Annotated in this window: 54 protein-coding genes and 1 tRNA gene (2 of these 55 running past the window's edge); 32 read left to right on the top strand and 23 right to left on the bottom strand. The window is 44.3% G+C overall.

The features are described from left to right. Positions 1-2,240, bottom strand: partial view of an isoleucine--tRNA ligase gene (gene ileS / locus FN815_RS14105; RefSeq protein WP_142455292.1) — the 5' portion only. It extends 919 nt beyond the left edge of the window; the window shows 2,240 of its 3,159 coding nt (coding positions 1-2,240); the start codon lies at positions 2,238-2,240; its stop codon lies beyond the left edge, outside the window. A 303-nt stretch (positions 2,241-2,543) separates the two neighbouring features. Between ileS and FN815_RS14100 the strand changes: the two genes are divergently transcribed. After that, positions 2,544-3,059: a low molecular weight protein-tyrosine-phosphatase gene (locus FN815_RS14100; protein WP_142455291.1), complete on the top strand. Its 516-nt coding sequence runs from the start codon at positions 2,544-2,546 to the stop codon at positions 3,057-3,059. Positions 3,060-3,090: 31 nt separating this feature from the next. On the opposite strand, the gene FN815_RS14095 is transcribed toward FN815_RS14100, so the two are convergent. Beyond that, positions 3,091-3,516, bottom strand: coding sequence for a hypothetical protein (locus FN815_RS14095; protein WP_142455290.1), 426 nt, complete (start codon positions 3,514-3,516; stop codon positions 3,091-3,093). 185 nt (positions 3,517-3,701) lie between these two features. On the opposite strand from FN815_RS14095, the gene FN815_RS14090 reads away from it, so the two are divergent. Together FN815_RS14090 and FN815_RS14085 are read left to right on the top strand one after the other, a co-directional pair. Beyond that, positions 3,702-4,556 carry a fructosamine kinase family protein gene (locus tag FN815_RS14090; protein ID WP_142455289.1) on the top strand — a complete coding sequence of 285 codons (855 nt, stop codon included), beginning with the start codon at positions 3,702-3,704 and terminating at the stop codon, positions 4,554-4,556. A gap of 51 nt (positions 4,557-4,607) precedes the next feature. Continuing rightward, entirely contained in the window at positions 4,608-4,871 is a 264-nt protein-coding gene (locus FN815_RS14085) for a hypothetical protein (RefSeq protein ID WP_142455288.1), read from the top strand. A 487-nt stretch (positions 4,872-5,358) separates the two neighbouring features. On the opposite strand, the gene FN815_RS14080 is transcribed toward FN815_RS14085, so the two are convergent. From FN815_RS14080 to FN815_RS14060, 5 genes are all read right to left on the bottom strand, one after another. Then, positions 5,359-6,015, bottom strand: coding sequence for an HAD family hydrolase (locus FN815_RS14080; protein ID WP_142455287.1), 657 nt, complete (start codon positions 6,013-6,015; stop codon positions 5,359-5,361). Between the two features lie 190 nt (positions 6,016-6,205). After that, a complete protein-coding gene (gene ribB, locus FN815_RS14075; RefSeq protein WP_142455286.1) occupies positions 6,206-7,399 on the bottom strand; it encodes a 3,4-dihydroxy-2-butanone-4-phosphate synthase in 1,194 nt (397 codons plus the stop codon). 110 nt (positions 7,400-7,509) lie between these two features. Further along, positions 7,510-7,830, bottom strand: a complete 321-nt coding sequence (gene yajC / locus FN815_RS14070) for a preprotein translocase subunit YajC (protein WP_142455285.1) — start codon at positions 7,828-7,830, stop codon at positions 7,510-7,512. Between the two features lie 120 nt (positions 7,831-7,950). Further along, positions 7,951-8,604 carry an NAD(P)H-binding protein gene (locus FN815_RS14065; RefSeq protein WP_142455284.1) on the bottom strand — a complete coding sequence of 218 codons (654 nt, stop codon included), beginning with the start codon at positions 8,602-8,604 and terminating at the stop codon, positions 7,951-7,953. Positions 8,605-8,610: 6 nt separating this feature from the next. Beyond that, positions 8,611-9,579, bottom strand: coding sequence for a M23 family metallopeptidase (locus tag FN815_RS14060; RefSeq protein ID WP_142455283.1), 969 nt, complete (start codon positions 9,577-9,579; stop codon positions 8,611-8,613). Between the two features lie 178 nt (positions 9,580-9,757). On the opposite strand from FN815_RS14060, the gene FN815_RS14055 reads away from it, so the two are divergent. The 3 genes from FN815_RS14055 to FN815_RS14045 all read left to right on the top strand — a co-directional run bounded on the left by FN815_RS14055 (position 9,758) and on the right by FN815_RS14045 (position 11,023). Continuing rightward, positions 9,758-10,003 carry an FmdB family zinc ribbon protein gene (locus FN815_RS14055; RefSeq protein WP_142455282.1) on the top strand — a complete coding sequence of 82 codons (246 nt, stop codon included), beginning with the start codon at positions 9,758-9,760 and terminating at the stop codon, positions 10,001-10,003. Positions 10,004-10,089: 86 nt separating this feature from the next. Then, positions 10,090-10,665, top strand: coding sequence for a GbsR/MarR family transcriptional regulator (locus FN815_RS14050; RefSeq protein ID WP_142455281.1), 576 nt, complete (start codon positions 10,090-10,092; stop codon positions 10,663-10,665). Beyond that, entirely contained in the window at positions 10,658-11,023 is a 366-nt protein-coding gene (locus FN815_RS14045) for a YraN family protein (protein ID WP_142455280.1), read from the top strand. Before FN815_RS14050 ends, FN815_RS14045 begins: the two co-directional genes overlap by 8 nt. A 96-nt stretch (positions 11,024-11,119) precedes the next feature. Here the strand turns inward: FN815_RS14045 and panD are convergent, their stop codons facing one another. The 3 genes from panD to FN815_RS14030 form a co-directional block, all read right to left on the bottom strand. After that, a complete protein-coding gene (panD, locus tag FN815_RS14040) occupies positions 11,120-11,551 on the bottom strand; it encodes an aspartate 1-decarboxylase (protein WP_142455279.1) in 432 nt (143 codons plus the stop codon). A gap of 10 nt (positions 11,552-11,561) precedes the next feature. After that, on the bottom strand, positions 11,562-12,413 hold the full coding sequence (panC, locus tag FN815_RS14035) for a pantoate--beta-alanine ligase (protein ID WP_246075298.1): 852 nt from the start codon (positions 12,411-12,413) through the stop codon (positions 11,562-11,564). 152 nt (positions 12,414-12,565) lie between these two features. Further along, a complete protein-coding gene (locus FN815_RS14030; protein WP_142455278.1) occupies positions 12,566-13,648 on the bottom strand; it encodes a Kelch repeat-containing protein in 1,083 nt (360 codons plus the stop codon). A gap of 116 nt (positions 13,649-13,764) precedes the next feature. Between FN815_RS14030 and FN815_RS14025 the strand changes: the two genes are divergently transcribed. Genes FN815_RS14025 through FN815_RS14015 form a run of 3 tightly spaced genes read left to right on the top strand, consistent with a single transcriptional unit; the run spans position 13,765 to position 16,954 of the window. Further along, positions 13,765-14,589: an SDR family oxidoreductase gene (locus tag FN815_RS14025; RefSeq protein WP_142455277.1), complete on the top strand. Its 825-nt coding sequence runs from the start codon at positions 13,765-13,767 to the stop codon at positions 14,587-14,589. Then, the gene (locus FN815_RS14020; protein WP_142455276.1) at positions 14,586-15,956 is read left to right on the top strand and encodes an aldehyde dehydrogenase; all 1,371 of its coding nucleotides are present in this window, start codon (positions 14,586-14,588) and stop codon (positions 15,954-15,956) included. The genes FN815_RS14025 and FN815_RS14020 overlap by 4 nt, the downstream gene beginning before the upstream one ends. Further along, entirely contained in the window at positions 15,953-16,954 is a 1,002-nt protein-coding gene (locus tag FN815_RS14015) for a YhdH/YhfP family quinone oxidoreductase (RefSeq protein WP_246075296.1), read from the top strand. The genes FN815_RS14020 and FN815_RS14015 overlap by 4 nt, the downstream gene beginning before the upstream one ends. A 110-nt stretch (positions 16,955-17,064) precedes the next feature. On the opposite strand, the gene FN815_RS14010 is transcribed toward FN815_RS14015, so the two are convergent. After that, positions 17,065-17,460 (bottom strand): response regulator, encoded by a 396-nt coding sequence (locus FN815_RS14010; RefSeq protein WP_185957310.1) that lies wholly within the window; start codon positions 17,458-17,460, stop codon positions 17,065-17,067. A gap of 211 nt (positions 17,461-17,671) precedes the next feature. Between FN815_RS14010 and FN815_RS14005 the strand changes: the two genes are divergently transcribed. From FN815_RS14005 to FN815_RS13995, 3 genes are all read left to right on the top strand, one after another. Beyond that, entirely contained in the window at positions 17,672-18,412 is a 741-nt protein-coding gene (locus tag FN815_RS14005) for a helical backbone metal receptor (protein WP_142455273.1), read from the top strand. Between the two features lie 115 nt (positions 18,413-18,527). Continuing rightward, positions 18,528-18,601: transfer RNA gene (locus FN815_RS14000), tRNA-Arg, on the top strand. A gap of 280 nt (positions 18,602-18,881) precedes the next feature. After that, positions 18,882-20,006, top strand: coding sequence for a Fic family protein (locus FN815_RS13995; protein ID WP_142455272.1), 1,125 nt, complete (start codon positions 18,882-18,884; stop codon positions 20,004-20,006). Positions 20,007-20,050: 44 nt separating this feature from the next. Here the strand turns inward: FN815_RS13995 and FN815_RS13990 are convergent, their stop codons facing one another. Next, positions 20,051-20,650 (bottom strand): TIGR04282 family arsenosugar biosynthesis glycosyltransferase, encoded by a 600-nt coding sequence (locus FN815_RS13990; RefSeq protein ID WP_142455271.1) that lies wholly within the window; start codon positions 20,648-20,650, stop codon positions 20,051-20,053. A gap of 241 nt (positions 20,651-20,891) precedes the next feature. On the opposite strand from FN815_RS13990, the gene FN815_RS13985 reads away from it, so the two are divergent. The 3 genes from FN815_RS13985 to FN815_RS13975 all read left to right on the top strand — a co-directional run bounded on the left by FN815_RS13985 (position 20,892) and on the right by FN815_RS13975 (position 24,770). Then, positions 20,892-21,593, top strand: coding sequence for a DUF305 domain-containing protein (locus FN815_RS13985; protein ID WP_142455270.1), 702 nt, complete (start codon positions 20,892-20,894; stop codon positions 21,591-21,593). 80 nt (positions 21,594-21,673) lie between these two features. Continuing rightward, positions 21,674-23,683, top strand: a complete 2,010-nt coding sequence (locus FN815_RS13980; protein ID WP_142455269.1) for an LVIVD repeat-containing protein — start codon at positions 21,674-21,676, stop codon at positions 23,681-23,683. Positions 23,684-24,299: 616 nt separating this feature from the next. Continuing rightward, entirely contained in the window at positions 24,300-24,770 is a 471-nt protein-coding gene (locus FN815_RS13975; protein WP_142455268.1) for a cupin domain-containing protein, read from the top strand. A 194-nt stretch (positions 24,771-24,964) separates the two neighbouring features. Here the strand turns inward: FN815_RS13975 and recQ are convergent, their stop codons facing one another. The 4 genes from recQ to carA all read right to left on the bottom strand — a co-directional run bounded on the left by recQ (position 24,965) and on the right by carA (position 31,958). Further along, entirely contained in the window at positions 24,965-27,151 is a 2,187-nt protein-coding gene (gene recQ / locus FN815_RS13970) for a DNA helicase RecQ (RefSeq protein WP_142455267.1), read from the bottom strand. Between the two features lie 60 nt (positions 27,152-27,211). Further along, positions 27,212-27,619 (bottom strand): GxxExxY protein, encoded by a 408-nt coding sequence (locus FN815_RS13965; protein WP_142455266.1) that lies wholly within the window; start codon positions 27,617-27,619, stop codon positions 27,212-27,214. A 152-nt stretch (positions 27,620-27,771) separates the two neighbouring features. After that, positions 27,772-30,609, bottom strand: coding sequence for a carbamoyl-phosphate synthase large subunit (gene carB / locus FN815_RS13960; RefSeq protein WP_142455265.1), 2,838 nt, complete (start codon positions 30,607-30,609; stop codon positions 27,772-27,774). Positions 30,610-30,839: 230 nt separating this feature from the next. Next, a complete protein-coding gene (gene carA, locus FN815_RS13955) occupies positions 30,840-31,958 on the bottom strand; it encodes a glutamine-hydrolyzing carbamoyl-phosphate synthase small subunit (protein ID WP_142455264.1) in 1,119 nt (372 codons plus the stop codon). Positions 31,959-32,745: 787 nt separating this feature from the next. Here carA and FN815_RS13950 point away from each other — a divergent pair. Beyond that, positions 32,746-33,129 carry a GxxExxY protein gene (locus FN815_RS13950; protein WP_142455263.1) on the top strand — a complete coding sequence of 128 codons (384 nt, stop codon included), beginning with the start codon at positions 32,746-32,748 and terminating at the stop codon, positions 33,127-33,129. A gap of 277 nt (positions 33,130-33,406) precedes the next feature. On the opposite strand, the gene FN815_RS13945 is transcribed toward FN815_RS13950, so the two are convergent. Together FN815_RS13945 and FN815_RS13940 are read right to left on the bottom strand one after the other, a co-directional pair. Further along, entirely contained in the window at positions 33,407-35,014 is a 1,608-nt protein-coding gene (locus FN815_RS13945; RefSeq protein ID WP_142455262.1) for a peptide chain release factor 3, read from the bottom strand. Positions 35,015-35,475: 461 nt separating this feature from the next. After that, positions 35,476-37,335 carry a glycoside hydrolase family 13 protein gene (locus tag FN815_RS13940; RefSeq protein ID WP_142455261.1) on the bottom strand — a complete coding sequence of 620 codons (1,860 nt, stop codon included), beginning with the start codon at positions 37,333-37,335 and terminating at the stop codon, positions 35,476-35,478. A 375-nt stretch (positions 37,336-37,710) separates the two neighbouring features. Here FN815_RS13940 and FN815_RS13935 point away from each other — a divergent pair, with 375 nt between their 5' ends. Both FN815_RS13935 and FN815_RS13930 read left to right on the top strand, forming a co-directional pair. Beyond that, positions 37,711-38,487, top strand: a complete 777-nt coding sequence (locus FN815_RS13935) for a hypothetical protein (RefSeq protein ID WP_142455260.1) — start codon at positions 37,711-37,713, stop codon at positions 38,485-38,487. Positions 38,488-38,501: 14 nt separating this feature from the next. Next, the gene (locus FN815_RS13930) at positions 38,502-39,416 is read left to right on the top strand and encodes a mechanosensitive ion channel family protein (RefSeq protein ID WP_142455259.1); all 915 of its coding nucleotides are present in this window, start codon (positions 38,502-38,504) and stop codon (positions 39,414-39,416) included. Between the two features lie 404 nt (positions 39,417-39,820). Here FN815_RS13930 and FN815_RS13925 read toward each other — a convergent pair whose 3' ends face one another. After that, positions 39,821-41,107, bottom strand: a complete 1,287-nt coding sequence (locus tag FN815_RS13925; RefSeq protein ID WP_142455258.1) for an amidohydrolase — start codon at positions 41,105-41,107, stop codon at positions 39,821-39,823. Positions 41,108-41,808: 701 nt separating this feature from the next. After that, a complete protein-coding gene (locus FN815_RS13920) occupies positions 41,809-42,528 on the bottom strand; it encodes an SIMPL domain-containing protein (protein WP_142455257.1) in 720 nt (239 codons plus the stop codon). Between the two features lie 181 nt (positions 42,529-42,709). On the opposite strand from FN815_RS13920, the gene FN815_RS13915 reads away from it, so the two are divergent. Beyond that, positions 42,710-44,140 carry an ABC transporter substrate-binding protein gene (locus FN815_RS13915; RefSeq protein WP_142455256.1) on the top strand — a complete coding sequence of 477 codons (1,431 nt, stop codon included), beginning with the start codon at positions 42,710-42,712 and terminating at the stop codon, positions 44,138-44,140. Next, on the top strand, positions 44,137-45,012 hold the full coding sequence (locus FN815_RS13910) for an NAD(+)/NADH kinase (protein WP_142455255.1): 876 nt from the start codon (positions 44,137-44,139) through the stop codon (positions 45,010-45,012). The genes FN815_RS13915 and FN815_RS13910 overlap by 4 nt, the downstream gene beginning before the upstream one ends. A gap of 385 nt (positions 45,013-45,397) precedes the next feature. Here FN815_RS13910 and FN815_RS13905 read toward each other — a convergent pair whose 3' ends face one another. Then, positions 45,398-45,601 carry a hypothetical protein gene (locus FN815_RS13905; RefSeq protein WP_142455254.1) on the bottom strand — a complete coding sequence of 68 codons (204 nt, stop codon included), beginning with the start codon at positions 45,599-45,601 and terminating at the stop codon, positions 45,398-45,400. A gap of 250 nt (positions 45,602-45,851) precedes the next feature. Here FN815_RS13905 and bshA point away from each other — a divergent pair, with 250 nt between their 5' ends. Beyond that, positions 45,852-47,003 carry an N-acetyl-alpha-D-glucosaminyl L-malate synthase BshA gene (gene bshA / locus FN815_RS13900; protein ID WP_142455253.1) on the top strand — a complete coding sequence of 384 codons (1,152 nt, stop codon included), beginning with the start codon at positions 45,852-45,854 and terminating at the stop codon, positions 47,001-47,003. A 78-nt stretch (positions 47,004-47,081) separates the two neighbouring features. Here the strand turns inward: bshA and msrA are convergent, their stop codons facing one another. Further along, positions 47,082-47,615: a peptide-methionine (S)-S-oxide reductase MsrA gene (gene msrA / locus FN815_RS13895; RefSeq protein ID WP_246075294.1), complete on the bottom strand. Its 534-nt coding sequence runs from the start codon at positions 47,613-47,615 to the stop codon at positions 47,082-47,084. Between the two features lie 286 nt (positions 47,616-47,901). Between msrA and FN815_RS13890 the strand changes: the two genes are divergently transcribed. From FN815_RS13890 to FN815_RS13865, 6 genes are all read left to right on the top strand, one after another. Further along, the gene (locus FN815_RS13890; RefSeq protein ID WP_142455251.1) at positions 47,902-48,621 is read left to right on the top strand and encodes a hypothetical protein; all 720 of its coding nucleotides are present in this window, start codon (positions 47,902-47,904) and stop codon (positions 48,619-48,621) included. A gap of 213 nt (positions 48,622-48,834) precedes the next feature. Then, positions 48,835-50,787 (top strand): glycoside hydrolase family 97 protein, encoded by a 1,953-nt coding sequence (locus FN815_RS13885; RefSeq protein WP_246075292.1) that lies wholly within the window; start codon positions 48,835-48,837, stop codon positions 50,785-50,787. Between the two features lie 118 nt (positions 50,788-50,905). Further along, positions 50,906-51,175: a type II toxin-antitoxin system Phd/YefM family antitoxin gene (locus FN815_RS13880; protein ID WP_142455249.1), complete on the top strand. Its 270-nt coding sequence runs from the start codon at positions 50,906-50,908 to the stop codon at positions 51,173-51,175. Continuing rightward, a complete protein-coding gene (locus FN815_RS13875; RefSeq protein ID WP_221930322.1) occupies positions 51,163-51,453 on the top strand; it encodes a PIN domain-containing protein in 291 nt (96 codons plus the stop codon). The genes FN815_RS13880 and FN815_RS13875 overlap by 13 nt, the downstream gene beginning before the upstream one ends. 218 nt (positions 51,454-51,671) lie before the next feature. Continuing rightward, positions 51,672-52,781 (top strand): DUF4932 domain-containing protein, encoded by a 1,110-nt coding sequence (locus FN815_RS13870; RefSeq protein ID WP_142455248.1) that lies wholly within the window; start codon positions 51,672-51,674, stop codon positions 52,779-52,781. A gap of 104 nt (positions 52,782-52,885) precedes the next feature. Further along, complete coding sequence (locus FN815_RS13865; RefSeq protein ID WP_142455247.1) at positions 52,886-53,107, top strand: hypothetical protein; 222 nt, start codon at positions 52,886-52,888, stop codon at positions 53,105-53,107. Between the two features lie 40 nt (positions 53,108-53,147). Here FN815_RS13865 and FN815_RS13860 read toward each other — a convergent pair whose 3' ends face one another. Continuing rightward, positions 53,148-54,224 carry a 6-bladed beta-propeller gene (locus FN815_RS13860; protein ID WP_142455246.1) on the bottom strand — a complete coding sequence of 359 codons (1,077 nt, stop codon included), beginning with the start codon at positions 54,222-54,224 and terminating at the stop codon, positions 53,148-53,150. A gap of 269 nt (positions 54,225-54,493) precedes the next feature. Between FN815_RS13860 and FN815_RS13855 the strand changes: the two genes are divergently transcribed. The 5 genes from FN815_RS13855 to FN815_RS13835 all read left to right on the top strand — a co-directional run. After that, positions 54,494-54,712 carry a hypothetical protein gene (locus FN815_RS13855; RefSeq protein WP_142455245.1) on the top strand — a complete coding sequence of 73 codons (219 nt, stop codon included), beginning with the start codon at positions 54,494-54,496 and terminating at the stop codon, positions 54,710-54,712. Positions 54,713-54,716: 4 nt separating this feature from the next. Then, on the top strand, positions 54,717-55,037 hold the full coding sequence (locus FN815_RS18950) for a type II toxin-antitoxin system RelE/ParE family toxin (RefSeq protein ID WP_185957309.1): 321 nt from the start codon (positions 54,717-54,719) through the stop codon (positions 55,035-55,037). A gap of 244 nt (positions 55,038-55,281) precedes the next feature. Continuing rightward, entirely contained in the window at positions 55,282-56,532 is a 1,251-nt protein-coding gene (locus tag FN815_RS13845) for a site-specific integrase (protein WP_142455244.1), read from the top strand. Between the two features lie 115 nt (positions 56,533-56,647). After that, the gene (locus FN815_RS13840; protein ID WP_142455243.1) at positions 56,648-57,358 is read left to right on the top strand and encodes a hypothetical protein; all 711 of its coding nucleotides are present in this window, start codon (positions 56,648-56,650) and stop codon (positions 57,356-57,358) included. 100 nt (positions 57,359-57,458) lie between these two features. Beyond that, positions 57,459-57,671, top strand: the 5' portion of a protein-coding gene (locus FN815_RS13835; RefSeq protein WP_142455242.1) for a helix-turn-helix domain-containing protein. It continues 78 nt past the right edge of the window; the window shows 213 of its 291 coding nt (coding positions 1-213); the start codon lies at positions 57,459-57,461; its stop codon lies off the right edge, out of view.

Genomic DNA, 57,671 nt, shown 5'->3' with positions numbered 1-57,671 from the left:
TGATAAGCAGCCGTTTTGTCCAGGGTATTTCCTTCTTTCCAGAAACGGCGGCGGTTACGTCGAACATACCAGTTACTTAATTCCTCTACAAAATTTTCCAGCTCACGAGCGGCTTTTGTAGGTTCGTAGTCTTCAAAATGTTCTTCTACCAATTTTATTGTGGTATTCAGACGAGAAATGATCCATTTATCAATTTCGGTGCGGTCGCTGATGGGTATGGCCGTACCTGAATACTTGAACCCGTCAATGTTGGCGTACATCGCAAAGAAGGAGTAGGTATTCACGATGGTGTTGAAAAACTTACGCTGTACTTCCTTCAGTCCGTCTTTGCTAAACTTCAGGTTTTCCCACGGGGATGAGTTACTCATCATGTACCAGCGAACGGTGTCGGCGCCAAACTCCTGGATTACCTCAAAAGGATCTACACTGTTTCCTTTTGATTTACTCATTTTCTCGCCGTTCTCGTCCAGTACCAATCCGTTGGATACTACATTTTTATAGGCTTCCTGGTTGAACAACATCGTTCCCAAGGCGTGCAGGGTATAAAACCAACCACGGGTTTGATCTACGCCTTCAGCAATAAAATCGGCAGGGAAGTTACTGTGGAAATCCTGGTCGTTTTCAAAGGGATAATGCCATTGTGCGAACGGCATGGCTCCGGAATCAAACCAAACATCCAGCAGGTCGGGTATACGGCGCATGGTTCCGCCGTTAGGAGCTTCCCAGGTTAAATCGTCAATGTGCGGACGGTGTAAGTCCAGCTCAACATCTTCATCCAGCCCGGCTTTTTCGCGAAGTTCGGCCACGCTGCCAATACACTCTACATATTCGGGATCTTTATCACTCACCCAAATCGGGATCGGAGTTCCCCAGTAACGCTGACGGGAAATTGCCCAGTCCACATTATTTTCCAGCCAGGTGCCAAAGCGGCCGGAACCGGTACTTTCGGGTTTCCAGTTAATTTGCTTATTCAGCTCCACCATGCGGTCTTTTACCTCGGTGGTTTTGATGAACCAAGACTCCACCGGGTACGACATCAATGGGGTGCCTTTGCGCCAGTCAAAGGGGTAGTTGTGAACCATCGTCTCATGCTTATACATGAGGTTTTTCTCTTTGATGGCACGGGAAATTTCTTTGTCGGCTTCTTTAAACCATTCTCCTTCAAAATCCGGCGCTTTGTCGGTAAAGCGGCCGTCCCCGTCAATGGGGTTGAACATAGGGATGTCGGCTTTCTTGCACGACTCAAAGTCATCGGCACCAAAAGCAGGGGCGGTGTGTACGATGCCGGTGCCGTCTTCGGTAGTTACATAATCGGCAGGAATCACACGCCAGGCCTGTGACTTGTCAAATTCTTTCAGGGCATAGTCAAAAATGGGTTGGTAGGTTTTACCCAGCAGCTCTTCACCCTTCATTTCTTCCTGAATGATGTAATCTTCGCCCAGTACTTCTTCCACACAACTTTTCGCCATGATGAAAGTTTCATCAAAATGCCCAACCTTTACGTAGTCAATATTGGGGTTCACAGCTACGGCCATGTTGGAAACAACAGTCCATGGAGTAGTAGTCCAGGCCAGGAAATAAGTGTTCTCTTCTCCATCCACAGGAAATTTAAAATAGATAGATGGGTCCTGGGTTTCCTTGTAGCCAAGGCTTACCTCGTGCGAAGAAAGAACCGTTCCGCTGCCCGGTGAGTACCACTGAATCTTGTAGCCTTTATACACCAGTCCTTTATCAAACAGTTTATTGAAAGCCCACCAGACTGATTCGATATAATCGTTTTCAAAGGTCACATATGGATTCTGCTGGTCTACCCAATACGCCATGCGGGAAGTCAATTCATCCCAAAGACCTTTATACTGAAGTACGCTTTCACGGCATTTGGCATTATACTTTTCAATGCCATATTCCTCAACCTGAGAGCGGCCTTCCAGCCCAAGTTCTTTCTCTACTTCAATCTCTACTGGAAGTCCGTGGGTATCCCATCCGGCCTTTCGCTCAACGCGAAATCCCTTCAGTGTTTTGTACCGGCAGAACATGTCCTTAACGGTACGGGCCATTACATGGTGAATGCCCGGCTTACCGTTGGCAGTGGGTGGCCCCTCAAAAAAGGTAAAGGGTATGCCATCCTCGCGAGTTTTGAGACTTTTCTCAAAAATCTTGTGTTCCTTCCACCAGTTAAGCGTTTCAACTTCTGTTTTAGGGAAACTAAGTTGTTTTATTTCTTCGAAATTTTTAGCCATAAAAAATTTGGTTCGGCGAAATGTTTTAAGCCTCAAATATACAAAATATAAGAGAAAACCCTGTACTCACTTTGCTCAAAAAAATCTGGCACTTGGCTTTAAAGGCTTTGGGAAGTTTTGGGGTGATGGTTGGTTTTAAGTGCGGGCTGTATTCCTCTTTGGCTCCAAACATCCGAAATATTTGTAAAGACTTTATGAGAATACCCTAAAAAGACGGCTTCCCTTATAAGAAATGATCAATGCTTTTTATATTTCCAGCCATTTATATAAAACATTAATCGCCTTTTTAATCAAGATATCATCGTGCCAGAATCTTATATCCATCCCATTACAAAAGAGAACCCCTTTAAAGTGGTATTTGTATGCCTCGGCAACATCTGCCGCAGCCCAACTGCTGAGGGTATTTTTATTCATAAAGTAAAAGAGGCGGGGCTTCAGGACTATTTTTATATCGATTCGGCCGGTACCGGTGCCTATCACGTGGGGGAATCTGCCAATAGCAAAAGTCAGGCTACAGCGAACAAACGAGGAATTCATCTGCCTTCCAAAGCCCGGCAGTTTGAGTATGCTGATTTTGAAGAGTTTGACCTGATTCTGGCCATGGATTCGGAGAATTTCTCAAACATCAAGCAGCTGGATCGCAAAGACCGGTTCACTGATAAAGTGAAAATGATGCGTGATTTTGATCCCGAGCCCGGCAACGGTGAAGTGCCCGATCCCTATTATGGAGGAATTGATGGTTTTGAGCGGGTGTTTGATGTGCTGGAGCGTAGTTCAGAAGCCTTGTTGGAGCAGCTGGAGCCGCATGTTGAGAAGTAAGACAGGAACTGAGGATATTTTCCAAGCGAAGTTATAACTCGTTCGTTTTTAATATCTCTGTGATTTCTGCGAGTTCAGGAGCCCCTTTAAATTTTTTCTCTAAGCCGTTCATTTTGTGGATGTCCTCAATAGCGAAGGCAGTATTCGAATAACTCAGAGCTTTTTTATACAGTAATAGAGTTTGTAGGGAAGCTTTCTGTTTTTGTTCTTCGGGCACGAGTTCAATCTTCTCAAATAGTATATTGGCCATCGCCAGAATTACTTTTCCATCCTGCGCCTCATCCTTAAGCGCTTCTGCTGTTTGTTTTAAGGATAGCTTCGAAAACGCCTGATTGGTATCCTCAAAAACTTCCGCAATAGAACGGTCTATTAATTGTTCCGCTTCTTCGTACGCCCCCTCATTCTTTTTGGTGAGGATTTGGATCAGGAAATCAGTCAAAACCTTGACTTGCCTCATTATATAGTCTTGATTCTGAATCATGATAAGGAGAGGTTTGGAGTCGGGGCAGGCTACCATTATAAATTTTAAATAGCTGCCAGAACTGGAATTAATCCTTAGCTAACACTTTTTTATATACTTAAATTACGGTAGTTATTGCATTGGATAACTGTCCGAATTAAAAAAGAAGTTGTTTATATACTATGCTACCTGAATCTATAAAATCCCGCATACAAAAAGAGTTTAATGTTGCCATACGTTCAGAAAAAGGAATTTATGGAGGCGATATTAACGAAGCTGCCAAAGTGCAGCTGGAAGATGACCGCACCTTTTTTGTAAAGTGGAACAGTGACGCCCCGCGCGGAATGTTTGAAGCAGAAGCTGAGGGCCTGGAATTACTCAAAAATGCCGGTACCCAGCTGGAAGTACCGGTCGTAAAGCTAACAGCAGAGAATTTTCTGGTGTTGGATTGGATTGAAGAGGGCGGAGGCCGCCAAAATTCCTCCTACGAATTTGGACAGGAGTTGGCCAAAATGCACAAAAATACAGATGATCAATTTGGCCTGAATCACGATAATTTTATTGGTAAGCTGCCTCAATCCAATACTCGACACAGCAATTGGGCTGACTTTTTTGCCATTGAACGCATCGAACCACAAGTGAAAATGGGAGTGGAGTCCGGTAAACTTACCCGATCCATTTTGCGAACTGTGGAGAAAATGTATACTAAGTTGGGCTCTATCTTTCCTACCGAAAAACCGGCGCTTATTCACGGGGATTTGTGGAGTGGCAATTATATGTTCACTAAAAGTGGAAATGCCAGTATCTACGATCCAGCAGTTTATTATGGTCACCGTGAAATGGAAATGGCGATGACGCGTCTTTTTGGAGGATTCTCGGCAAATTTCTACGAAGGCTACAACGAAGTCTATCCACTGGACTCTGGTTTTGATGACCGGGTGACTTTATGCAATCTCTATCCTATCCTGGTGCATGCCAATCTTTTTGGAGGCAGCTATTGCCGGCAGGCTGAGAATATTATCAACAGTTATGGATGATTGGGAATTATGAATTATGAATGTTGAATTAGCACTCACCAGAAGACGAATATGATTACAGCACATCTGATTAAAAATGACAAAGAATCGAGCCGGTTGAAGGAGAAGCTGGATGATTTGGTTATTAGCTATAAAACGGAGTGGCATGCAGAAGATGCCAGCGATTCACCCTGGATTGAGGAAGACGGGGTGCACTTCAAAACCAAAGACGAACAGGAACAATGGCTACAACAGCTCCAAAATGAACTGAACTGGCAGCGTTCGTTAAGTGGCGATGGCTGCTATATCGATCCCAAGAAAGGGACGGTTTGTTGAGACTATTTGCATCACTACCAGCAAATAAGAAAGGCGCTTTTTTCTACGTTCGGAAATACACCTCTTTGCCATGATTATCGAGATGCAGCTTCAGCAGATTTTCGAATGATCGATTAGCGATAGACCGATTTGCGATTTTTGCTTCGGGTAATCCCTCTTCCCGACAGGTGAAATGTTGGAAAGGGAATTGAATTATGGGAGGCGGTTTTTATGAGGCAGGTAATCAAATTCCTAATAAACCTGAGTTCGAGATAACATTTCAACTTTTAAGGTAATTGCTCCGGCCTTCAGGCCGGTGAAAAAGACAAGAAAAATAAAGCTTTGCCCCAATGGAGGTATGAAATGACATATTCTTCAAAGCTTTGGTTGTATGGCCTTTAATCATTTTTTCCGCCAACCCTTTACAAGTGTATTGGCTTTTATTCCATCAAATTTCGGGTTCTTTATAAAAGAGATTCGCTTTCATCGGGTTGAAGGCCGGAGCAATTTATTTCTTATCTCGAACTGACGTTAATAAAGAAATCACGCCCTCTGTGTCCTTAAAATCATCGATGCGCACCCTATGTTCTACTCGCTCGCCTACTGCAATAAAACGGTAATTCAACTCTTCACAAGCTTTCTTATCCCAGCTTCCATCCCCAAAATACACTCTTGAAAGTGGGCTGATATGGTTCAGGGCACGTTGCTCTGCAATTTCCATAATCTCAGTGCGGGCCGGAGCATCTGAGCAGGAGGCAAAGGCAAAACTGTCCGGGTTAATACCTACTGCATGGAGTTTCATTCTGGCGGTTTCTTCCCAGCCGCCAGTGGCAATGGCTAATTTCAAGTCATCTCTGGCTTGAAGCGATTGAATGAGTTGGGCCGCACCGGGTATTTCAGAGAGGGTGTTTTGGGCCAGGTGATTTTCGGTAAGCTGAATAAAATGCTGCTTCACCTCATCATGAATCTGGTCAGATGAAGCCGAAAAGTCATTTTCTTCAATAATCTGATCCAAAATGCCGCTATCAGTAGCATGGATAAATTGCTCCCAGTTTCCATTGATATGAATATCTAAAACCTCACCAATAGCTTCGGCAAAAAGACGGTCGTCAAAATGGTTGGAATCCACCAGTGTGCCGTCAATATCAAACATGATCAGGTGCATAGAAGAATGAATTTTGAGGTGAGGATAGTAACAACTTCGTACCGATCTGACGACTGACTTACCGTATCGTAAACTAAATCCTTTAGGGAGTCGTCTGATCGATGTCTAAAGGCTCAAGTACTCGAATTCACCCATCGGTCGGACGGGCTTGGAGCCGTCAGACCGAGAGGCCTAAATAACTTGCAATTGCTCAGTTGTCCTGCCCGGCGTGTTCTTGTTGTTGTTCTTTGCGATCTGCAAAGTCAAAATTGTGATCAATCGGCACCTGATCCACGATTTCCAGCCCAAAGCTGTTGATGCCGATACGCTTCACGGGGTTGTTGGTCATAAGTCGCAGTTTGCTGATGCCCAAGGTTTTCAGGATTTGTGCACCCACACCATAATCCCGAGCATCACTGCGCGGGTTAAAATCACTTTTTTCACCTACGGAGCCTTGTTGCATCGCTTTTAGAGTTTTAAGCTGATTTACCAGCACCGATCCGCGTTGGTTACGGTTCATATACAACACCACGCCTTTGCCTTCACGCTCGACCTGCAACATCGCTTGATGCAATTGTTCGCTGGTGTCTTTATTGCGGGCGCCAAAAATATCCCCGATTAAATCGGAAGAGTGCACACGGGTTAGCACTGGTTCATTGGTGCTCCAGCTGCCTTTGGTGAGGGCCAGGTGGATGTCGCCGGTGTGTTTTTCTTCAAAAGCACGCAGGCTGAAATCACCGTACATGGTAGGCAGATTGATATCCATCACTTCATGCACCAGCGTCTCATTGTCGTTGCGGTAGGCAATCAGATCTTTGATGGTGATGATCTTCATGTCGAACTGCTGCGCAATTTCCATCAAATCCGGAATGCGGGCCATTTCCCCGTCTTCCTTCATGATTTCACAAATGATGCCGGTGGGTTTAAGGTCAGCAAGTCGGGCCAGATCGATGGCTGCTTCGGTATGTCCGGCGCGACGAAGAACACCACCTTCCACTGACAGGAGCGGGAACACATGGCCGGGACGCCGGAAATCAACGGGTTTGGAATCGTCGCTGGCTAACTCGCGAATGGTGTTGGCGCGGTCGGCGGCAGAGATGCCGGTTGTAGTTTGGCGCTTGTGGTCTACCGAGATGGTGAAATTGGCTTCATCAGGATCAGCGCCTTCCTGCACCATGTGCTGAAGGTTAAGCTTCTCTGCTTTTTCCCGTGTGATGGGAACGCAAACCAAGCCGCGACCGTGGGTCACCATCAGGTTGATGGCTTCGGTGGTCACCTTCTCGGCCGCCATCAAAAAATCGCCTTCGTTTTCCCGGTCTTCGTCATCCACCACAATCACGATTTTGCCGTTTTTGATGTCTTCAATGGCTTCGGGAATGCTGTGAAAGTGAAATTCCTGACTCATAATGCATGAATTTGATGATAAAAAAAGAGGGGCTGCTCGCAAAATCAATCAGCCCCTTAAATCGAAAATGAAGCTCACTTTTGGTCGAGTGAGCAACACAAACAGGCTAATTATTTGTCCTGCTTGTTAGGATTTACATCGGTAATGGCTGACTTAAGCATGCGAATTTTAACGCCGCTATCCACTTCAACCAAAACGGAATCATCATCAATAGAATTCAATATGCCGATGATGCCAGAAGAGGTAACCAGTTTGTCGCCTTTTTTCATTTCCTCAACTTTCTCTTTGATCTCTTTCTGGCGCTTACTTTGCGGGCGGATAATGAAGAAGTAAAAGACCAGGAAAATAGCTCCAAGAAAAACCAGGTTGATGATACCGGCGTTGGAGTCTTCCGGGCTGCCCATCAAAAATAAAAGAGGTAAAAATTGCATAGTGGTAAATTAGTGTGTGGTTGATTGTAATATTGCCCGCATAAGATACGATTTTCTGAATTCAATGACGATCGTAAAGCAAAGCGTGGTTAGCGATGATTAGAACAGTTTTTTAGAAAATCAGGAGAGATGGAAAATATCCTCGCCTTCAAAAATGTGAGTGCCGGGTGTACATTTATTCAGGCTGTAGATGAGCGCCCGGGCAACGGTTTTGGCGGGGATAGGGCGGTAGTTGCTAAGTCCGGGAAATTTAGTGATTACTTTAGTAAATAAGATCCCAAGTTGTTCCAACGGACGGCTTTCCTGTCGGTTGCCTTCTAAAATGGAGGGGCGCAAAATAGAGATTACCTCGAAAGGTAATTCCTGAACGGCCTCATCCAGTTCGCCTTTTAGCCTCGGATAAAAGGCACGCGACTCAGGATTGGCTCCAAGCGATGACACCAAAGCAAATTTTTGGGCTCCATTCCCAGCGGCGGCTTTGGCTGTTTCATATTGATAGGTGTAGTCGATGGTGTATTGTCTTTCCTGGCCGCCGGCTTTTTTGATGGTGGTACCAAGAGCAGAGTACAATTCATCCCCTTTAATCAAGTGTTTCCATTCATCGATTTGCGAGAAGTTGACGATGTGTTCTTCCAATTTTGGATGACTTTGACCAGTTGTCCTTCGGTGAAAGACGTGTACCTTCGAATAGCGTTCATCTTCCAGTAGCAGATTGAGAACTTCCGAACCAACCAGGCCGGTTGCTCCAATTACGATGGCTGTTTTATCATTCATTACGTACTAATTCCTTCGTTTCCAGCGGCGTTTTTCGCGCCAGTTCATTTCCTGAAAGATAAGATCGCGGGGATGAGTTGCCACATATCTTTTGTTGGGCTCCAGTGTGATCATTTCTCCTGTGGCTGTTCTGAATTCAGGCACTACAAAATTCCAATAGTCTGCTTCAGAACCTTCTTCATATTCCGGGTTTCGGTACATCACCAGCAGACGAAAGCGACCGAGATCCGATTGTTTGGGTGAGGCTACCACGGCAATAGGATCTCCTGCCTCAACTTCGTCTCCGGGGTCTACTAAAAAAGATCCCTTTTTGAGATGACGATATACGCCAAAGGTGCAGTCTTCGTGCGCAATATGCAGAAAATTGTATTGGTCGGTGTAATATTTATCCAGGTCGGAATTATCAAATTCATCCACCATGCGTCCAACCCTTCCGCGGCGGACGGCGTAGACGGTGTCTCCTTTGTTTATGCCAAATCCATAAGCTTTGAAATCTTCAGATTGCTGTCCAATCAGATTACCGATATAATCAATTTTAAACGTTTGTGTGGTATCACCTTCGGCAATGGGCAGCAGGTATTCGATGTCGGTATCAGGCTCGGTGTCTTTGCATCCTAATTTAAACCGCCATTTGTAATGATATCGAACCGGCCGGTTGCTGCGGAAGCTCTTGCGTAAAGTAACCAGACGGGTTCGTCCGGGTTTAGCCGTTGCCACATAGGGATTGGGAGTAGGAGGAGTGGTGTTTTGCAGCCGTGAAAATGTAACACTTACCGTATAAGGACTGGAACTTCGGTTCACTGCATAAATAATGGGTTCATTATCAGAATTGTATTCACGAGTCAGGATTACATCAGGACCGGGTATGTGTTGTGCCGGTAAGTTGGTAGCCAGAAAAAGGAAGGCGATTAGTGCAGTTAAAGGTTTTAATATTCTGTATGCCAAAAGGCATAAGCTCATTTTCTCTTGGTACATATATTTCTCTTTTGATTAACCCCGATTGGGCGATGACAAATATTTATCGAACCCAATAGTACAAATTGTGATTCATAATCCATAATGAACCTGTGAACTTGTGAGAATGTGCTATATTTGGCACAGAATTTGATAATACCTCAGCGCTGTTATCATCAACCCAAAACAACATATAAAGATGCCTACTTACGAGTATAAAAGAGAAGACGGAACAACTTTTGAGGTTATTCAGAAAATGAGCGACGATCCGCTGACAACCTGTCCTGAAACCGGTCAAAAGGTTAAGCGCATTATTTCTGGCGGCGGCGGTGTAGTTTATAAAGGCGACGGATTTTATGTGACCGATTACAAAAATGGTGGTCGTTCGAATGGCAGTGCTAAGCCAGAATCATCGGATTCAAAACCTGCGAAAGGCTCCGGATAGTTCTTTTCCTGGATACCGGTTCCGAAACGTTTTATTGTTTAGAGAACGGTATATTTAGGGAATTAAATTCAATTAGAAAACACATCATGTCAGATTCACGGCCGGAAGCGTACGAGCAAGCACTTGATCAATTTGTAAAGTTATGGGGTGATATGGCCTCGGCCTGGGGCATTAACAAAACCATGTCCCAGATTCATGCCTTGTTGTATGCCGAGTCGCACCCGCTGGATACCGACGAGATTATGGAAAAGCTGCAAATCAGCCGTGGCAATGCCAACATGAATCTCCGGCGCCTGTCCGATTGGGAACTGATTCACAAAGTTAGTCTTCCTGGCAGTCGCAAAGATTATTATGCCGCAGAAACGGACGTATGGAAAATCGTATCTACTATTATTCGTGAACGCCAGCAGCGCGAAATTGCCCCTATTCGGAAAAACCTGGAACAGTGTATTGAAACGCTCGAAAAGGGAGGATTGCCTGACGAGGAAAGCCAGGAGTTTAAAGTTCGGATTGAGAACTACATGGAATTTTTGGAGATGTTTGAGCGCTTTACGGATGCATTGCTGCCATACATCAACAAGAAAAACCTGGGCTTTTTGAAGCAGCTGGTAAAATTAGTGGAAGTGAAAGAATCGTTAAAAGGAAAGAAGAAGGATGGCTAAAAAGTCGCACCGTGAAATAGGAAATGAGGCGGAAGATCTGGCCTGCGCATACCTGGAAAGCAAGGGATGGCGGATACTGGAACGCAATTATTTTTTCGAACACGCCGAAGTAGATATTGTGGCTTACGACGATAAAGCCATTGTATTTGTGGAAGTTAAAATGCGTTCTTCAACCAAGTATGGGCATCCTATGGAATACGTGACCGAAGAAAAGGTGAAGAATGTGTTCAAAGCCTCAGAAGCGTGGATGTACGAGCGAAAAATGGACGGTTCGCCGATGCGCTTTGATATCGTGGGTATCATACAAAAGAAAAACGAAGCCCCGGAGTTTAATCACATCGAAGATGCTTTTCGGTAATAGGAAGCAATTACAAATTCGGAATTCCAGATTGGCAGATTGAATCCTGTGCCCGTTTATTGGCAAGATATTCTCCTATACTCACCAAAAAAGTACTTACTGCTCTTCTTCAACCAGGGTGTTGTCTACCAAACCAGATTTCAAATCAAATGAAGTGGCAGGTTCGGTGCTATCTAATACTTTGGTAGGGTCGTTGTTCTCATCCACAATAACCACACGGGGTTTATGATTACGGGCTTCTTCCGGGGGCATTTCGGCATAACTGATCACGATAATACGATCGCCTACTTGCGTAAGGCGTGCAGCAGCGCCATTCAGGCAACACACACGACTTCCTCTTTCACCGGGGATGGTATAGGTTTCAATACGAGAGCCGTTGGTGATGTTTAGCACCTGTACCTTTTCGTAGGGAAGCAGGTTGGCGGCATCCAGCAAATCCTCGTCGATGGTAATACTACCTTCGTACATCAGGTTTGCTTCGGTGACTGCCATTTGGTGCAGTTTGGATTTGAACATCGTAATTTTCATCGTACTTCGCTCAGAGGTCTATAATTATATTATCGATTAATCGAGTTTTCCCTAAATAAGCCGCGCCGGCCAAAATGTAGGTGTTGCCGGATTCGAGCTCTTCTACAGGTTGCATGGTTTCCATGGAAAACACATTAAGATAATCATTTTTGAAGCCTTTCGCTTCCAGTTCATCTTGCTGGTGATTCAACAATAATTTCGGCTCCATCACTCCATCCCTGATTTGCTTTTCCACATACTTTAAGGCACGGTATAAGCCCGGGGCAATTTTTCGCTGTTGGTCACTCAGATAAGCATTCCGGCTGCTAAGAGCCAAACCATCGTTAGCGCGTGCGATGGGGGCCATAACCAGTTCCACTCCATGATTAAACTCCTTAGCCATGCGCGAAAGTATCTGGAACTGCTGGATGTCTTTTTGTCCAAATATGGCAAAATCCGGTTCCACTATATTAAACAATTTATTTACAACCAGGGTGATGCCCTCAAAAAAACCGGGACGGCTTCCGCCATCCATATGCTCGTTCAGGGTATCTACCTTAATCTTGAAATACTTTTTTCCGGAACCATACATGATTTCATCATCCGGATTGAAAACGATGGAAACGCCTTCCGCCTCACAAGCCTTGAGGTCATCTTCCATCTGCCGGGGGTAGCTGTCAAAGTCTTCGTTGGGCCCAAACTGTTCGGGATTCACATAAATAGAAACAACCACTTTATCGGCTTTTTCCTGCGCCAGTCGCATTAGGGAAAGATGTCCTTCGTGCAGGGCTCCCATGGTGGGTACAAAAGCGATGGTGTTCCCTTGTCGCTTAAGGTTGGTTATTTTCTTTCTCAACTCAGCTATGGAAGAGATTTGTTTCATGGAGCAATGAATTGCTTTAATTATTTGGGACGCCAAAAGTAAGCATTTATTTGATGAAGTGAAGACTGTCTGTCAACCCAAAAATATCAAACATAAAAAACCCCCAATTCTACAGAATTGAGGGTTGCGAAAAACAAATAATTTGGCAGAATTTAGTTGGATGATTCCAGGTCTACCGTAAATTTCTGAACCATATCGGTTACTTTTTGATCGTTGACCATACCACCAATGATATAAAAACCTTCATCCGTTTTGGCAACGCTTCGGTGGTCCATGCTTGGGGTAGCTTGTGTGCCCAGGTCAACCCACTCATTGGTGTCGAGGCGGTAACCGAAAACGGTGCTGTCGGCAAAAGCAGGTTTGTTGTTATAACCAATTCCGTTGTATTCATAGGGATTATCGGATCCGCCAATAAATACCACCATTTCAACCGGTTCTTCCACACCTACGGCAGCCATTCGGTAGCGGGCTTTGCCGGGATGTTGAACCAGGCGGGTCCATGAAATTTGAGTTGGATCCTCGGGGTTGATCTCGCCTTTGATACTACCGGGCGACATTTTGAAAATGGGCTCTCCTTCGTCTACAATAGCCTGAACACCATCAGCTAAAACCATGGTGTTGCCTACAATACCGCCAGCGTGTCCAAAAGCAGGACGTCCGGGATAAGGAGTAACGTTTTCCCACGAATTGGTTTGGGTATCGTACATTTGCACGTTGGAAACACTGTTGGTGTTGTTCCAGCCACTTACCAGGTACACATAACGGTCGTCGTAAACCAAAGAAACCGCATCCTCAACCGGAAGCAGCATATCAGCTACGCGCTCGTAAGTGTTGGCTACAGGATCATACTTAAATACATGCTCGGTGGTTCTTTCGTTACCCTCTTCATCTACGGTATAACCGCCAAAAATGTAGATGTCTCCGTTTACGTATTCAGCGGTGCTTGCAAGACGCCCCACACTATCGGGTACGCCTGGTATTTTCTGCCAAACGCCGGCGCTCACGTCATACCGGGCGGCGTAATGGCTGATGTCGTCAAAGGTTTTACCTTCTTCCAGCCCTAAAAAACTGTAGAGAAACCAGTCACCGTCTACTTGAGCAGCAGCTACGGCATTGTTCGAGATAGCCTTTGGTAACGGTTCTTCCTCCGACCATGTAAGGCTTACTTGCTGTGAGGTTTGCTCACATGCAACAGCTACAATTAAAAATGATAGTAACAGTAATATTCTTTTCATTGTTGATATATTGACTTATTCTCTGATTGTTGGTTTACCAAACACTGATGATTTCCCCATATAGTTAGTGTTCGGTTTTTACTTAATTTGGAAACTCTCAAATATACGGTTTTTCTATGTCATCTTTTAAAAATAAAAGCATACTTGTAACCGGTGGATCAAGTGGAATTGGATTACTTTTAGCGAAGAAATCAATTCGTGAAGGTGCAGAAAAAATAATTATTTGGGATGTGAATAATAAAGCTATGAAAAAGGCGGAAGAGGAGCTGGGGAAAGGGGATTATCAGGTTTTTACAGACCGGGTAGATGTATCAAAGCCGGAAGCCGTGCACGAGGCGGCAAATGAAGTGCTAAATAACCATGGAACCGTAGATATTTTGTTCAATAACGCAGGCATTGTTACGGGTAAAAACTTTCATCAACAAAGCAGTGATGAGATTACAAAAACCATGGCTGTTAATAGTCTTGGCCTGATGTATGTTGCTCGGGAATTTTTGCCGGCCATGAAAAATCAAAAAGACGGACATATCATTAATATTACTTCTGCCGCTGGCTTAACGCCCAATCCGGGAATGGCTGTATACGCAGGTAGCAAATGGGCGGCCGTGGGCTGGTCGGAGTCCCTGAAGCTGGAATTGGAAAAGGCGAAAACAGGCGTAAAGGTGCTTACGGTGATGCCCGGCTATATCGATACTGGTATGTTTGAAGGGGTGACACCCCCGCTGTTTATGCCGTTGCTCGATCCTGATGATATCACAGAAAAAATTATTAAAGCGGTAAAAAGGGATAAAGCCCGCCTGCGGGAACCTTTTTTGGTAAAGTTAACCCCTTTTATAAAAGGTATTTTACCAGCGAGTGTGTACGATTTTTTAGCGGATAAGCTGTTTGGGGTGTACAGCTCGATGGATACATTTACGGGACGGAATAAAAAAGAATCATGATGGATGCAGCAGAATTACTAAAACGCCAAAAAGAATACTTTGCTTCCGGTGCTACCAAATCGGTTGACTTCCGGATACATCAGCTTAAAACACTCAAAGAGCTGCTTAAAGAGCATGAACAAGAATTTGTGGATGCAGTGTATCAGGATTTTAAAAAACCAGAGCTGGAAACTTATGCTACCGAGCTGGGGGTGTTGCATGATGAAATCAACCTGGTGCTAAAGAAGCTGAATAAGTGGGTAATGCCCCGCAAGAAAAAACAAACCCTGATTAGTTTTCCTTCCTACAACTATACCGTGGCAGAACCTTATGGCTCTGTGCTGATTATCGCTCCCTGGAATTATCCCATTCAACTGGCGTTGATGCCATTGATTGGAGCTATCGCGGCTGGAAATACGGCGGTCATCAAACCATCGGAGTTAACGCCCAATACCTCTGCTGTTCTAAACCGGGTGCTGGGGAAGTGGTTTAAGCCGGAACTGGTGGCGGTGGAAGAAGGAGAAGTTGAAAAGGCTAATGCACTGCTGAGCCAGAATTTTGACTACATCTTTTTTACCGGAAGTCCGCGTGTAGGTAAAATTGTGATGGAGGCAGCTGCAAAACATCTTACGCCTTTTACCCTGGAGCTTGGCGGAAAGAGTCCCTGTATTGTGGATGAAACCGCAGATCTTGAAAAAGCAGCCCGGAGAATAGCCTGGGGTAAGGGACTGAATGCAGGCCAAACCTGTGTAGCGCCCGATTATCTGCTGGTACATGAATCGGTTCAAGACGAATTATTGCAAGGTTTGAAAGAGGCATTCCAGGAATTTTACGGGGACGATCCATTCAAAAGCCCGGATTATGCACGAATCGTGAATAAGGATCATTTCGAAAGACTTTGCTCGTATTTGAAGGACGGACAAATTTATTATGGCGGACAGTTTGACGAATCAGAGTTATACATCTCCCCAACTATTTTAACTGATATTTCGGAAGGGGCGAAGATCATGGAAGAAGAGATATTTGGTCCGCTGTTGCCTGTCATCACTTTTAAAGAGATGGATGAAGTGATACGCACAGTGAAGTCAAAACCCAAGCCCTTATCACTTTATATATTTACAAAAAATAGTGCCACTGAAGGCCGGGTGATTGAGGAGTGCTCGTTTGGTAGCGGGGCCGTAAATGATGTGGTGATTCAGCTAAGCAATCCTCATTTACCATTCGGGGGCGTGGGGCAAAGTGGAATCGGATCCTATCGTGGAAAACATAGTTTTGATACCTTTTCGCATACCAAAAGCATCATGAAAAAATATTTTTGGCTGGATATCCCATTTCGCTATCCGCCATACAAAGGAAAACTTAAATGGATAAAACGTGTGTTAAAATGAGTGAGAAGACTTTTCAGGCATTTTATGTGGAAGAGCAAGAAAGCGGTGCATTTACTTCGGGAGTGAAAAAGGTTCCATTCTCTTTTTTACCGGATCATGAAGTACTCATTGAAGTGCATTTTTCATGCCTTAATTATAAAGATGCCCTCTCTGCCAGTGGTAATAAAGGCGTGACCCGCAGTTATCCCCACATCCCCGGTATTGACGCAGCCGGTGTAGTGGTTGAAGATGTCTCCGGGAAGTTTGACGAGGGAGATTCGGTATTGGTGACGGGGCGAGATCTTGGCTCAAACACCTCCGGCGGATATGGTCGTTTTATCAGAGTGCCCAACGATTGGGTGGTGCCCATGCCGGATGGTTTGGATGCAAAACAGGCGATGACCTATGGGACGGCCGGTTTTACAGCCATGTATGGAGTGAAAAGACTGCAGCGGGAACTGATTGAAGCAGGCAATGGAAAAGTATTAGTTACCGGAGCCACCGGAGGCGTGGGATCCATGGCGGTGTTTTTCCTCTCCCAGCTGGGGTACAAGGTGATAGCAGCGACCGGGAAAATGGAGAAAAAGTCATTTCTGGAAACACTGGGAGCGGCAGAGGTTATACACCGTGATAAGGTGACCGATGTGAAAGAGAGCCCCATTTTAAGCAGGCAATGGCAGGGAGCCATAGAAACAGTTGGTGGGGAGATGTTGGATGCCGTGATAAGGCAAGCGGGACACGACGGAGCGGTGGCCTGTTGCGGTAACATTCTAGGACATGAACTTCATACCAATGTGTATCCCTTTATCTTGCGCGGAGTAAGCCTGCTGGGTATTGATTCAGCTATTTGCAAAACTCTTTTGCGTCTGGAAATTTGGGACACCATTAGCGAGATGCCTCATCAAAAACTACCCGAGAGTTATAGCCACGTTGTGGGTTTAAATGAACTTTCAGGAGAGATTGAGAAGATTTTGAATGGAGAGCAATCCGGGCGGGTGGTAGTAAGTCATCAAAAATAAAAAAGCCCGGCGCTCATAAGAGCTACCAGGCTTTGAATCATAAAGCAGCGGTCAAACTGCCTTATGTGGGGGTTATGGGTATTTTCTTTAATCTAAATTGGGTATGCTGACTAAGCAGCAAAATTCGTTTGGGAGGAGAGTGTCTTCACCGCCTTTTCTAACGGTTCGGATAATGCTCCTAAGGAAACTGGTTTTAGTAGAAAATCTATGCATCCGGCTTGTTTTGCGCGGTGCAATACATGAGCATTGTCATCGCCAGATAAAAATATTACCGGCAGTTCCTGATGCTTTTCGTGCAATTGCAAAGTGGTTTCAATACCATCCAAATCGCCAGCAAGCTGTACATCCATAATTACAATATCCGGATCAATCTCCGAAATAATTCTCAAAGCCTCTTCTCCACTCTGTGCTTTGCCAACCACCTTATAACCTAACTTGGTAATGAGCTTTTCCTCTACAATTGCGAGAAGAGGATCATCTTCAACCAGCATTATTTTTTTTGCCATGATGACCTCCATCAGAAATATTAAAATTCCTTAATCAAAGATATTAGGATTTTTTAATGTTTGCAACAGAGTTTTATTAGAATGTAAAAAGTGAGAGCCCGGGAGGTATGCAAGCAATCAGGAGGAAAGGCTTATTTTTCGTATTGCGTTGAGTTTATATACTTTAAGAGCCTTAGTTTTTTTAGTATCTCTATATTAAATCAACCTCAAGATGCCATCATATAAACGTATTGTTTCTCTCGTGCCCAGTTTGACCGAGCTATTAATAGAGCTTGGTATGAGCGAGCGGCTTGTAGGCCGTACCCGCTTTTGTATTCATCCCAAACAAGAAGTGGAAAAGATAGAAATTGTTGGCGGCACAAAAAATCCTCGAGTGGACAAAATTTCAGGATTAAAACCAGACCTGATCGTAGCCAATAAGGAAGAGAACCGAAAGCAAGACATTGAAGAGCTCAGGGAGTTTTGCGAAGTGGAGGTTACCGAAATTGATACCATAGAAGATGCTCTGCTGGTAATTAAGGATTTATCTGAAAAACTGGATAAAGGCAACGAGGGGGCTCAGATGATTGAAGAGGTAATGAGTATTCTTGAACAAAAGCCAACTTTTGAGCCCACGACAGCCGCCTATTTAATATGGAAAGATCCTTGGATGACTGTAGGCGGAGACACGTATATTCATGATGTGCTGAAAAAATATGCCCTGGAGAATGTATATAAGGATGAAAGCCGTTACCCAAAGACTAGCCTGGATGAATTGGCAGCCCGTAACCCGGATGTGATTTTATTGAGTAGTGAACCTTATCCCTTTAAAGAAAAAGACAGGAAAGAGATACAGGAAAAATGTCCGGACTCTGAAGTGTATTTGGTGAACGGCGAATGGTTTAGCTGGTATGGAGCGCGTATGGTTTCGGCCTTCACACGACTTAATACCTGGAGAAAAGAACTCGGTTAAAAGGAAGGAATGAAAATGGGTTTTATATTTGGCTTTGTGAAGAGAATCAAGAAATTGCCAATTTGGTATTGCCCGTCGGTAAATTAGTCCTTATCTTTGAGGCTCTCCAAGAAATGCACCCGTAGCTCAATTGGATAGAGTACCTGACTACGAATCAGGCGGTTGGAGGTTCGAATCCCCCCGGGTGTACTTTTCAGAAGCCTTTGTCTTGCTTAACCAGTAGCAAGTCAAAGGCTTTTTTTGTTTTGCCTGAGCTTTTTAGCCTCTGAGCCAGAAAGTATGTTATTGTAATTTTTTCTGTTACTGTAAAAAAATGCTTTAGAGTTTGGAGGATTATTTAATTTGTTTGCTCCTTTCTTTATTAGCATTCATGTTATTTAAGGAAATCGCATTTGTCTTAAATAACAAAGTTCCTTATTTAAGTTTTGAGTCAATTTCTTAAATAAGGATAACTTTAATTAACTTTTTGATGAAAAACTTTAAAGCTGGGAAGTATATCAATCAAGGCCATTATGAAAGCTTTGAACCAACGCTTCTAAATAGGGATTGGCTGTTGGATGATATGAAAGTTATTGACTTGTTAAGCAAGGCAGACCGACAACTGGGGCGTTTGGATATGTATTCAGAGTACATACCCAATATCGATCTTTTTATCAGCATGCATGTCACCAAGGAGGCTACACAGAGTTCCAAAATAGAGGGCACTCAGACACATATTGAAGAGGCTCTGATGGATAAGGAAAATGTACCCGTAGAAAAGCGGGATGACTGGGAAGAAGTTCAGAATTATGTTGCAGCTATGAGTAGTGCGATAAAAGAGTTGGAAGAGTTACCTTTTTCATCCAGGCTAATCCGTAATACCCACAGTGTATTGATGCGTGGAGTTCGTGGAGAACATAAACAACCGGGAGAATTTCGTAAAAGCCAGAATTGGATTGGTGGTTCCACGATTACAGAGGCAACTTTTGTACCTCCCATTCATGAGCATATTTCAAAGCTGATGGGTGACTTGGAACAATTTATGCACGACGAAAGCCTAAAATTACCTGACCTCATCAAAATAGCGATAATGCACTATCAGTTTGAAACCATACATCCCTTTTTGGATGGAAATGGACGAGTAGGGCGCTTGATGATTACGTTGTTTTTAGTGAGTTGTGGTATACTAAAGCAACCTATTCTTTATTTATCTGATTACTTTGAGAAACACCGAACCGATTACTATGATCACCTAATGCGTGTAAGGCTAAAAAATGATCTTTCAGGTTGGATTCAGTTCTTTCTACAAGGAGTTATTGAAACAGCAAAAAGTAGTATTCAAACTTTTGACGGAATATTAAAACTACAAAAAGAAGTGAATGCTGTACTTCGTTCAATGGGTGCTCGATCAGGTAATGCACAAAAAGTGGTTAACCACCTTTATAAAAGACCTCTAATATCAGCCGAGCGAGCCAGTGAAGTAGCAGAAGTATCCATGCCAACCGCATATAAACTAATTAATTCAATGGAAGAGCATAAAATATTGCATGAGATAACTGGTGCTGAAAGAAATCGACTCTACATATTTAAGGATTATATAGATTTATTTAGATGATGAGCGAGTAGGCCAAGTATTATAAATCTTGTAATACCGAGTTTTCAATAAAGCTCACTCTCCTCCAAATCCTCCACCGTATCAATATCATTCAGCTCTTCCAGTAATTCATAGCTCCATTGGTTGGCTTTGATTACATCCAGGGTTTGCTCACGGACTTTAGACGTGCTCCAGTCAATATCCTCAAATACTTCAGGATGGAAGTTGCACATCCCCAATAAATAATAGCCTCCATCGCGGGCGGGACCAATCACGATTTCTTTGTTCTCCAATGCCTGGTAAGCTTTTTCTAGGAGTTCTGTAGTGATGCCCGGACAGTCGCTGCCAATGATAATCACTTTTGATTTAGGTTGTTTCTGAAAAGCAGTTTTAAAGGCATGCAGCATGCGATTGCCCAGGTTTGAACCTTGCTGAAGTGATGTATGAAAAGAGTCTGAATCCCAAAGATCATTATCCGGAATAAAAGAAGAATACCAGACGGTTTTATCAGCGTCCAGCTTTCGGGTCTGTTGATGGGTGAGCTGCAGCAATTTCCGGTACACATTCAGAGCTTCCTTGTCCCCAATACTTGCGGCCAGCCGGGTTTTTACCTTGCCCAACTCTGGGTTTTTAACAAAAATAAGGAGTTGCCTGTATGAACTCATAAAAATAAAAAGGGTTGAATAAAGTTATCTGAATGAAAGAAAATTACAGTGAAAAGAAACAACGATTCTATCTATTAAGTGGCTAAATCCTGATAAAGCTCCGTTATTTGAAACTTGTTAAAAGTAATAACGAAGGAGGTCACTGCTGGTATTTCTTTTTAATTGAGCTTATTATTCTCTTCTGCTTAAAGAAGAAAATATTTACTATTCAATCTGGAAAATAATTAAACATTATCTCGGTATGTCACATCATTGTTTTAGGCTATTTATGTTGATTCTGTTGGGCGCGGGAGTAGCAGCTTGCTCGACAACTGATAAAGCGGCTACCAATACCGGCAACACATCATCAACCCAAACAGCAGAAGATACTTCAAACCTGGAAGACCTGTACTGGGCGCGCATCGATAGCGCTAAAATGTCTTTCACAGAAGCAGATGCCAATTTTATGATTGGTATGATTGGTCACCATGCCCAGGCACTGGTGATGTCCAGACTAGCTCCAAAAAACGATGCAAGTCCGCAGATACAAACTTTGGCTGCTCGTATCATCAATGCGCAAAAAGATGAAATTGCCAGTATGCAAACCTGGTTGCGCGACCGTGATCAGCCCGTACCGGAAATTCATATTGAAGGTATCAACCTGATGATTCATGGCGTGGATAAGCACAAACATCACATGGATCATACGACCATGCCGGGCATGCTATCTCCCCAACAACTGGAAAACCTGGCCAATACTACTGGAGACGCCTTTGATCAATTATTTTTGAAATACATGATTGAGCATCACAGCGGGGCGGTTACCATGGTTCAAAAACTATTCAATACGGACGGAGCGGCCCTGGATGACCAAGCTTTCAGGCTGGCATCCGATATACAGGCCGACCAAATTACAGAAATTGAGCGGATGAAGCTGATGCTGGCCAATATGAGAGAATCCTAAACAGGACTCTACTCCGCGTTATATATTTTTACTACGATACTACTACGATTACCACTAATTAAATAGAATAGGGAAACAACATGAAATACGATAATAAGACTGCGCGGCCCCTGCTTGGAAAAGGATGGCTTTTCCTGCTGGCAGCTGTGCTAATGGGAACCTACGCGTGTTCCTCTTCATCAAATATGAGTGATGCGGATGTGCCGCCACCGCCGGCTTTAGTGCCTGTTGACGAGGCTGCTCCCCCAAGTCCGGATCCAAGGGTAGGCCTGGGAGCGGGTGTTTTTGACGCAGAAGAAGCTATCTGGAACCTTGATTTGCTATCAACTACTACACCTCCTGAAGATTTTGTAGGAGTGACTAACTCCGATCTCGCTTTTAAAGGAGATTATGCCATCCAGGGGAACTACAACGGTTTTATGGTGTGGGATTTGACCAACCCAACCAGTCCTGACTTGATCATAGATTATTTATGCCCGGCATCACAAAGTGATGTGTCGGTATATGGCGACCTACTGTTTGTTTCAGGTGAAGGTTTTGGTGGCCGCTTGGATTGCGGTACCGGCGGTGTTCAGGAAACTGTGAGTGAAGAGCGATTACGCGGCATTCGTATTTTTGATATCACCGACATTAAAAATCCCGTGTATGTTTCCAACGTACAAACCTGCCGTGGTTCTCACACCCACTCGGTGCTGAAAGATCCTGAAGACGATGAAAACGTATACGTTTATGTTTCTGGTTCTGCCCCGGTACGGCCTAATGAGGAGTTGCCCGGATGTTCTGCAGCGCTGCCTGATGAAGATCCCAACAGTGCGCTTTTCCGGATTGAGGTTATAAAAGTACCGCTCGACAATCCCGAGGAAGCAGCCATTGTAAACTCTCCCAGAATTTTTGAAAACCTGGATGCTGCTCCAACTCACGGCATGTCTCCTGCCGATCAGCAAGCACTTGAAGAAGCCCGTGAAGAAGGCGCATTTATCGCTGAGTTCTTTGGACGTGAGCGTGTGATTCCAGATCGTTTTGTACAGCCTATTTTGATGGAAATTGCCCAGGAAGACGGGCGCGAAGAAGTAACCGCTGCTGACAGTGCAGCCTTGCGTGAAACTCTGCAAGCACGTGTAGATGAAATGTTTGGAGATCGCGATGAAGATGATCCTATGGATCAGCGCGGTCCTAACCAGTGTCACGATATCACTTTATATCCTGAAATCGGCCTGGCCGGTGGTGCTTGTGAAGGCTATGGTTTGTTGTTGGATATCAGCGATCCTGCCAGTCCCAAGCGTGTAGATGCCGTAGCGGATTCCAACTTTGCCTACTGGCACTCAGCTACTTTCAACAACGAGGGTGACAAAGTGCTGTTTACCGATGAGTGGGGCGGAGGCGGCCAGCCTAAATGCCGCGAAGCCGACCCAATGGAATGGGGCGCCAACGCTTTATTTGCCATCAACGATAACAAAGAAATGGAGTTTTTGAGCTATTACAAACTTCCGGCGCCACAAACGCCAATGGAGAATTGTGTGGCGCATAACGGTTCCCTGATTCCTGTGCCCGATCGTGATATTATGGTGCAATCCTGGTACCAGGGCGGTATTTCTATTTTTGACTGGACGGATGCCGAGAATCCGGTAGAAATTGCATACCACGATCGTGGTCCTGTTGACTCAACCCGTATGCAAATGGGCGGAAGCTGGTCAGTATACTGGTATAACGGATTGATTGTGAACTCCGAAATTGCCCGTGGCCTAGACATCTTCGAACTGAAGCCAAGTCCATATATTTCTGAAAATGAAATTGCAGCCGCCAATACGGTGAAGCTGGATTATCTGAATGCTCAGGGTCAGCCCAAGTTTGAGTGGCCAACCACTTTCGCACTGGCTAAAGCGTATGTGGATCAGTTGGATCGCAACGACGCGATGGATAGCGAAGTGATCAGCGAACTACGAGTAGGTCTATACCGCGCTGAGCAGGCTTCTGGTTCTCGCCAGCAGCGAATCCTGGATAACCTGTCAGATATTCTGAATGATGCCGTGGTTGCCGATGCTTATGAAGAAAAAGCCGGTAAGCTGATGGACACCATCAACGCCCTGTAGGTTTGTTCGCTGTTTAAGCATTAAGCAGATATTTAAAGCCTGATCTGATTTTTCGGATCAGGCTTTTTTTATTTTAACGGCAGTTCGAGATAAAGTTTATACACAATAGTAATAATAATATAACGTGAGTTCGATATAAGAATATACGAAGATAAGCCTGTCGTCCCGGTCAAGATGTAGCGCAGCGGAATCGCAGAACCGGGATCTCCCGGCACATGGCGTAGTACTCACCATTACCTCGTTGTTGCCCAGCGTTGCCGGTAGTAAGGAGATCGCGGGTCTGGACCCACGATGACTCACATCACAGATTCTGTCATCTCTTCAATGATATTGCTCCTGTTTTGGGCAAAATTAACGGCTCAAGGTGATGGGTTTTATATCGAACTCACGTTAATATATGATGGTCATTCCGTGGCGCAGGCCCGGAATCTTATCGCTTGCCAGAGATCAAGCTGTCTTCAAAGGAACAATTAGATCCCTGCCCTCGCAGGGATGACTTTAAAATTCCATATTTCCCTGACTTCAACTATTCTTATCTAAAACTAACGCTATTTTAGGGTGTGATTGAATAGCACCTTATATATCAAATTATCAAAGGATTTAAATCAGAGACTGCATGAGCCGTACCAAATTAAGTGAAGACGAAAAAGAGAAACTGGACAACTTACTTCAGCCTATTGTAAAAGCAGAGGTTCACCATTATGGAAGTGACCGCACAGAAGTAGCCCGTTATGACCGACGTGAGCAAATGTACGGAGGGGATGGCATTGTTTACCTGCTGCAAATGTTTGAACCGGAAGAACTGGTCAATAACCGGATCGGAGCCTATATGATTCTTCCTACAGCCAAAGACAGCTGTGGCTTTCATACGCATGGCACGCGAAAGGAAGAAGAGATTTACTTGGTGATGCACGGCACAGGCATCTACCTGGAAAAAGATGAGTGGGAAGCTGAAGAAAGGGAATATCCTATTTCAAAAGGAAGTATCACCACTGTACGGGGAGAAGCCTTTCATGCCGTAAAAAATACCGGAGATGAACCTTTAGTTATTTTTGTGATTACCACCAATGAACCGGCCTCAGAATAGCTTCTAATCTGAGATTGATTAACAAAATAACTTCAGTTTAAGATTAGAAATCAGTTGCTCCGGCCTTCAGGCCGGTGTAATTATCTTAGAAGTGGAAATATTATCTGGAATTCACTTTATGCTCTCCTTTTTAAAAACATTCGGATCTCGAATACTTAAGATCCGAATGTTGCAGAAGCATACCATAATATTTCTTAGGCGGTCTCTGCCGCTTCATTAGCAAGAAAATACAGTTGCATGATACGAATCTGGTCGTAGCCAATTTTCTTGTTCATGCGGTCGTATACCACTTTAAGCATGTGAGAGCCTTTCTCATTAAAAATCTTCATGATCTCATCCTGCTGTCGCAGTGAGAGGGAAGTAGCTTCCGTGATGCCTTCCAGTCGCAGGTTGTTGCCTTCTTTTAGATAATCTTTCAGGTGATTCAAGATGGTAACCTCTTTCACGCCGTGTTCTTCGGCAAGGTGAGAAATAGCCTGACCATCGTTAAAGGCTTTTCCAATCTGCTGGTGCAGTTCGATGTTTTCCAGCTCCTCGGCTTTTTCCTGCAGGGTTTCTTTCTTGCTCTCAATGCCGTGCTCCTGCGTATACTTCTTAATCACCCCAATAAAAGCCGAACCGTATTTTTTGAGTTTGATTTCACCCACACCATATAAGGGCAGCATATGTTCTTTGTCTTTGGGATAATAATAGGCCATTTCCATCAGCGTGGTATCGGGGAAGATGGTGTAAGGAGGAATACCTTTTTTGTCGGCCATTTTCTTGCGTTCTTCCCGCAATATTTCGAAAAGATCTTCATCGTATTCGGCTTCCACTTCGTTGGCCACGCGTGAAGCTTCTTCGGTACTCATGGCGGTAGCCGTACGGTCCAGCGTGCCAAATACATTTTCCTCTCCCTTCAAGACGGCCCGTCCTTTCTCTTCAATTTCCAATTGGGCATGTTCTCCTTTCTTGATGTAATCCTGGCGTATAAGCATTCGGGAAAGCTGCTCCCACTGTGTTTTAGACCATTCTTTGCCGGTTCCATAAGTATCCAGTTTGTCGTGTTCGGGCTCCAGCACGGTTTTGGCTTTGGAGCCTCGCAATACGTTAATAACCTGTGTTTTACCGAAGCTTTCTTCCAGTTCAGAGATACAGCGCAGCATTTTCTTAGCCTGAAGGGTGAAGTCCTCTACATTGTCATCCTTGGAAATACAATTGTCGCACATTCCACATTCTTCATTGGGATATTCTTCCCCGAAGTAATCCATCAGTGGAATACGCCGGCACTTTTTGGTCTCGATAAATTTCACAAGATCCTCGAGGTGCTTCTCGGCAACTTCCTTTTCTTGTCCTTCTTTTTTATTGATGAAGTACTTGATCTTATGACGATCGTTGTAGCTGAACAGCATTACGCAATCAGAACGAAGTCCGTCACGCCCGGCGCGACCAATTTGCTGATAGTACTGTTCAATGTTTTGTGGCATATCGTAATGCATCACGAAGCGGACATTGGGTTTATTGATCCCCATACCGAAAGCGATGGTGGCTACAATAATCTGCACATCATCCCTGATAAACTTGCGCTGATTTATGGCCCGGTCGCGATCAGACAATCCGGCGTGATAGGGTTTCACTGAGTAGCCTTCATCGGCCAGCTCTTGGGCTAACTCGTCCACCTGCCGGCGAGAGATACAGTAAATAATACCGGATTGATTTTTCCGAGTGTATAGAAAATCCAGCACTTGGTTGGTGGCATCGTCCTTATCGGCAATCTTCAAAAATAAATTGGGACGGTCGAAGCTGGCAATAAATTCTTCAGAGTCTCCGAACTCCAGTGTCTTTTTGATGTCCTCACGCACGCGGGGAGTAGCCGTAGCGGTAAGGGCCATGCAGGTAGCATTGGGAAAAATCTCTTTGCGAACCGTAGCCAGCTCCCGGTAATCAGGGCGAAAATCATGTCCCCATTCTGAAATACAGTGCGCCTCATCCACAGCAAACAGGTCAACCTCGATGTTTTCCAGCAGCTCCTTGGTTTTATCCATCAGCAGGGTTTCCGGTGCGATATACAGCAACTTGGCTTTGCCCTGCAACACTTGTCGACGGTTGTAGCCATAGGCTTCCGGAGACAGCGAACTATTCAAATGCACCGCGTTGATGTCAAATTCCCGAAGTTGCTCAACCTGGTCTTTCATCAGCGAGATAAGAGGCGAAACAACCACCGTGAGTCCATCAAACAACAAAGCCGGTATTTGGTAGCAAAGCGATTTACCCCCACCGGTGGGCATGATCACCAGGGCATCTTTGCCTTGGGTTGCTTGGGTAATGATTTCTTCCTGCAGGGGGCGGAAGGAGTCGTAGCCGAATGTTTCTTTGAGGGTCGTCTTTGCTTCTTTGATCACAGATTAGTTTGATTTAGGGATTTCACAGATTGTTATTTGATGCACCTGTAAAATCACTTTTTAATTTTGATAGTTTTTGAGTTGTGCAATACGCTTAAAGGTAAGGCTGTTTTCACCAAAATTTAAAAGTAATGCCACTTCAAGTTTATATGCTTTTAAATAATTTAAAACCTGGGAAATATGTTGGGCATTAATTTCTCCTACAGCCTTCAGTTCTACCAGGATTTTATTTTCGACCAAGAGGTCTACTCTCCGAGAGCCAACCTTTGCATTTTTATAATAAAGCGGCATAGTGATTTCACTTTGAAAACTTAACCGCTGCAGGATCAGTTCGTGCATCATAGACCGATGATAAACGATTTCTCGAAAACCATTTCCAAGCTCAGAGTGAACGTTCATAGCCGCTCCGATGATGCTGCCAGTAAGTTTTTTGTACTTAAAATCAGGAGGTTGAGTATCTGACGCCATAATAGACTATTGAATTTGTATTCAATAGTAAGAGCATTCTCAACTCAATTCCTTACGAGATTTGTAACAGATTATTTTTTATTTAGGGACTTCACAGATCTTTTCAGTCTGTGAATAATCCCTAAATCTGTAAATCCTGGGAATCTGTGTTCCTACTTACTCAAATACAAGCTCTTAAACTCATACGGCTTCTTGAAGTGTTCATCGTTGAAGTTTTCGGCAAAGTAGATGGTTTCGCCGGTAGACTTCATTTCCGGGCCGAGTTCCTTCTTCACTTCCGGGAATTTCTTGAACGGGAACACCGGTTCTTTGATGGCCCAGTTTTTCAGTTTTGAAGTTAGATCCTCTTTCGGGAAGTCCTTCAGCTTGGCGCCGAGCATCACTTTCACAGCGATAGCTGCTTCCGGGCGTTGGGTTGCTTTAGCAAGGAAGGGGATGGTTCGGGTTGATCGCGGATTGGCTTCCAGTACATACACTTTTTCATCCTTCACCGCATACTGCACATTCAGGAATCCGACGATGCCCATCTCGCTTGCAATTTTTTCCTGATACTCTTTCACTTTATCCAGTACTTCATCACTGAGAGAATAGGTAGGAATTACCGCCGTGGAATCACCAGAGTGTACACCGGCTGGCTCAATATGCTGCATGATTCCGGAGATATGCAGTTGCTCCCCGTCATATACGGAATCCACGTCCAGCTCTATGGCGTGCTCCAGGTAACTGTCGATAAGGAAGTCGTTTTCCGGATGAGTTTTCAGAATGGTTTCAGTGTAGCGCTGTAATTCGCTCTCTTTGATGGCAATGCGCATACCCTGTCCACCCAACACATAACTTGGGCGAATCAGTACCGGGTAGCCGATTTCATTGGCTACTTCCAGCGAACCTTCCACACTGCGTGCGGTTCCGTACTGAGGGAATGGAATCTCCAGTTTCTCGAGAAATTTGGAGAAAGCTCCACGGTCTTCCGCAAAGTTAATCTTCTCAAAAGGCGTTCCGAAAATGTGAATGCCTTCTTCCACAAAACGCTTGCCAAGTTTCAGGGCCGTCTGCCCGCCCACTTGTAAAATCACGCCTTCCGGTTTTTCATATTCGATGATATCCAGCACGCGCTCCCAATAAACCGGCTCAAAATACAGTTTATCGGCGATGTCAAAGTCGGTAGATACGGTTTCGGGGTTACAGTTCACCATGATGGCCTCGTAACCCATTTCCTGTGCGGCTTTCACAGCATGCACGCAGGTGTAATCAAACTCAATTCCTTGTCCAATGCGGTTCGGGCCGCTACCCAAAATCAGCACTTTTTTGTTATCGCTGACTTCACTTTCGTTTTCGCCTTCATAAGCGGAGTAATAGTAGGGTGTTTCGGCGGGAAACTCGGCAGCACAGGTATCCACAATTTTAAATACCGGCTTCAGTCCAAGTTCTTTGCGTTTTGCGCGCACCGCGTATTCATCCACGGGGCCGTCACTCTGGCTCAACATCCAGGCAATCTGCGTGTCGCTAAAGCCTGCCTGTTTCAGCTCATACAGGTCATCTTTAGAGATACTGTCCAGTGATTGTCCCTCTGTTCTGTTTTCCAGGGATACCATGTATCGGATTTGTTGCAGGAACCAGGGATCAACCTGGGTGATATCGGCAATTTCTTCTACCGAAGCGCCCAGCTTGAAGGCATGACGTACATTTAGCAGACGATCCCAATAAGGTTTTAGCAGACGCTCGCGTACCGTTTTTCGATCAATTTCTTCGTAGCCATCGGCTCCGAGTCCGGCGCGACCCACCTCAAGCGACTGCCAGGCTTTATTCAGTGCTTCAGGGAAGTTACGGCCGATAGACATCACCTCACCCACCGCCTTCATCTGGGTGGTCAGTTCTTCATCCACACCAGGGAATTTATCAAAGTTGAAGCGTGGTGCTTTCACAATTACATAATCAATAGAGGGCTCAAAGCAAGCTGAGGAAACACCGGTGATAGGGTTGGGCAGCTCATCCAGGTTATAGCCAACAGCCAGTTTGGTCGCAATTTTGGCGATGGGATATCCCGTCGCTTTAGAGGCCAGTGCCGACGAACGGCTTACCCTTGGGTTGATCTCAATGGCCACAAAGCGATCGCTTCCGGGTTCAACGGCAAACTGCACGTTACAGCCACCGGCAAACTCGCCAATGGAGTTCATCATTTTGATGGCCGCATCACGCAGCATCTGGAACTGTTTGTCCGTGAGCGTTTGGGAAGGAGCCACGGTCACGGAATCCCCAGTATGAACCCCCATGGGATCAATATTTTCCACGGTACAAACAATCACTACCGTATCGTTGGGATCACGCAGGAGTTCCAGCTCGTATTCCTTCCAGCCGAAGATACTTTCTTCAATCAGTACCTGGTGCACCGGACTCAGTTCCAGCCCACGCAGTACTTTTCGTTCAAATTCATCTTCATTCCAAACGATGCCGCCACCATCACCGCCCATGGTAAAAGAGGGGCGAATTACGATAGGCAGTCCGCCCAGCTGTTCGGTGATTTCTTTGGCTTCCAGCAGAGAATCAGCCACTTTACTTCTACACTGAGGGATGTCAATCTCATCCATCAGGTCGCGGAACTTCTGCCGGTCTTCGGTGATTTCGACCGCGTCAATATTCACTCCAATAACGTGAATGTCATTTTCTTTCCAGAAGTTTTCTTTTTGAAGTTCGCCGGTCAGGTTCAGCCCGGTCTGGCCGCCCATGGTAGGCAGAACGGCGTCGGGTTTTTCTTTGGCTACAATTTCTTTGATGGAATCGGTGGTCAGCGGTTTCAGGTAAATCGCATCGGCCATCAGCGGGTCGGTCATGATGGTGGCCGGGTTCGAATTGATGAGCACTACTTCGTATCCCTCTTCTTTGAGAGACCGGCATGCCTGTGATCCGGAGTAGTCAAATTCTGCGGCCTGTCCAATTACAATAGGCCCTGATCCAATGATAAGAATTTTGTGGATGTCGTCGCGTCTTGGCATGTGTTTGGTAGGTGGTTATTTGTTGTTCGTTAGGTGGTATTTCGTAATCGTAGATTGTACTCGCGCAAGCGTCTCGCTTGTGCGAACTGGCGGTACAAGCGTGACGCTTGCACCAGGCTTTGTCTTGTCATCGCGGGTTAAATTCTGCGATCTCCTGATTAAAGTATGTGCTGTATTTTCGGAGATCCCGGCTCAGGGCCGGGATGACGTTGCTGGATTATAAAAATCGTTTAGGCTTCTACTCCTTTATGCTCTTTGATCATGTCCAAAAACTGGTCAAAGAGGTAGGATGAATCGTGTGGACCGGGAGAAGCTTCGGGGTGATACTGCACCGAGAAGCCAGGGAAACTCTTGAACCGTAATCCCTCAATAGTTTGGTCATTCAGGTTGATGTGGGTGATTTCCACTTTGGACTCGTCAAGTGCATCTTCATCCACAGCAAAACCGTGGTTCTGTGTGGTGATTTCCACTTTCCCGGTCAGCAGGTTTTTTACCGGCTGGTTGGCGCCGCGGTGTCCCACATACATTTTCTTTACGGGGATGCCATCGGCCAGCGCCATCAACTGATGCCCAAGACAAATACCAAAGAGTGGCTTTTGAGTTTCTTTGGCGTACTTAACCACATCCAGGGCATATTCGCTGGTTGCGTTAGGGTCGCCCGGACCGTTGCTGAAGAAAAATCCATCAGGATTCCAGTCTTTGATTTCATCCAGGTAATCGCCCTTGGCTGGAAAGATACGCAGCGTGCAGCCCCGGCTGTTAAGGTTGTTGATGATATTCTGTTTAATACCATAGTCGAAAGCCGCTACTTTGTAAGGGCCGTCACTGTGGATGGTTTGGGGCTCCGAGCGGGTGACTTTTGAGGCCAGTTCCAAGCCTTCCATCTGGTCCCAGTCTTTGGCCATTTGTACCAATTTATCTTCGTCCAGTTCGGTGCTTGAAATCACGGCGTTCATCACGCCTTTTTCCCGGATATGACGTACCAGCATTCGGGTATCAACGCCGGATATACCGGTAATTTCATGGTCCTCCAGGTATTCCTGCAGGCTACGGTCGGCCATAGGGTTGCTAAATTCATGAGAAAATGCCCGGCAGATGACACCGGCTACCATAACTTTCCGGGCCTCATCATCCCGTGGCATGGTTCCATAATTTCCAATGTGTGGATAGGTCATCATCATAAGCTGGCCGTAGTAGCTGGGATCGGTGAAGATCTCCTGGTAGCCAGTCATACTGGTGTTGAAACAAAGCTCGCCGCCGGTGATGCCGTCGTGCCCGATGGCTTGTCCGTGCACCACGGTTCCGTCGCTAAGTGCAAGTATGGCTTTTTTACGTGGATAAAGTGACATGAATCAGGTTGGTTTCAGTTTTGGTGATGGATGTTAGGGTGATTTAAAGGTACAAGCGATGCGCCTGTGGAATATTTTTGAGGATAATTCAAATCGTTATTGAGAGGTAAAGCCATGGTGACATTTACCCTCCCCTTAATCCCCTCCCAAGAGGGGAAATGTTTTTTAAAAACATGAGATACGGAGACTAAATCTTGGAATCTCTCGCACCAATAGATCTTTTGCAGAGGAGAAGAAGCCTTACAGCCGGAAAAGAACGGGGGCTGAAAAAATCTCAAACCAAAAAAAATCCGACTACGAATACCGCGTCGGATTTTAAAAGTAATATGGGAAATCAATAAAAATACCATTACGACTGCGGCCTCCATTTTTTTGGGCCACGCCGTACCAATACAGTAAAGCTATGGATTGCTAAAGTCTTGATTTGAGTGAGTGCTTCTTTTTGAAGTTTGCCAAAGATACATAGCAAAGGGTTTGGATTCAATTATGAATTTTAATTATTGGGAGTGAATCATGGATTGAGAGGATTTAAGGATGTGCACGGATTATGTAAGAATGAAATTCAGCGAAATCGGTGCAATCCTCTTAATCTGTGATGGAAGTTTACGAAGAGTGCATCTACTCCAATTCAGAATCATGGATTAAGCGGATAAAAGGATATACACGGATTTGTTACAAATCAGTGAAATCTAATAATCCATATAATCAGCGATTCAACCCGTGCAAGAAAAGTAGATTTCAATTACTTTCGGCTAAAAGAATAACATTTCGGGGAGGGGAGGTAATAATGAATACCAACTTAAAGTATCATGATATCACCGAAAAAATTATAGGAGCTTCTTTTGAAGTTCATAAATTTCTGGGAAATGGATTTCAGGAAGTAATCTATCAAAGAGCCTTGGCTTATGAATTAACAAAGCTGAATGTGGATTTTGGCAGGGAAATTGAACAGCCTATTTATTACAGGGATTTGGATGAACCTATAGGAACTCGCCGTGCTGATTTTGTGGTAGATGGTAAAGTTCTGGTCGAAATTAAAGCCATAAAAGAATTGGAAGATGTGCATTTGGCGCAAGCTTTGAACTATTTGAAAGCCTATAAAATTGAAGTAGGCCTGCTAATTAATTTTGGTTCGAAGAGTTTGAGCTTTAAGCGGCTGATACTGACATAAAATTAAATAGTTGGTTTTTGAACACGGATTGAAAGGATTTGAGGATGTACACGGATTTTTCTCACAGAAGAAAGTAATCAGTGAAATCCAATAATCCGTTTAATCAGCGATTCATAGTTATGGATATTGCATCTATTTAAGTTCAAAATCACGAATTAAGAGGATTTTAGGATAAACACGGATTATGAATGGTATCAGTGAAATCTGTGCAATCCCCTTAATCAGCGATCCAACCCACTTCAACATTCAATATTGAATGTTCGATATTCAATATTCCCTATCCTTGCTTAAACTTGAACAGGTTCTCCGTTCCCACTTTCTCCTCTCCCTGACTTAATGCGTACTGAGAATCAAACAGCACAATAGGGTTGTCTTCCATATCCTTCGTGACGTGTGTGGAGTAGCTGGCTTCCAGTTTCTCGATGACATCATCTTTACCATTGGGCAGCCAGCGGGCACAGTGATAAGAAACCGGCGTTTTGATAAGCTCTACGCCATATTCGGTAAGCATGCGGTGTTCTACCACTTCAAACTGCAGCACGCCTACGGTTCCCAGCAGCAGTTCGTTTCCAACGCCATTGGGTACTTCAAATACGTGTACTACCCCTTCCTCAGAAAGCTGCTTGAGACCTTCCCGAAGCTGTTTTCGTTTGAAAGGATCTTTGGTAGCTACTTTTTGGAAGTGCTCGGGCGTAAACAGCGGAATTACATCAAACTTGACTTCATTTTGCTCAAAAATAGTCGTGCCAATACGGAAGGAGCCCGGGTTAAAAATAGAAACTATATCACCAGGGTAAGCTTCTTCCATCAACTGACGGTCGTCCCCCATCAGGGTATGTGGGGTCGACATCTTGACTTTTTTGCCCAGACCAGCGATAGTCACTTGTTGTCCGCGCTCGAACTTGCCAGAGGCCACGCGGATGAATGCGGCACAGTCGCGGTGATCCGGATTCATGTTGGCCTGCATCTTAAAGATGAATCCGGAGAAACCATCGTTGAGATCCCGGGCCATACCTTCGGGAGTTTTGTACTGCTGAGGATGCGGAGCCAGTTGGTGGAAGTAATTCAAGAATACATCCAGGCCAAAATTATGCAACGCAGATCCGAAGAATACCGGGGTTACTTTTCCGGTAGCATATTCTTCGCGATCCATGTTTTCATACATGTCATCAATCAGCATCACTTCTTCTTCAAAAGCCTCTTTTTCCACCTTCGACATATCACTCTTGGCGAGCGCTTCTTCGAGATCCAGCACTTCGGTGACGGCTTTCTTGGCACCATGCTCACTTTTTTGATACATGTGTACTTTCTTCTCGATCACATCATAGATGCCCTGGAATTTATGCCCGTAGCCCATAGGCCAGCTGGCTGGCACGGCTTCGATACCCAGCTTATTCTCAATGTTGCTCAGAATTTCCAGCGGCTCCATACCGGGACGGTCGCACTTGTTTACAAAAGTGATTACCGGCACTTCGCGAAGCTTACATACTTCGAACAACTTCTCGGTTTGTTCCTCCACACCTTTGGCAACATCAATCACCATCAGGCCGCTATCGGCAGCAACCAGGGTGCGAAGGGTATCTTCGGAAAAGTCTTTGTGACCCGGGGTGTCCAGCAGGTTGTATTTGATGCCTTCTTTTTCAAAGCGGAGTACGGAGGAGGTCACAGAAATCCCGCGTTCCTGCTCGATAGACATCCAGTCGGAGGCCGCATGGCGGCTGGCTTTACGTGCGCGGATAGACCCGGCCTCGTGCAGGGCTCCACCATACAGCAATAGCTTTTCAGTGAGAGTGGTTTTACCCGCATCGGGGTGAGAAATAATGGCGAAGGTGCGTCGCTTCTTCGCCTCTTTAGTAATGTCGGATTCGGAAGTGGCCGTGCTCATAGTGTCTCGTTCAGCTTGATTGAAGCCTTAAAGATACGGCCTTTTGAGTGAAGTTTGTAGTGGGGGAATGGTTGATTAGGAATAAGGTGATAAAGTGATTGAGTGATATAGTAGTGGCTGGTAATCTACCTGTTTACCAAAAACAAGCTTATGGACTGATGTTAGAGCTTATCTGTGCTTCCTTTTTGACGAAAGAGTTTCCCCCGACAAGCTTGTCGGGGGATTAAGGGGTGGGTAAATGTGGCATAAGGCAATGCTGCAATTTACTGCTTCTTTTATATCCACAGGGACCGGGAGGTCCTTGCAGGGATTCCCAACCGGGTGGTTGTGAACGATAAGAAATCCGCGGAATCCTAAAATCCGCCAAATCAGTGATTCTAAGGCTTTTTGTACCAGTAAGGGCGCATCGCAATGCGCCCTTACTCACTATCTTGGATAAAATTAAAAACAGTTCCTGATTGCTACCTCAACTCCCAAACACCAGCAGTGTTTGCAGTGATTTCAAAATCCTGTGTCACATCTACTTCCTGCCCGGAAAGCACATCAACACCCACCTCAAACGCATCTAAAATCTCCGCAAAACGGTCCCGGTTTAGGGTTGCGGCTTCTTCGCCGGCGTTCAGTACCACCATCACGGTTTGCTCATCGTGCACACGGAAGTACACGTAGGTGTTGTTTTCCGGGATGAAGTGCACCAGCTTGCCTTCGTGGATGGCCACGGCATCCTTGCGCCACTGGTTGAGTTGGGTTATGTAGTCGATGATTTCATTTTCCTGTTCGGTGCGACCTCCTTCGGTGAACACGCTGCGGTCGTCATCGGGCCAGCCGCCAGGCATGGTTTGCCGCCAGGCTTCGTCATCGCCACCGCGGTTTTCGTGGGCCATCATCAATTCGGTGCCGTAGTACACTTGCGGGATGCCCCGGGTGGTCATCAAAAACATGTAGGCTATTTTGAAAAGGTCTTCGTCTTTCCCAAGGGTCTCGTAAATGCGGCCCATATCGTGGTTGTCCAGGAAGATGACATTCTTCATGGGATCAGCATAGAGGCGGTCTTGGGCAATGGTTTCATAAATCTTGCTAAGTCCGTTGGCCCATGAGAATTCTTCATTCAAACCCTGGCGCACCGCAAAGCTGAGGGGAAAATCAGTAACGCTGGGCAGCTCTGAGTCGTAACCATCATCTACGCCGGGGGCATCGTATTGCCAGTAAGATTCGTTGGGTACATTCTCCACCCAGGCCTCGCCCACAATGTTGAAATTTGGGTAAGCGGTCAGCACTTCTTTGGACCATCGCGCCATGTATTTCTGATCGGGATACACGTAGGTATCCATGCGGATGCCGTCGATACCGGAGTATTCAATCCACCATAGCGTGTTTTGGATGAGGTAATCCGCCAGCAGTTCGTTGTTCTGATTCAGGTCGGGCATCTCAGGGACAAACCAGCCGTTCAGCAATTTGTCTCTGTCGTATTCGGAAGCGTAGGGATCAGAGCCTACCGTGCCGCGGAAGTTGGTTTGGCCATATTCATCCCAGGAGTGAAACCAATCCTTGGTGGGCCAGTCATTCATCCACCAGTGTTTGTCGCCTACGTGGTTGTGAATCATGTCCATGATTACTTTCATATCCCGCTGATGTACGCGATCCACCAGTTCTTTGTAGAGTTCATTGGAACCGTACCGGCGATCGACTTTATACAAATCCGTAGCCGCATAGCCGTGGTAGGCTCCGTACTCCGGACTCATATCGTTTTCAAACATGGGCGTAAACCAGATGGCCGTCATGCCTAAATTTTCCAGGTAATCCAGTTGATCGATCACTCCTTGAATATCCCCGCCTTGCCGGCGTTCGGGGTTGGAACGGTCGGCTGCTTCGCGCATGCCTTCGATGGTGTCGTTAGAGGGATCACCGTTGGCGAAGCGGTCAGGCATCATCAGGTAAATGAGGTCGGAAGCATCAAAGCCCATATTACGTCCTTCAGTAGTTTCGCGGGTTTTGAGTTCATAGTTCAGGGTGATTTCCTCATCACCGCGTGTTAATACAATGGGAAGGTTGCCAGCAAGGGCTTCATCCGAAATATCAAAATACAAAAAGAGGTAATTGGGAGAGTCTACGGCCAGTTGCTTGGTGATTGTTACCTCGGGATAATCCACCGTGGCGCGATAGTGACCGAGTTCATCCCCGTAAAGCTGTAGCTGTAATTCATTGACGGGCATTTGGGTCCACCAGAAGGGCGGGTCTACAATTTCAACTTGCGAAGGCTGTGCCTGCAGAAGGGAAAAAGTGAATAGGGTAATAAGGGTTAAGAGGAATGATTTCTTCATGAAAGTCTGTTTTTTGGGTTCCAACAGCAGGATAATAAAGATCAAAGCACACTTTTTCTGATGTAAATGCTTACATGGGTGTTTAGTCATACTTAATTTGTGGTAAAAGTGTCTTTCTCCTTGAGAAGGAGAAAACAAAAGAGGTCGGAAATGGTGGATTCGATTTATGATGCTTAGTAAAAGTTTTGGAAGATGAAAGGCGGATAAAATAGTGATGATGTTGGGCACTGTGTCGATGCTGAAACTCTCATCACCCCAAAATCATTTTCAAGAAGTGCTTTTTTGGAACGCTTGGACGTTAAAACCTTTTTGTTTTGCCAAGTCGGGAAAATTCCACATTTTAGAAGTATATTTATCACCTTAAAACTGTATGATATGCCGGAACCTGTCTGGACGTCTTATTCGGTAGAAGAAGGCGCTTCTCCCCTCCATTTACATGTGGATACCTTGCATTTATGGATAAAAAAGTACAACGAGGAATTCTGGATTGCCCATACCTATGCTACTGCGGATAATGCCGATCCAGAGCCAGATGATAAAACGGAATGGGAACGCTGGGCCCCAAAATCTGATGAAAATGAAATTCAGTTACGCCCGATATTCCCGAATTTGCCGGTAATTGTGAGTTCCGAATACCCGTTAAAACTGGTGCCGGGGGCTAAAATTCAGGTGTATTGCCGGGTGCCGTTGTGGATGGAAATCAGCCTGGCCAAATCGAAATATGTGCTGCAGGAAATCCCCATCACTAAATTATCGCGAACCTGGTTTGGAACTACTTTAGAAGGCGAATTATGCTATTGGCTCACCAGCAAGGCCCGCCGCAGTTTAGAGGAGGTGGAAAGTAAGCCGTACCTGGTAAACTGCCCTATTCAAATCACAAATAAATCGCATGCTGAGCTAAATTTTGAACGGTTTTGTTACCGGGTTGAACGGCTGGGTATCTATCGGTTGAAAGACGAATATTGGGCCGATGAAACCAATATCGTGTACCAGGGTGAGGAGCAACACAGCGATGTAACCATGAGCGGAAAATTGCCGGCCAAACTGGGCAAAGGTGAGTTGATTTCCAAACCCCGAAACCCCGTATCCAAAAGTTTGGCCACCCGCACCTTTAAAATGCTTTTTGACGATACCATTATTTCTGCAAAGTAAGTTTTTGATTGATTATGGAACAAGATACTACTGCCGTTGCCGCTGCTGATACTACCACCACCTTGTTAGACTTGCCTGCAGAGGCATTTTTTTCGGAAGCATTTTTAGCTATGTCGCTTCGTATAGCCATCATAATTGCTGTGGGTATTCCCGTCGTATTTATGCTACGGGGATGGGCCCGTTCGTTCTTTACCAAAAAATATGCTACCCATTACGGTATGTTGGCCGGTAAAGTGGTTTTTTATGTAGGCTTAGTGATTTTAGTGGTTACCGTGATGGGACAGCTGGGCATCAGCCTGGCACCGCTGTTGGGGGCGGCCGGAATTTTGGGAGTGGCCCTGGGTTTTGCTTCTCAAACCAGCGTATCCAACATCATCAGCGGGTTATTTTTGATTGCCGAACAGCCATTTAAAGTTGATGATGTAATCACTATCGGCAACACTACCGGGGCTGTACTTTCCATCGATATGCTGTCGGTAAAACTCCGCACTTTTGATAACCGCTATGTGCGTATTCCCAATGAAATGATTATCAAGCAGGAGGTCACCAACATTACTAAATTTCCCATTCGGCGATTTAATGCCAATATTTCGGTGGCTTATAAAGAAGATATATCGCGGGTGCGTGAAGTGCTGCTGGATGTGGCCGAGAAAAATGAATTCGCCCTTTCTGAACCAGCTCCTATGGTTGTTTTTGATATGTACGGGGCCTCATCTATTGATTTACTGCTGCTGGTTTGGGCTCCCAAGGATGAGTTCATCAAGCTAAAAAACAGTATCAACGAAGAAATGAAAGCCCGATTTGATAAAGAGGGCATTGAGATTCCATTTCCTCATCTTTCTATTTACTCGGGTGAGGCATCAAAATCTATTCCCATCGAGTTGGTTGGGGATAAAGCAGATAAACTGAAGGGCAAAGAGAAGAAATGAATGGCGGATTGCAATTAGCAAGTCAAGCCCCGTATTCATCTGACGACTGGCAAGACGCGTCGTTCATTTAATCCTGCACAGAGCCGTCTAATGAATGTCTATAATTCGGCAAAATGCCCCTGGCTATCGACCTCTTCTTTCTTCTCCTTTAGTTTATCCCGAGCATTCGGCGGCAAGAAGAAGGAAGCCTATATAGAATTAGGGCTTATGGTTCAATATTCTTATAAAAAAAGGCCAGAGAACTTTCTCTCCTTATGAAGGAGAGGATTGAGGTGAGGTTAAGTATAGTGCAAAAGCTATGCCTTATTTATTCTATTTCCCTTAGAAAAAAACGGTCAGACGGACTGCAAGCCGTCGGACCGAAGTTCAATGTTCGAAGTTCTTTGTTCCTTGTTGAGTGTTCCTCACTGATACATATAATCTACTACCAGGTGCCCCATAGCCCGAACGCCCAGCTTCATTCCGCGTTCGTCCAGCATAAAATCGGGGGTGTGATGGCCGGCTGGTTCGCGATCCGGTACTTTGGCGCCTACGAAAAAGTATAAGCCGGGGATCTCTTTTTGGAAGAAAGAAAAGTCTTCAGCCCCGGTGATGGCATCCATATGAACGGCGTTTTCTTCACCAGCTACTTCTTTAAGCGTAGGTTCCATCATGGCGGTAAGTGCAGGATCGTTGTAGGTAATGGGGTAGCCTTCGTAGATGGTTAGGGTGGCTTCAGCGCCGTTGCTTTCAGCGGTGTTTTGTACGATGGTTTCCAGTCGTTGGAAAATAAGTTGTCGCATGTATTCATCCAGCGCACGGATGGTGCCTTCCATATGTACGCTTTCGGGGATGATGTTATGGCGGACACCCCCTTCAATCACTCCAACGGTAACCACGGCCGCCTGCTTGGTCAGTTCCATGCTGCGGCTTACGATGGTTTGAATGTTGTTAATCATTTGTGCGGCGGTAACAATGGGGTCTACACCATTCCAGGGAGCCGACCCATGCGCCTGCTTTCCTTTGATGTCGATACTATAGCTATTTACGCTGGCCATGATGCCTTCGGGGCGATACCTCAGCGTGCCGACCGGCGTGGCATCATTGATGTGTAAGCCAAAGATGACATCCACCTCCGGATTTTCCAGTACACCTTCTTTTACCATCAGCTCGGCCCCGCCTTCCTCGCCTTGCGGTGCTCCTTCTTCAGCCGGCTGGAAGATAAATTTTACGGTGCCTTTGAGCTCATCCTGCATCTCAGTAAGGATTTTGGCTACGCCCATCAAAATGGCAATGTGCGTGTCGTGACCACAGGCATGCATCACGCCAACTTCCTTGCCCTGGTAAGTGCCGGTGGCTACTGATTTAAAAGGGAGATCATTGCGTTCGGTGACCGGAAGCCCGTCAATATCGGCACGTAGGCCTACTACTGGTCCGGGCTCACCGCCTTCCAACAAAGCTACCACGCCCGTATGCGCGATACCGGTTTCCACTTCCAGTCCAAGCTCATTCAGATATTTAGCAATATATTCTGCCGTATCGTACTCGCGGTTGGAAAGCTCCGGGTGTTCATGAAAATGCCGGCGCCATTCAATGACCTGCTCCTCAATTTCATCCGCGCGTTCGTCGATGATTTGTTTGAGTTGTTGGGTTTGAGCCAGGGCAGGAAGAGCCATCAGGGAAACAAGGAATAGTAGTACCAGTTTTTTCATAGCAGGAGGTATTAGGTGGAGATTGACGGGCAGATATTAATCAAAGCGATCCAAAAATAAAATTTTGTGCTATGTGCTATGTGCTATGTGCTATGTGCTATGTGCTATGTGCTATGTGCTATGTGCTATGTGCTATGTGCTATGTGCTATGTGCTATGTGCTGTCCATTCCAACAACCTCGTTCCACACGCTCTGCGTTGGAACGAAATGGGTGATGAGAAAAACCCAAAACTGTTAACCTAAATCAACAAAAGACGACCAAAGAGAATTCCCTCTTTGAAGAGGGACCGCAAATAATCTCTGATTATTTGCAGGGGGGATGTGCGATGGTGGATTATGGCCTTTCTGTTTGCTTGCTCTGAGTTATTGCCCTTGGCTACAAAACCCATCCTTGTTCCTTCCCTAACGTGCAGGCACGCCAAGGAAGGAGACGCCTGTAGGAGTTTTGAGTTTTTTATCTGCAATGGTGCAAAAAAGAAAAGCCAATACCTCAAAGCCATAAATAGCTATGTATTTACCAAGACGTTCCCCTTCCTTGACGCAGTCGGGCTAAAACTGAAGAGTTCCCGGATGGCGGCTGATCGAATAAAACTTTATCGATGTAACCAATAAGTGCGTTAGGGAAAGAGACAGAGAAAGGGTCCTGTAGCCAAGGGTAAAACCTTTGACAAAATATGTCACATGCTTTCTAAAAACCCCAATCAATCCGACAAATAATACACCACCGTAGAAACCACGCGGACATTCTTGATATGCGGGTTGTTGTTATCCCGTGGAGAAATACTAAACTGCCCCTGGTAAGCAGTTTTGATTTTGCCAAGCTGACTGTTGGAGTCTTCCGCAAACTTCTCAGCCACGGCGCGCGCTTCTTTGGTAGCGGCTTCAATCATCTGTGGTTTGATTTCATTGAGGCGGGTGAAGAGGTATTCGGTGCGCACCTGGTACTCATCCCCGGAAAGCGTGACACCTTGTTTTCCCAACTCCGAAAGCTGGTTCATCACATCACGTACATCGGTCACGTTTTCGGAATATACCGTTACGGTTTGATTGGCTACGTAACGGAATTCGGCATCACTTGGCCCGCCGTAACGCTGGGCGGATTTGTCGGTTACATACGGCGTGCCTACAGAAATTTCCTCATCTGAAATGCCATGATTTTTCAAAAAGGTCTTCACTTTTTCGGTGCTGCCTTCCAGCGAAGTGTAAATATCCTGCAGCTGGTTGCTGGCCTCAGAAAACTGGATGGGCCAAATCACGATATCCGCCAAATGCTCTTCCTCAGCAAGACCTTTTACCGTTACGGTTCTCTCATATTCTTTAAAAGTGATGGCAGCCTGGCTAAGTAAAAACCCAAGGGCAGATAAGCCCAGGAAAATTGAGACTCCGAGTATCCAAAGGTTTCTGTTGTTATTCTCTTGCATAATTATTTTTTGGTAGGTTGAAAAGACATTCTAAAATACTGATAACAAGAGCTTTTAAAAATGATGAAATAATAAATTATGTAGGTTGACGTGTAGTAGAATTAGCGATTAAATCACATATTGTGGAATGATTTGGTCCGCCGATCTTTTATCTTAAGTGCCTATAACAAAAGACATTACTATGAAAAACCTGCTGATATTTTTGGTGACCGGGCTTTTGCTTGCCTCTTGTGGTAAAGGACCGGAAACGGTGACGGTTAAGACTGATCCCAGTGAATTACTTGGGCCACCACCGGCAACAACTACAGATACTACAACGGATGACTTCAGGCAGCTAACACTGGGCGAAGTATCAGCGATTGAATCGCTGGACCCCTTGTTTGCAGAATCGGACAGTGAATTTCGGGTACTGGGTTTGGTGTATCAAGGTTTAGTATCACTTGGGGACAACGGACAGGCAGAACCTGCTGTTGCTTCAAGGTGGGAAGTGAATGGAGACTCCACCCAGTTTACCTTCCATCTAAAAACCAACTTGTTTTTTCATGATTCCCAAATTTTTGGAAATGGTAACGGGAGAAGAGTGGTGGCCGGGGATGTTAAGTATGTTTTTGAACGAATGGCCTCTTCCTCAGTTCCATCTTTTGCAGCGGCAAAATTCAGTGATATTCGCGGTTTTGAACAGTATCAAAATGAGTTGATGTATGTAAAAGCTCCGGCAAAGAGAGCCATAAATTCTATTGAGGGGCTTAAGGTGCCTAACGATTCAACCGTGATATTTAACATGAAGACAAGTGCCCCGGATTTCTTGCAGCGCCTGGCTCATCCGCAAGCTTCCGTTTATGCAAAAGAGGCGGTTGGAGTAAATAATGCCCCCATGCAACGACCTGCAGGTACCGGTTTATTTCAATTTGTAAAGAAGGATGGCAACACGCTTATTTTTACGCTTAACCAGGATTACCCTGCACCCAGACCTCAATTAGACCGATTGGATATTGTTTCCGGACTGGAAGAAAGGGACTTGTTCCAGGAGTTTGCCCGAAATAACCTGGATGCACTCATTGAAGTAAGTCCTTCAACCATCCGAACCATCGCAGATTCTTCCGGGGCGTTGCTGACGAATTTCTATACGGATTACACTCTCCAAAAATCTGAAGTGAGAGCTAACTATCCACTGTTTTTCAATCCCGGTTCAGATCAGCCGCAAAAAGCAAAGGAGTTGTTCAGTTCTATAGAAAGCAGGGATTTGATATCAATCGAAGCCCTTGGGGATGTACAAATTCTGTGGCAGGATTCATCATCAACCCAAACAAAAGATAGCTTGAATACACACTTTACCATCACTCAAAGCAATCATCCGGTTGCTCGCTATCTCGTGGGGCGTATTGCTGCGATAGCTACCAGCCGTGGCAGCAGTTTTGGGATGAGTCCTTCGCTGGCTATCTCTGATCAGGTAACTTTTACCACTCGTCCATATATGGGCACGCAAAAGATTTTGCAATGGAATTATCCGTTATATGTGCTATCAGCCAAAGGTATTGCTGGTATTCAGATAGAAGAGCGTCCATGGAAGCTGGATCTTTACAATGTCACCATAGAGGAGGCTGAGGAATGAAGTTTGGGGTGATTGCCAATCCAACCAAATACGAAGTGAAAGAGGTGCTCAATGTAGCATTGAAATGGGCAGCCAAAAGGGGAGTATCAGTTTGTATCGATGGAGAAGTTTTTGATAAAACCGGTGTGGATGATGTATCCGTTTTAGAGAAAACAACATCGGATGAGGAAAGCATAGCCAAGGCAGATGTTGTTTTAGTGATGGGCGGCGATGGCACGATTTTATATGCCGCACGCTTAAGCCGGAAATCAGAAAAACCTATTTTGGGAATTAACAGCGGCCGGCTGGGTTTTATGGCCAACACTCAAAATGAAGAGCTGGAACAGGCGCTGCAATGCGTGATCAACAATAATTATACCCTGGACAAGCGCTCTTTTTTGAAGGCCACCGATACCGATGGCAATACCTATCATGCCTTAAATGAATTTCTGTTTACCCGGCGTGATTCCACTTCTATGATCAATGTGACGGCTCGATATAATGGCAGTCTCATTAATACGTACTGGTCGGATGGGTTGATTGTGGCTTCGCCTACCGGCTCCACGGCCTACAGCCTTTCGTCCGGCGGACCGATTGTAGCCCCCGGCACCGAAGTGTTTGTTGTGACGCCCATCAACCCGCATACGCTAACAACAAGGCCCTTGGTGTTGAATTCAAACTCTCCCTTAACTATTTCTGTGGAGCAACAGGAAAGTGGGGTAGTGTTCTCTCATGACGGACAGATTCACGATATAGACAGTTTCCCTTTTGAGGTAGATATCATTCGGTCAGAACTCACCTTTAACCTGATCCATCTGCCCGGACACGATTACTTTGAAACCCTGCGCAATAAACTGATGTGGGGCATGGATTCCCGACGCCAGCGAGGGTGATATTTGGGAGATAACTGACTCTAGATTTATTCAAAAATCTATGGTCCATTGCACAGATATTGATTAGACGAACTATATTCGCTTGGCTAAATTGTTGAATTCCATCTGTGAAAAATCCTCCCTTGAGGGAGGTGCAGAATTTTAACTTGTTAAAATACGCGGAGGGTGTTTGTTCCAGTGGTTCTAGTTGCTGGAAATAAGCGTCATGTCCTTTGGCACTCACACCTCTCACAACCAATTCAAGAACTTTTTGAATTGGTTGATCTCTCCTCAAGGAGAGACTTTCTTCCCACTGTTTTTATAGCTACTGATCTATTACGGGGAGAATAATCTGCCAATCTAAAATCTTCAATTTTGAATCTTTAATTTTCAATCCTTTAAACCCCTATTCTTCCTCGTCGGCATTGGCGTAGGCCTGGGTGATGCGCTGGTTCATCAGGCGACGGTAGTTGTTGAATTCATACTCGCTGACGCTAAATTCCGAGTGATATTCGCCATCAAAACATTCCACTTTTAACCGGTTGGGCTTTTCTGTTTTGGTGATGGTGACTTGGACCTTGCCTAATTTGTAGGAAGCTACTTCTTTCATCCTTGATGTGATATGATCTTGTTTTTCAGTAAAGGTAAAAAATTATGAGGTGGTAAATAGATTGCAGAGTGCAAATTTCAGATTAGCAGATGGCTCCGGGCTTAATTCATCAATCAGCAATCAACAATAATACATCAAAAACCGAACCCATCTGTAAAAGCTTATGTTAGTTTTACCATCACAAAAATACTTTGCCTACCTTGAGTGTTATCTCAATAGCAATAAAATAAATATCTTTTAGCTTGTTGGAATGAATATAGGAATTGTTTGTTACCCCACATTCGGCGGCAGCGGCGTGGTTGCCACCGAACTTGCCAAAAATCTTGCCAAACACGGCCATAATATTCACATGTTAAGTTACGCCCGGCCTGCCCGGCTCGACACGCTCGAAACCGGCATCACGTATCATGAAGTATCCATCAATTCCTACCCGCTGTTTGATTACCCGCCCTATGACCTGGCTCTGGCTACTCAAATGGTAAACCTGATTGAGTACCAGGATTTGGATTTATTGCACGTACATTATGCCCTCCCGCATGCCACCAGTGCCTACCTCGCAAAACAGATTATGGCCGAAAAGGCTCAACATGTGCCGGTTATAACCACCCTGCATGGCACGGACATCACTTTAGTGGGCAGTGATCCCAGTTACAAACATGTAGTGGAGTTTTCTATCGATAAAAGTGATGGGGTAACGGCCGTATCCGAATACCTAAAGCAAGAGACCTACGACCGCTTCAATATCAAGCAGGATATTAAAGTTATTCCCAACTTTATTGATCTGGATCGTTTCAAGAAATCAAACAAAAGTCATTTTAAGAAAGCAATCTGCCCCAATGATGAAAAGGTAGTAGTACACGTATCAAACTTTAGAAAAGTGAAACGTGTGCCGGAAGTAGTAACCGTATTTTCCAAAATTCTGGAGCATGGTATTCCTTCCAAACTGTTATTGGTGGGGGATGGCCCCGATCGCCAGAAAGCCGAACAGCAGTGCCGTGATCTTGGTATCTGCGAACACGTGCGCTTTTTAGGCAAGCTGGAAGAAGTTGAAGAAGTGCTTTCCATTGCCGACCTGTTCTTGATACCTTCAGGCTCCGAGACTTTTGGTCTGGCAGCACTGGAAGCGATGAGTTGTAGTGTGCCCGTCATTAGCTCCAATATTGGTGGATTGCCGGAAGTGAATATCCACGGTGAAACAGGCTACCTTTGTGATTTGGATGATGTAGATTGTATGGCAAAATATGGGGTGGAGATCCTTGGTAATCCCGAATTGCACAAGCAAATGTCAGAAAATGCCCGTGAACAGGCTACCCGTTTTAACCAGGATGTAGTGGTGAAAGAGTATGAGAACTTCTATCAGGAAGTAAGCGAGAAGCTACACAAGGAAAAAGCCAAACTTTGAGGGTGGTGATGTAGTTGATGTACCGTGATGTGAGTTCATCAATAATCACAGTACATCAATTAAAAATACTTCAGCCAATTACGAGTCTTTCAGGAGATGAGAAAATTCTTTTTTGAATTTCTTAACTTTCGGGGCAATTACAATAGAGCAGTAGCCCGCATTCGGGTTATTCTCAAAATAATTCTGGTGATAGTTTTCGGCCGTGTAGTAATTTTCGAGAGGCTGAATTTTGGTAACAATTGGGTCATCCCATAAATCCGATTCGTCGGTTTTTTTGAGGGATTTTTCGGCAATCTCTTTTTGCTCTTTGTTGTGATAAAAAATCACGGATCGGTACTGAGGCCCAACATCATTTCCCTGACGGTTAAGCGTGGTAGGGTTGTGCGTATGCCACAGTACTTCCAGCAATTCTTCATAAGAAATAACGTCGGGATCGTAGTGGATGCGTGCTACCTCGGCATGACCGGTGCGCCCTGAAGTTACTTCTCGATACGTAGGATCTTCTACGTGTCCGCCAGAGTAACCGGCTTCCACATGGTCTACACCTTCAACCAGTTCGTAAATAGCTTCAACGCACCAAAAACAGCCGGCGCCAAATGTCGCTTTTTCCAAGTTCTTCTCCTTTTGTTGAGCTGATAATGATATGGAACCTAAACTTAATATCAGTCCCGGTATAATTAAATATTTTAGCATGACTTTGTGTGATTGATAAAAGTGATTTTCAGTAAATACCGTTCCTTTCTCATAGGCTATCCTTCAACGAACGCGAGTCTGATTTAGTTCTTTTTGGCTGAGTAAGTAGTTGTGAAAGGTATAAAAGAAACATTTTTTTCCAACCTTAAGTAGGATGTTTTCTTACCTTTCGGGCTGACTAAAAATTATTCTTTCTCTGTTTAACATGAATACATCTAAAATTGCAGTATTTGCTCTGTTCCTTCTGTTTATCACGGCAGGGTGTGCTTCCACTGGCAGCCAATATGTTCTGAATCCCGAATATCAAAACCGGGCTAAAGCTTTTGACACTTCCGTAACTATTTTTCCACTCACCGAAGACCTTGTTGAAGATTCGGTATGGCAGCAGCACCTTAACTATGCCCCCGAGAATTACAGCCTCATCAATTTTGCCAATAAACAAACCTTTATAAAGTATTTTGCTTTGTCGTTTTCCGAAACCACTACGGGTGAGGTAAACAACGTGATGGCCGACGAATCGGTAGAACTTTCTGAGGAAGTTGACTTTTCAAACCAAAGCCTGCCGATCAACGATAAAGAAGAATTAAAGTTGTTGGTCCCTGAAGCGGGTAAACTTGTAACCGATGAAATGGAAACGGATTTTAGTTTGCTCATTCAAAGCATCAATTGGCAGATAGGCCAGGTTGAGGAGCAGTCAAAACCTATTGGAGGCAATAACGACTTGTTTATTGAGCTGGTGATTAAGTTTAAATATGTGATTTGGGACAACCAAAGAGAGCGGGTTGCCGGCTATGGGCTTGTACGCGAAAGTGAGGTTTTATCAGGTCGCCCCGGCCGTATTACCTACATCCAGATTTTTGAGAAAATCAGTCGCGAAATCGTGCAAAACAGTCCTTTACAAGAGCGTTACGTTCAAGAGTATTAAGTACAAACCAGAAGAGATTGTGGTCAGTCAAGGGCTCTTTTTTTATGCAATCATGCAGCTTATTCGGTAAGATTTAGAGCCTGTAGTTTGGTAACTTCAGGCTGTTTATTGTATCCGCTAACTCAGGCAACGTCCATGAAGATTAAACAACTACTACTGTTATTGCTCGTCCCTTTCTTATCGATGTGTTCATCTAAAAATCAAATTGGAAGTATGGATTACTACGACGAAATAGCATCGCCGAATGGAGATTTAGAGATGATTTTTTCATTGACAGGAGGTACGCCTACCTATAGCCTTGCGTACAAAGGTAAGCCGTTGGTTTTGCCTTCTCGTCTTGGGGTGGTTTTTGAAGAAGCCGACTTGAGTGAAGGGTTGACTTTAGAGTATGTGGAAAATTCGGATGTGGATGAGGATTGGACACAGCCCTGGGGGGAGGAAAAGGAAATTCGAAATCACTACACAGAAGTAAAATTTTACCTGTCCAGAGATTTTTCCCGCCAACGGATGAATTTGGTGTTTAGGCTGTATGATGACGGCATTGGTTTTCGCTACGAATGGCCGGAACAAGAGGGATTGCAGGGTTTTGTGATCACCGATGAAATCACGGAATTCAATTTACCCGCCGATCATACCAGTTGGTGGATTGGGGCCTATCAGTTAAATCGCTACGAGCATTTGTTTAACGAAACCCGTGTTTCTGAAATTGATACGGTGCATACGCCTTTCACCATGAAAACCGATGAGGGCCTGCACCTGAGCATCCATGAAGCCGCCCTCACCGATTTCGCAAGTATGACGATCGCTAACAAAGGCAATGATTCGCTGGAAGTGGATTTGGTTCCATGGCTAAATGGAGATAAAGTTCGAGGCTCGGCTCCTCACCAATCACCCTGGCGGACTATCGCTCTTGGTGAAACGGCGGGTGACTTAATGACTAATTATTTGATGCTGAACCTGAACGAGCCCTCCAAACTGGATGGTGCCGATTGGATTAAGCCGGGTAAGTACACCGGCATTTGGTGGGATATGCACCTTGGCACCAAGACCTGGGAGTCGGGTCCGAAGCACGGAGCTACCACCGAATATGCCAAAGAGATGCTGGATTTTACCGCCAAGCATGGATTTCAGGGTACACTGGTGGAAGGATGGAATAAAGGCTGGGATGGAAGCTGGTTCGAGAATGGCGATGTATTCAGTTTTACTGAAGCCTATCCTGATTTTGATTTGGAAGAAGTGGCCGCATATGCCGATTCTTTGGGTGTACAGCTGATAGGTCATCATGAAACTTCAGCGGGTATTGCCAATTATGAAGCCCAGGTGGATGCCGCTTTTGCCTTGTACAACCGGCTGGGTGTTCACACCGTTAAAACCGGCTATGTAGGCGATTTTGTGGATGGTGGCGAATGGCATCACGGGCAATTTATGGTGCGCCACTATCGCGATATTGTGAAGAAAGCGGCTGAGTCGAAGATTATGCTGGATGTACATGAACCTATTAAAGATACCGGTATCCGGCGCACCTGGCCCAATATGATGACCCGTGAAGGGGCTCGCGGACAGGAATACAATGCGTGGTCGGAGGACGGCGGAAATCCTCCTTCGTACACTACTATCGTACCGTTTACACGTGGGTTGGTTAGTCCCTTTGATTACACACCGGGCGTGTTCAACCTGTTGCTCACTGATAAGCCCGAAAACCCGAATAACAACCGCTTGATACATACGCTTGCTAAAGAGCTGGCCTTGTATGTGGTGATTTACAGTCCCTTGCAAATGGTGGCTGATCTCCCCAAAAATCTGGAAGCCCATCCCGATGCCCTCGACTGGGTGAAAGTGGTGCCGGTGGATTGGGAAAAAACGCTGGTACCCGAAGCTGAAATCGGGGAATATGTGGTGGTAGTCCGTAAAGACCGTAACTCTGGCGATTGGTACTTAGGCGGAATCACTGATGAAGAAGCCCGTGATTTCACGATCAATCTCGATTTCCTGGAAGAAGGTAAAACCTACCAGGCCGAAATCTGGGCCGATGGGGAAGATGCCGACTGGGATACCAATCCTTATCCCCTTAAAAAATCCCTGCAAGATGTAACCGCTGATTCTGTGCTGAAACTCAACCTGGCCAAAGGCGGCGGTGTAGCTGTTCGGTTTGCGGAAGAGGAGTAAGGGCTTTTTGTTTCAGATCTAATTTCTAATTTAACGTATTAGTACTCCAAAATTTCCTTTTCCAAAAATTGTTGGAATGGTGTAGATTCTAGACAGACTAGACGAATTGGAGGTTTTCATGACTACAAAAAGAAAAAAGTGGCAACTGCAAGAGGCCAAAAATAAATTTAGTGAAGTAGTCAGAAAGGCTAATCAGGAAGGCCCCCAAACCGTTACCAAACATGGGAAAGACAGTGTCGTGGTTCTTTCAGCAAAAGATTATCAAAAGCTGGAGAGGCCGAAAAATTCATTAGTAGATTTTTTCCAAGAATCTCTTCTTTTTGTGATTCAATTAGATGTCAGGCGGGACAAATCACTGGCTCGAGATATTGAGTTATGGGTTATCTGATCGATACCTGCTGTATTTCTGAGCTGGTAAAAAAGAAGCCCAGTGCTCAGGTCCTAAAATGGTTTGAAGAACACGAAGAGCTATCCATGTACCTGAGTGTAATTACATTTGTAGAGCTAAGAAAAGGAATCGAAAAGTTGCCTGATTCCAAAAAGAAGCAAAAATTGAATAACTGGGTACAAGAAGATTTATCATTCGGTTTTAAAAACCGTGTTTTGGCTATAGGAATGAAAGTAGTCAACAAACGGGGACGCCTGTTCCTGCCATTGATGCTTTAATTGCAGCTACCGCGCTTGTTCACGATTTAGCGGTGGTTACCCGAAATAAGCGGGATATGGAAGCTACCGGTGTTGAGTTGATTAATCCGTGGGGTTAGAACAAATTGGGTAGTAGATGTTCTATAGTTTGAGCCAAAATGCATCAAACTTCATCCTGACTTCATATTTTTAGCAAATAATCAGCTTGCTAAGTTCTGTACTATTTAACCGCGGGGGCTATGCGTGTAAGAACTGTATTTTTTCTGCTGATTATAAGCGGTTTTATGGGGTCCTGTGTCAGGAATGATGATACTCCGCTTGTAAAGGCATATTTCTCAGAAGATTATATTTCGGAGCATAAGGGTAGATATGTGATTGAAGTGCCAAAAGTATACGAGCTGGCGCATGTGGTGATGGCGGTAAAATTTCAACGGCAGAGATCCGATTATTTTATTGAGAAGAGGACCTCGTATTTCCAGGAAGTCCTTGACTATTTCAACGACTATAACTCCTCGAGAATATTCTCAAACTATAGCTATTCCGAATCAGACTATATCGAGAATTATGCGTTCAGGGATAACAGCTATGCCTACAAGATGGTAAATGAGGAGATAAGCCTTAAAGAAACCTACACAAGCATTTCGCAATACGATATTTTTAAGGATTTCTTAGATGATGTCCAGGCTTTCTCATATGAATCCAATTTCAACGATTTTTATACAGCCCATGCCGGTTTTTATGAAAACCAGATTGCCTTATACGATGCTATCATCCCGGTGCAGGATATGTGGGATTGGTTGGAAAACCAGTTTTCTGCCCGGTACGATTGCTACAAAATCATCATTTCTCCGCTTACGGGAGGGAGCCACAGTACCCGCCGGTTTAAAACAGATACATATAAAGAAACCCTGATGTTTGTTCCTGCCCTAAATCCGGAAATTCATTCCATGGACACCTTAAATATTGCTTATAACATTCGGCATGTTTTCACAGAGATTGACCATAACTATGTGAACCCGGTTACCGAGGAATTCCGGGATGAGTTAAAGAAGGCGATGGGAGATTTAAATAACTGGAAAGATGAAAAGCCAAGCAATACGGTATATTCAAGCCATTATATGGTATTCAACGAATACATGACCTGGGCGGTGTATGATATTTATATTTCTGAAAGGTATCCTGAACATATTGCCAGCCAGATCAGAGAGATCACAATTTCCAAAATGGAAGGAGATCGCGGATTTATTCGTTTCAGATCTTTTGAAGATTCCCTTATCCAGATCTATACCAACAAATCTCCCGGTGAGAATATTGAGGATTTATATCCCGAAATCTTAAAGGCTATATAAGTTCTTTTAAAGCTAAAGTTGCTCAAGCCTCTGATTTCAGTTATAATTTATATTAAAGTGATTTTACTTATCGAGAAAACCAGACAAATAAAGAGGAGGTATAGTTGGATAAAAGCAAGCAAAACTACTACTTATATTTGTTGTTGATTATTGTATTCACCGTATTGACGGTGGGTACAGGTCTGTATATGATTGAGCTATATTCCTCCGGCGAATTAATGAACATGATTATCACTATCCCCTTGCTGATACTTTTTGCCTACCTGTTACATGCCAGCAATCAAAAAGCAAAGGAGTGGTACCCGTGGAAGAAAACGGGCAAATAAAATTCCAGGAACATTCTTTTAGGTTGAATAAAATGGGCTGCTATCGCGCTTGTGGAAGTTTGGTTCTGTACACCTTTCCATCCTGAAAGGAACCCAGATAAAGGTCGCGGCTTTGTTCATTTATAGAAAACTCTAAATAACTCATAGGTCCACCAGGCAGAGAATGAATGGAATGAATGTTTGCAGAGAGATCCAGTTTTACCAAAAGTTGTGGGTCATCTTCAATGCCCGGGGTAAACATATAAATACCATCGTCGTACACCCGAAAGCCAGTGATAAATGCAAAAGTTGGGATACCGCGCCCCTGCATTTGCTTGCTGCGTTCAATAGTTTGATCGATTAACCTCTGATTGTAAGGTAGTTTGATGTCTTTTTCCCATACCAAGTCGCCATCGAGGGTGTATTTTTGAAGAATACTATAAGAATTCAGGAATACATAAAGGAAAGGTTCTTTATAGTGCAAAGTGACCATATTTTTAAAAAAGGCGGGCATCTCACCTTTTTGCAACTGGCTAAGCGATTTCTGTACTTGAATACCATCCACCGCTTCACCCATGGTTTCTCCAAAAGCGAGGGTAGAGTCCTTTTTTAAATCCACTACCTCTACCAATTTTCCGCCACGTCCCCCGGTACCCACTGCAAATACGCTGTCATCTATCACCTCAGCTGTCGCGCCATTTCCTGCTGATTTATAGCTATAGCTGTTTAGAAACTCACCGCTATCTGAGAATTGGGAGACTTTAAATTGGCCACGATCAACAACATTTAATGTTCCGGGAGTGTCTTTGATGGCTGTTGGCATAATGAATTCACCGGGACCACGTCCCTCAGCTCCAAAAGTAGTGAGGATGTTGCCAGCTTTATCAAGAATGGTGATGGATTTCTGCGCGAAATCTCCAACAGCCACCTCTCCATTTTGTAAAACCTGTACGATGGAAGGCTGGGCAATATTATGTGTTTCAAAATCCGTGAAAGCAGTAAGGGTATCAATTTCAAACCGTTGAATTTCCCAGGATGTATCCCTTGTGTTCTGCCTTGCATCATTACATCCTATTAAAATGATAGTAAGAGATAAGAATAGTATGGTCTTTAAGGTGCCCCGTTTTAATGTACCCATGATGTTGTCTTAACTAAGTTTATTAAAATACTAAAACAATAGTACTAAAAATTTTTAGAAATGCAAAAGCTGATTTCCGTTAATGTAGAAAAGTGTTTATGGGCCTTATTCCAGTCTGTTAGACTATGGATTTCCTTATTCTAATGAAGTAGGTGGAATTAGAATAAGACAGTAGCTTTGTTAATAACACATCATTAATGAAAGTTTACATAGCATCACAACCACAATTTTCGTTTTTTATATTATATACGTTCACAAATATTAAGACCATGGATTCACAAACTTCAAAAATTGAGATCGCCAAATTGATATTAGAATTGGAAGATCCAAAACTCATCAACAGAATTCATGAAATGATACTGGATGAAAGTAGTAAGTTCAGAAAAAGCTTGACCCAGCATGAAAAAGAAGAGATAAAAATTGGTATTGAACAACTGAATCGGGGAGAGCGAATTTCTTTTGAAGACTTTCTGAAAAAAGTATCGTAAGAATGTGAAGGTATTTTTATCGCCACTTTCAGAATATAAGCTTTCTAAACTTCTTATTTATATTGAGCAAGAATGGGGAAGAAAGTCCAAAGAGAGGTTTTTAAAAAAACTAAAGCTAAAATTCGCCCAAATTTCCAGACATCCTGAAAGCAATCCCAGTACGGAGGATTTTGAAGACATTTTTTGGTGTGTGATCACTCCGCAAAGCTCATTCTACTACCAGATTCTGGAGGAAGAAAATGAAATTGAGGTAATCACTATAACTGACAATCGACAGGATCCAGATCAAATTATTAAGGAAATCAGATTTCACTTCAACAAGTAACCAGGTTACATGCTCTAACAAAAAAAGCCAAGCAACTAATTAACAGTTACTTGGCTTAATTTTTATGTGCTCACGAGAGGACTCAAAGTACTGAGTATAGATGATTAGCTTTCCTTTCATTTATAGCCTATTAATATTAATAAACAGCTTTTCTGTTCTTAAATGTTTTCATAAAGGGCAATAAATACACTATATTGTTGGTAACAAAGTTGGTAACTACTGATATTCACCACACACCACCGATATGAAAACTACTATCACACCTTATCTACTGAAGAGAAGAAAAACAGCGGATGGCCTTTATCCAGTTTATCTGAGAATCACACAAAACAGATCTTACTCTCTGTATTCGACTGAGATCTATATTGAAAAATCAATGTGGAATAAGAAAGGGAACTTCATAAACAGGAACTGGATCAAAGATCATCCTTCAGCTGATGCCTGGAACAATAAAATATTTAGGATCTGGAATGAGATAAACAGAATCATTGATGAAAATGAAGGTATTGGCAGAAAAGAGATCGTTGAAAAGCTCAATGATGATACTGACTCAGTGAAGATATATGATTATGCACTCCAGCACGCTGAGAAACTCAATGATGAAGGAAAGTTTCATCCACATAAACAGACAAAGGTAGTGGCTGAGAAGTTTAAAGAATATGCTGGGAATATCACTTTTGATGAAGTTACGCCTCACATGCTGAATGACTTCCAAGAATACCTGGCAAAGGATAAGAAGCTGGAAGAGGGATCTATCAAAGAGGGCAATCATCCCAATACTATTGTTTCAAACATGGTGAAGCTGAAAGCAGTATTTAAAAAGGCCATGAAAGAAGGACTAATGAAAGAAAATCCTTTTGATAGCTCTGTTTATGAACAAACCAAAAAAGTGGATACAAAGAAAAAGGCTCTATCCATTGAACAGATCCAGAGTATTGAAGATCTGAAGCTGGAAGAGGGATCACAGATCTGGCATGTGAGAAACTACTTCATGTTTTCTTTTTGGAATGCAGGGATCAGGTTCACTGATCTGACCTTTCTAAAGTGGAAGCATATCAAAGATGGAAGATTGACCTATTCAATGGGAAAGACAGATAAACAAAAGGATATACTTCTCACAGAGCCAGCTAAAGAGATCCTGAGCTATTATAAGGATGAAACCGATACAGACCAGGACTTCATCTTTCCAATACTTCCTGATAAGAAAATGACCGTTACAGGATATAAGAAAAAGGCCTCTTCACAGAATGCCATTGTAAATGAAAAGTTGAAGGATCTTCAGAAGATGGCTGGGATTGATACTAATATCAGCTTTCATATTTCAAGGCACTCTTTCGCACGTTGGGCAAAGGCTAAAGGATTGAGCCTGGACTTCATAGGCAAAGCACTTGCTCACAGTAAGAGAGCCACCACTGAGCAATACCTGGAAGATCTGAGCGAATATGATGCAGATTCAGAACTTGAACGACTTGTTAACTCCAGAGGGCAAAAATAATATGTTTTTTCAGACCACCACTTTTACCACTTTTAAGGCAAAGCAAAAAAATATCTTTTTTTTTAGACCACCACTTTTACCACTTTCACCACTTTTTCACTAAAAAACTACCAAAATGACGAAGATTGATTACAAAATATGGCTAACAGAAGGTTACGATCCTTTAGTGATAGGGAAGGCCATTGCCACCGATAAAGGCTCAGAACTTGAATGGATGAAGATTCAGGAATTAAAAAAAGAGGCCTGGAATATGGCAGTTGAGATGATGCTGGAAAGGTTGAAAAATAAAATTACAAATAAACATGAGTGGATTGAAATTGAGATCCAAAATGTGAAAGAATGGATTACGAATCATCCAAAAGAAAGGCAAAATTTTATTGATAACAGGATAGCGCTATCTCACATTGATGGCCAAAGATATACTCATATAAAACATGAATATTCAAAGTTTAAATCTGGAGTAGATACGGCCGTAATTATTGAGGCTAAGTCTGAAGATGGGAGTTTTGAAAGAAGTGATTTATGGTGGATGCACGTTCAAAAGGCATATTTGAAGTCCCTGGAAGAGATAGAAAGTGAGTTTATTGATACAGATACCAAAAAGATCATTGATGTTGCTACTTCTGGCGGGAAGGTTCAAAAAAAGCATAAAGAGCACGCACGGAATTTTATGGCTAAGTATGCTCTAATTAAAAAAGAGTCGCCAGGGTTAAATATTGAAGTGTATATCAAAGAAGTTGGAATGACTAAACTCTCAAATAATACATACAGAAATTGGATCGAAAAGTTTAATGAAGCTGAGCAAATGCTTTCAGATGTTAAATAATTCAAGTGATTCAAGACTTATTCAAGACTTGAGTTGATGTGATAGGTTAATATTGCCTTTAGTTTAAGCTCCAGATAATTGAAACACCACCTGGAGCAATATGAATGAATCCGTAATTGTAACAACAGAAATACAGCTGGAGAAAATCTTCAGCAAGCTCTTTGAAAAGAAAATAAGTGAAACTCTTCCAGATCTAATTGCTGAGGCCACAGCAAAGCCTTATCTAACCAAAGAAGAGTTGATGGATCTGACTGGCTGGAGTTCCAGATCAATACAGAATCTGAGGGATACTGACCAAATTCCCTACTCCAAA

It is taken from the genome of Gracilimonas mengyeensis (genome assembly GCF_900182705.1).
GTDB lineage: Bacteria > Bacteroidota > Rhodothermia > Balneolales > Balneolaceae > Gracilimonas > Gracilimonas mengyeensis.
The sequence above is the reverse complement of the archived record's forward strand: the minus strand, read 5'-3'. Positions and strand labels throughout refer to the sequence as shown.

What these genes read in the sequence shown, in the direction of transcription:
- carB (WP_142455265.1), bottom strand. Translation starts at nt 30,609, where the DNA reads ATGCCAAGACGCGACGACATCCACAAAATTCTTATCATTGGATCAGGG.
- FN815_RS13855 (WP_142455245.1), top strand. Translation starts at nt 54,494, where the DNA reads ATGGATTCACAAACTTCAAAAATTGAGATCGCCAAATTGATATTAGAA.
- FN815_RS13845 (WP_142455244.1), top strand. Translation starts at nt 55,282, where the DNA reads ATGAAAACTACTATCACACCTTATCTACTGAAGAGAAGAAAAACAGCG.
- FN815_RS13905 (WP_142455254.1), bottom strand. Translation starts at nt 45,601, where the DNA reads ATGAAAGAAGTAGCTTCCTACAAATTAGGCAAGGTCCAAGTCACCATC.
- FN815_RS13920 (WP_142455257.1), bottom strand. Translation starts at nt 42,528, where the DNA reads ATGCAAGAGAATAACAACAGAAACCTTTGGATACTCGGAGTCTCAATT.
- FN815_RS13990 (WP_142455271.1), bottom strand. Translation starts at nt 20,650, where the DNA reads ATGAGTTCATACAGGCAACTCCTTATTTTTGTTAAAAACCCAGAGTTG.
- FN815_RS14015 (WP_246075296.1), top strand. Translation starts at nt 15,953, where the DNA reads ATGAGTGAGAAGACTTTTCAGGCATTTTATGTGGAAGAGCAAGAAAGC.
- FN815_RS13980 (WP_142455269.1), top strand. Translation starts at nt 21,674, where the DNA reads ATGAAATACGATAATAAGACTGCGCGGCCCCTGCTTGGAAAAGGATGG.
- FN815_RS13870 (WP_142455248.1), top strand. Translation starts at nt 51,672, where the DNA reads ATGCGTGTAAGAACTGTATTTTTTCTGCTGATTATAAGCGGTTTTATG.
- FN815_RS14080 (WP_142455287.1), bottom strand. Translation starts at nt 6,015, where the DNA reads ATGCACCTGATCATGTTTGATATTGACGGCACACTGGTGGATTCCAAC.
- FN815_RS13935 (WP_142455260.1), top strand. Translation starts at nt 37,711, where the DNA reads ATGCCGGAACCTGTCTGGACGTCTTATTCGGTAGAAGAAGGCGCTTCT.
- FN815_RS14020 (WP_142455276.1), top strand. Translation starts at nt 14,586, where the DNA reads ATGATGGATGCAGCAGAATTACTAAAACGCCAAAAAGAATACTTTGCT.
- FN815_RS13910 (WP_142455255.1), top strand. Translation starts at nt 44,137, where the DNA reads ATGAAGTTTGGGGTGATTGCCAATCCAACCAAATACGAAGTGAAAGAG.
- FN815_RS14085 (WP_142455288.1), top strand. Translation starts at nt 4,608, where the DNA reads ATGATTACAGCACATCTGATTAAAAATGACAAAGAATCGAGCCGGTTG.
- panC (WP_246075298.1), bottom strand. Translation starts at nt 12,413, where the DNA reads ATGAAACAAATCTCTTCCATAGCTGAGTTGAGAAAGAAAATAACCAAC.
- FN815_RS13880 (WP_142455249.1), top strand. Translation starts at nt 50,906, where the DNA reads ATGACTACAAAAAGAAAAAAGTGGCAACTGCAAGAGGCCAAAAATAAA.
- FN815_RS13965 (WP_142455266.1), bottom strand. Translation starts at nt 27,619, where the DNA reads ATGGCGTCAGATACTCAACCTCCTGATTTTAAGTACAAAAAACTTACT.
- FN815_RS14010 (WP_185957310.1), bottom strand. Translation starts at nt 17,460, where the DNA reads ATGGCAAAAAAAATAATGCTGGTTGAAGATGATCCTCTTCTCGCAATT.
- FN815_RS13975 (WP_142455268.1), top strand. Translation starts at nt 24,300, where the DNA reads ATGAGCCGTACCAAATTAAGTGAAGACGAAAAAGAGAAACTGGACAAC.
- FN815_RS13940 (WP_142455261.1), bottom strand. Translation starts at nt 37,335, where the DNA reads ATGAAGAAATCATTCCTCTTAACCCTTATTACCCTATTCACTTTTTCC.
- FN815_RS13925 (WP_142455258.1), bottom strand. Translation starts at nt 41,107, where the DNA reads ATGAAAAAACTGGTACTACTATTCCTTGTTTCCCTGATGGCTCTTCCT.
- FN815_RS13950 (WP_142455263.1), top strand. Translation starts at nt 32,746, where the DNA reads ATGAATACCAACTTAAAGTATCATGATATCACCGAAAAAATTATAGGA.
- FN815_RS13930 (WP_142455259.1), top strand. Translation starts at nt 38,502, where the DNA reads ATGGAACAAGATACTACTGCCGTTGCCGCTGCTGATACTACCACCACC.
- FN815_RS14005 (WP_142455273.1), top strand. Translation starts at nt 17,672, where the DNA reads ATGCCATCATATAAACGTATTGTTTCTCTCGTGCCCAGTTTGACCGAG.
- FN815_RS13985 (WP_142455270.1), top strand. Translation starts at nt 20,892, where the DNA reads ATGTCACATCATTGTTTTAGGCTATTTATGTTGATTCTGTTGGGCGCG.
- FN815_RS14055 (WP_142455282.1), top strand. Translation starts at nt 9,758, where the DNA reads ATGCCTACTTACGAGTATAAAAGAGAAGACGGAACAACTTTTGAGGTT.
- FN815_RS13915 (WP_142455256.1), top strand. Translation starts at nt 42,710, where the DNA reads ATGAAAAACCTGCTGATATTTTTGGTGACCGGGCTTTTGCTTGCCTCT.
- FN815_RS14025 (WP_142455277.1), top strand. Translation starts at nt 13,765, where the DNA reads ATGTCATCTTTTAAAAATAAAAGCATACTTGTAACCGGTGGATCAAGT.
- yajC (WP_142455285.1), bottom strand. Translation starts at nt 7,830, where the DNA reads ATGCAATTTTTACCTCTTTTATTTTTGATGGGCAGCCCGGAAGACTCC.
- FN815_RS13890 (WP_142455251.1), top strand. Translation starts at nt 47,902, where the DNA reads ATGAATACATCTAAAATTGCAGTATTTGCTCTGTTCCTTCTGTTTATC.
- FN815_RS14045 (WP_142455280.1), top strand. Translation starts at nt 10,658, where the DNA reads ATGGCTAAAAAGTCGCACCGTGAAATAGGAAATGAGGCGGAAGATCTG.
- bshA (WP_142455253.1), top strand. Translation starts at nt 45,852, where the DNA reads ATGAATATAGGAATTGTTTGTTACCCCACATTCGGCGGCAGCGGCGTG.
- panD (WP_142455279.1), bottom strand. Translation starts at nt 11,551, where the DNA reads ATGAAAATTACGATGTTCAAATCCAAACTGCACCAAATGGCAGTCACC.
- FN815_RS14060 (WP_142455283.1), bottom strand. Translation starts at nt 9,579, where the DNA reads ATGTACCAAGAGAAAATGAGCTTATGCCTTTTGGCATACAGAATATTA.
- FN815_RS14090 (WP_142455289.1), top strand. Translation starts at nt 3,702, where the DNA reads ATGCTACCTGAATCTATAAAATCCCGCATACAAAAAGAGTTTAATGTT.
- FN815_RS13945 (WP_142455262.1), bottom strand. Translation starts at nt 35,014, where the DNA reads ATGAGCACGGCCACTTCCGAATCCGACATTACTAAAGAGGCGAAGAAG.
- FN815_RS14065 (WP_142455284.1), bottom strand. Translation starts at nt 8,604, where the DNA reads ATGAATGATAAAACAGCCATCGTAATTGGAGCAACCGGCCTGGTTGGT.
- FN815_RS13995 (WP_142455272.1), top strand. Translation starts at nt 18,882, where the DNA reads ATGAAAAACTTTAAAGCTGGGAAGTATATCAATCAAGGCCATTATGAA.
- FN815_RS14050 (WP_142455281.1), top strand. Translation starts at nt 10,090, where the DNA reads ATGTCAGATTCACGGCCGGAAGCGTACGAGCAAGCACTTGATCAATTT.
- FN815_RS13875 (WP_221930322.1), top strand. Translation starts at nt 51,163, where the DNA reads ATGGGTTATCTGATCGATACCTGCTGTATTTCTGAGCTGGTAAAAAAG.
- FN815_RS14030 (WP_142455278.1), bottom strand. Translation starts at nt 13,648, where the DNA reads ATGAAAAGAATATTACTGTTACTATCATTTTTAATTGTAGCTGTTGCA.
- carA (WP_142455264.1), bottom strand. Translation starts at nt 31,958, where the DNA reads ATGTCACTTTATCCACGTAAAAAAGCCATACTTGCACTTAGCGACGGA.
- FN815_RS14095 (WP_142455290.1), bottom strand. Translation starts at nt 3,516, where the DNA reads ATGAGGCAAGTCAAGGTTTTGACTGATTTCCTGATCCAAATCCTCACC.
- FN815_RS13885 (WP_246075292.1), top strand. Translation starts at nt 48,835, where the DNA reads ATGGATTACTACGACGAAATAGCATCGCCGAATGGAGATTTAGAGATG.
- FN815_RS13860 (WP_142455246.1), bottom strand. Translation starts at nt 54,224, where the DNA reads ATGGGTACATTAAAACGGGGCACCTTAAAGACCATACTATTCTTATCT.
- ribB (WP_142455286.1), bottom strand. Translation starts at nt 7,399, where the DNA reads ATGAGTCAGGAATTTCACTTTCACAGCATTCCCGAAGCCATTGAAGAC.
- FN815_RS13840 (WP_142455243.1), top strand. Translation starts at nt 56,648, where the DNA reads ATGACGAAGATTGATTACAAAATATGGCTAACAGAAGGTTACGATCCT.